At 41.5% G+C, this 57,671-nt stretch carries 56 protein-coding genes (2 of these 56 running past the window's edge); 28 read left to right on the forward strand and 28 right to left on the reverse strand.

Features of this window, described 5'->3' with window-relative positions:
* The 5 genes in view from hutH to ACK4EX_RS03005 are tightly spaced (at most 15 nt apart) and all read left to right on the forward strand, a layout consistent with a single transcriptional unit that may run on beyond the window.
* Positions 1-290, forward strand: partial view of a histidine ammonia-lyase gene (gene hutH / locus ACK4EX_RS02985; protein ID WP_409769567.1) — the 3' end only. Its footprint begins 1,231 nt before the window's first position; only the last 290 of its 1,521 coding nucleotides appear in the window; its start codon lies off the left edge, out of view; its stop codon occupies positions 288-290.
* A complete protein-coding gene (locus tag ACK4EX_RS02990) occupies positions 278-1,093 on the forward strand; it encodes a DUF2520 domain-containing protein (RefSeq protein ID WP_409769569.1) in 816 nt (271 codons plus the stop codon). The genes hutH and ACK4EX_RS02990 overlap by 13 nt, the downstream gene beginning before the upstream one ends.
* Positions 1,041-1,565, forward strand: coding sequence for a KdsC family phosphatase (locus ACK4EX_RS02995; protein WP_409769570.1), 525 nt, complete (start codon positions 1,041-1,043; stop codon positions 1,563-1,565). The genes ACK4EX_RS02990 and ACK4EX_RS02995 overlap by 53 nt, the downstream gene beginning before the upstream one ends.
* Complete coding sequence (locus tag ACK4EX_RS03000; protein WP_409769572.1) at positions 1,559-2,473, forward strand: geranylgeranylglycerol-phosphate geranylgeranyltransferase; 915 nt, start codon at positions 1,559-1,561, stop codon at positions 2,471-2,473. The genes ACK4EX_RS02995 and ACK4EX_RS03000 overlap by 7 nt, the downstream gene beginning before the upstream one ends.
* A 15-nt stretch (positions 2,474-2,488) precedes the next feature.
* A complete protein-coding gene (locus ACK4EX_RS03005; protein WP_409769574.1) occupies positions 2,489-2,758 on the forward strand; it encodes a hypothetical protein in 270 nt (89 codons plus the stop codon).
* A gap of 381 nt (positions 2,759-3,139) precedes the next feature.
* On the opposite strand, the gene ACK4EX_RS03010 is transcribed toward ACK4EX_RS03005, so the two are convergent.
* From ACK4EX_RS03010 to ACK4EX_RS03020, 3 genes are all read right to left on the reverse strand, one after another.
* Complete coding sequence (locus tag ACK4EX_RS03010) at positions 3,140-4,669, reverse strand: SLC13 family permease (RefSeq protein ID WP_409769576.1); 1,530 nt, start codon at positions 4,667-4,669, stop codon at positions 3,140-3,142.
* 173 nt (positions 4,670-4,842) lie between these two features.
* On the reverse strand, positions 4,843-7,167 hold the full coding sequence (locus tag ACK4EX_RS03015; RefSeq protein WP_409769578.1) for an OmpA family protein: 2,325 nt from the start codon (positions 7,165-7,167) through the stop codon (positions 4,843-4,845).
* Positions 7,164-8,291 carry a hypothetical protein gene (locus tag ACK4EX_RS03020; RefSeq protein ID WP_409769580.1) on the reverse strand — a complete coding sequence of 376 codons (1,128 nt, stop codon included), beginning with the start codon at positions 8,289-8,291 and terminating at the stop codon, positions 7,164-7,166. Before ACK4EX_RS03020 ends, ACK4EX_RS03015 begins: the two co-directional genes overlap by 4 nt.
* A 225-nt stretch (positions 8,292-8,516) precedes the next feature.
* Here ACK4EX_RS03020 and ACK4EX_RS03025 point away from each other — a divergent pair, with 225 nt between their 5' ends.
* Together ACK4EX_RS03025 and ACK4EX_RS03030 are read left to right on the forward strand one after the other, a co-directional pair.
* Positions 8,517-9,329: a 2OG-Fe(II) oxygenase gene (locus ACK4EX_RS03025; RefSeq protein WP_409769582.1), complete on the forward strand. Its 813-nt coding sequence runs from the start codon at positions 8,517-8,519 to the stop codon at positions 9,327-9,329.
* 55 nt (positions 9,330-9,384) lie between these two features.
* Positions 9,385-9,783: a response regulator gene (locus ACK4EX_RS03030; protein WP_409769584.1), complete on the forward strand. Its 399-nt coding sequence runs from the start codon at positions 9,385-9,387 to the stop codon at positions 9,781-9,783.
* Here the strand turns inward: ACK4EX_RS03030 and mnmD are convergent.
* From mnmD to ACK4EX_RS03045, 3 genes are read right to left on the reverse strand one after another with little or no spacing between them, the layout of a single operon-like run.
* Complete coding sequence (mnmD, locus tag ACK4EX_RS03035) at positions 9,772-10,458, reverse strand: tRNA (5-methylaminomethyl-2-thiouridine)(34)-methyltransferase MnmD (protein ID WP_409769586.1); 687 nt, start codon at positions 10,456-10,458, stop codon at positions 9,772-9,774. The two genes, ACK4EX_RS03030 and mnmD, sit on opposite strands and share 12 nt — an antisense overlap.
* Positions 10,418-10,906, reverse strand: coding sequence for a hypothetical protein (locus ACK4EX_RS03040; RefSeq protein WP_409769587.1), 489 nt, complete (start codon positions 10,904-10,906; stop codon positions 10,418-10,420). Before ACK4EX_RS03040 ends, mnmD begins: the two co-directional genes overlap by 41 nt.
* Entirely contained in the window at positions 10,887-11,387 is a 501-nt protein-coding gene (locus tag ACK4EX_RS03045; RefSeq protein WP_409769589.1) for a DUF4920 domain-containing protein, read from the reverse strand. Before ACK4EX_RS03045 ends, ACK4EX_RS03040 begins: the two co-directional genes overlap by 20 nt.
* 123 nt (positions 11,388-11,510) lie before the next feature.
* On the opposite strand from ACK4EX_RS03045, the gene ACK4EX_RS03050 reads away from it, so the two are divergent.
* Positions 11,511-12,563, forward strand: coding sequence for a branched-chain amino acid aminotransferase (locus tag ACK4EX_RS03050; protein ID WP_409769591.1), 1,053 nt, complete (start codon positions 11,511-11,513; stop codon positions 12,561-12,563).
* 31 nt (positions 12,564-12,594) lie between these two features.
* On the opposite strand, the gene ACK4EX_RS03055 is transcribed toward ACK4EX_RS03050, so the two are convergent.
* Positions 12,595-14,070: an acyl-CoA synthetase gene (locus ACK4EX_RS03055; RefSeq protein WP_409769592.1), complete on the reverse strand. Its 1,476-nt coding sequence runs from the start codon at positions 14,068-14,070 to the stop codon at positions 12,595-12,597.
* A 319-nt stretch (positions 14,071-14,389) separates the two neighbouring features.
* On the opposite strand from ACK4EX_RS03055, the gene accD reads away from it, so the two are divergent.
* From accD to ACK4EX_RS03095, 8 genes are all read left to right on the forward strand, one after another.
* Positions 14,390-15,232, forward strand: coding sequence for an acetyl-CoA carboxylase, carboxyltransferase subunit beta (gene accD, locus ACK4EX_RS03060; protein WP_409769594.1), 843 nt, complete (start codon positions 14,390-14,392; stop codon positions 15,230-15,232).
* Positions 15,233-15,307: 75 nt separating this feature from the next.
* On the forward strand, positions 15,308-15,577 hold the full coding sequence (gene rpsO, locus ACK4EX_RS03065) for a 30S ribosomal protein S15 (RefSeq protein ID WP_409769596.1): 270 nt from the start codon (positions 15,308-15,310) through the stop codon (positions 15,575-15,577).
* A gap of 82 nt (positions 15,578-15,659) precedes the next feature.
* Positions 15,660-17,786, forward strand: a complete 2,127-nt coding sequence (locus ACK4EX_RS03070; RefSeq protein WP_409769598.1) for a polyribonucleotide nucleotidyltransferase — start codon at positions 15,660-15,662, stop codon at positions 17,784-17,786.
* Between the two features lie 87 nt (positions 17,787-17,873).
* Positions 17,874-18,740 carry an RNA polymerase sigma factor RpoD/SigA gene (locus ACK4EX_RS03075; protein ID WP_409769600.1) on the forward strand — a complete coding sequence of 289 codons (867 nt, stop codon included), beginning with the start codon at positions 17,874-17,876 and terminating at the stop codon, positions 18,738-18,740.
* 182 nt (positions 18,741-18,922) lie between these two features.
* Complete coding sequence (paaB, locus tag ACK4EX_RS03080) at positions 18,923-19,210, forward strand: 1,2-phenylacetyl-CoA epoxidase subunit PaaB (protein ID WP_409769602.1); 288 nt, start codon at positions 18,923-18,925, stop codon at positions 19,208-19,210.
* A 12-nt stretch (positions 19,211-19,222) separates the two neighbouring features.
* Positions 19,223-19,999, forward strand: a complete 777-nt coding sequence (paaC, locus tag ACK4EX_RS03085) for a 1,2-phenylacetyl-CoA epoxidase subunit PaaC (RefSeq protein WP_409769604.1) — start codon at positions 19,223-19,225, stop codon at positions 19,997-19,999.
* A gap of 125 nt (positions 20,000-20,124) precedes the next feature.
* Entirely contained in the window at positions 20,125-21,267 is a 1,143-nt protein-coding gene (locus tag ACK4EX_RS03090) for a methionine aminotransferase (protein WP_409769606.1), read from the forward strand.
* A gap of 5 nt (positions 21,268-21,272) precedes the next feature.
* Positions 21,273-23,309: a M3 family metallopeptidase gene (locus ACK4EX_RS03095; protein WP_409769608.1), complete on the forward strand. Its 2,037-nt coding sequence runs from the start codon at positions 21,273-21,275 to the stop codon at positions 23,307-23,309.
* A 549-nt stretch (positions 23,310-23,858) separates the two neighbouring features.
* On the opposite strand, the gene ACK4EX_RS03100 is transcribed toward ACK4EX_RS03095, so the two are convergent.
* From ACK4EX_RS03100 to ACK4EX_RS03110, 3 genes are read right to left on the reverse strand one after another with little or no spacing between them, the layout of a single operon-like run.
* Complete coding sequence (locus ACK4EX_RS03100) at positions 23,859-24,662, reverse strand: inositol monophosphatase family protein (RefSeq protein WP_409769609.1); 804 nt, start codon at positions 24,660-24,662, stop codon at positions 23,859-23,861.
* On the reverse strand, positions 24,659-24,994 hold the full coding sequence (locus tag ACK4EX_RS03105; RefSeq protein ID WP_409769610.1) for a gliding motility protein GldC: 336 nt from the start codon (positions 24,992-24,994) through the stop codon (positions 24,659-24,661). Before ACK4EX_RS03105 ends, ACK4EX_RS03100 begins: the two co-directional genes overlap by 4 nt.
* Before the next feature lie 3 nt (positions 24,995-24,997).
* Entirely contained in the window at positions 24,998-25,975 is a 978-nt protein-coding gene (locus ACK4EX_RS03110) for a DUF2268 domain-containing putative Zn-dependent protease (RefSeq protein WP_409769612.1), read from the reverse strand.
* A 46-nt stretch (positions 25,976-26,021) separates the two neighbouring features.
* Here ACK4EX_RS03110 and ACK4EX_RS03115 point away from each other — a divergent pair, with 46 nt between their 5' ends.
* From ACK4EX_RS03115 to ACK4EX_RS03170, 12 genes are all read left to right on the forward strand, one after another.
* Positions 26,022-26,693, forward strand: a complete 672-nt coding sequence (locus ACK4EX_RS03115) for a hypothetical protein (RefSeq protein ID WP_409769614.1) — start codon at positions 26,022-26,024, stop codon at positions 26,691-26,693.
* Between the two features lie 4 nt (positions 26,694-26,697).
* Complete coding sequence (gene nadE / locus ACK4EX_RS03120; protein ID WP_409769615.1) at positions 26,698-27,501, forward strand: NAD(+) synthase; 804 nt, start codon at positions 26,698-26,700, stop codon at positions 27,499-27,501.
* Positions 27,498-28,205, forward strand: a complete 708-nt coding sequence (locus ACK4EX_RS03125) for a toxin-antitoxin system YwqK family antitoxin (protein ID WP_409769617.1) — start codon at positions 27,498-27,500, stop codon at positions 28,203-28,205. Before nadE ends, ACK4EX_RS03125 begins: the two co-directional genes overlap by 4 nt.
* Positions 28,205-29,395 carry a tRNA 2-thiouridine(34) synthase MnmA gene (gene mnmA, locus ACK4EX_RS03130; protein WP_409769619.1) on the forward strand — a complete coding sequence of 397 codons (1,191 nt, stop codon included), beginning with the start codon at positions 28,205-28,207 and terminating at the stop codon, positions 29,393-29,395. The genes ACK4EX_RS03125 and mnmA overlap by 1 nt, the downstream gene beginning before the upstream one ends.
* 4 nt (positions 29,396-29,399) lie before the next feature.
* The gene (locus ACK4EX_RS03135) at positions 29,400-30,974 is read left to right on the forward strand and encodes a S8 family serine peptidase (RefSeq protein ID WP_409769621.1); all 1,575 of its coding nucleotides are present in this window, start codon (positions 29,400-29,402) and stop codon (positions 30,972-30,974) included.
* On the forward strand, positions 30,971-31,936 hold the full coding sequence (locus ACK4EX_RS03140) for an NAD(P)H-dependent flavin oxidoreductase (protein ID WP_409769623.1): 966 nt from the start codon (positions 30,971-30,973) through the stop codon (positions 31,934-31,936). The genes ACK4EX_RS03135 and ACK4EX_RS03140 overlap by 4 nt, the downstream gene beginning before the upstream one ends.
* 104 nt (positions 31,937-32,040) lie before the next feature.
* Entirely contained in the window at positions 32,041-35,541 is a 3,501-nt protein-coding gene (locus tag ACK4EX_RS03145) for a gliding motility-associated C-terminal domain-containing protein (RefSeq protein ID WP_409769624.1), read from the forward strand.
* Positions 35,542-35,598: 57 nt separating this feature from the next.
* A complete protein-coding gene (locus ACK4EX_RS03150; protein ID WP_409769626.1) occupies positions 35,599-35,991 on the forward strand; it encodes an SPOR domain-containing protein in 393 nt (130 codons plus the stop codon).
* Positions 35,992-36,004: 13 nt separating this feature from the next.
* Positions 36,005-36,712 (forward strand): UMP kinase, encoded by a 708-nt coding sequence (gene pyrH / locus ACK4EX_RS03155; RefSeq protein WP_409769628.1) that lies wholly within the window; start codon positions 36,005-36,007, stop codon positions 36,710-36,712.
* 10 nt (positions 36,713-36,722) lie between these two features.
* On the forward strand, positions 36,723-37,283 hold the full coding sequence (gene frr / locus ACK4EX_RS03160; RefSeq protein ID WP_409769630.1) for a ribosome recycling factor: 561 nt from the start codon (positions 36,723-36,725) through the stop codon (positions 37,281-37,283).
* On the forward strand, positions 37,280-37,654 hold the full coding sequence (locus tag ACK4EX_RS03165) for a hypothetical protein (protein ID WP_409769632.1): 375 nt from the start codon (positions 37,280-37,282) through the stop codon (positions 37,652-37,654). Before frr ends, ACK4EX_RS03165 begins: the two co-directional genes overlap by 4 nt.
* A gap of 132 nt (positions 37,655-37,786) precedes the next feature.
* Positions 37,787-40,342 (forward strand): phosphoenolpyruvate carboxylase, encoded by a 2,556-nt coding sequence (locus tag ACK4EX_RS03170; RefSeq protein ID WP_409769634.1) that lies wholly within the window; start codon positions 37,787-37,789, stop codon positions 40,340-40,342.
* A gap of 329 nt (positions 40,343-40,671) precedes the next feature.
* Here the strand turns inward: ACK4EX_RS03170 and ACK4EX_RS03175 are convergent, their stop codons facing one another.
* The 18 genes from ACK4EX_RS03175 to ACK4EX_RS03260 form a co-directional block, all read right to left on the reverse strand.
* Entirely contained in the window at positions 40,672-42,231 is a 1,560-nt protein-coding gene (locus tag ACK4EX_RS03175; protein ID WP_409769636.1) for a S41 family peptidase, read from the reverse strand.
* Positions 42,232-42,279: 48 nt separating this feature from the next.
* On the reverse strand, positions 42,280-42,744 hold the full coding sequence (locus tag ACK4EX_RS03180) for a deoxycytidylate deaminase (RefSeq protein ID WP_409769638.1): 465 nt from the start codon (positions 42,742-42,744) through the stop codon (positions 42,280-42,282).
* Positions 42,711-44,114, reverse strand: coding sequence for an alpha/beta hydrolase-fold protein (locus ACK4EX_RS03185; protein ID WP_409769640.1), 1,404 nt, complete (start codon positions 44,112-44,114; stop codon positions 42,711-42,713). Before ACK4EX_RS03185 ends, ACK4EX_RS03180 begins: the two co-directional genes overlap by 34 nt.
* Before the next feature lie 102 nt (positions 44,115-44,216).
* Entirely contained in the window at positions 44,217-44,672 is a 456-nt protein-coding gene (locus tag ACK4EX_RS03190) for a DNA primase (protein WP_409769642.1), read from the reverse strand.
* Between the two features lie 11 nt (positions 44,673-44,683).
* A complete protein-coding gene (locus ACK4EX_RS03195) occupies positions 44,684-45,661 on the reverse strand; it encodes a deoxyhypusine synthase family protein (RefSeq protein ID WP_409769644.1) in 978 nt (325 codons plus the stop codon).
* Between the two features lie 86 nt (positions 45,662-45,747).
* Positions 45,748-46,524 (reverse strand): enoyl-CoA hydratase/isomerase family protein, encoded by a 777-nt coding sequence (locus ACK4EX_RS03200; RefSeq protein WP_409769646.1) that lies wholly within the window; start codon positions 46,522-46,524, stop codon positions 45,748-45,750.
* Positions 46,487-47,962 (reverse strand): sensor histidine kinase, encoded by a 1,476-nt coding sequence (locus ACK4EX_RS03205; protein ID WP_409769648.1) that lies wholly within the window; start codon positions 47,960-47,962, stop codon positions 46,487-46,489. Before ACK4EX_RS03205 ends, ACK4EX_RS03200 begins: the two co-directional genes overlap by 38 nt.
* Before the next feature lie 11 nt (positions 47,963-47,973).
* The gene (locus tag ACK4EX_RS03210) at positions 47,974-49,191 is read right to left on the reverse strand and encodes an ABC transporter permease (protein ID WP_409769650.1); all 1,218 of its coding nucleotides are present in this window, start codon (positions 49,189-49,191) and stop codon (positions 47,974-47,976) included.
* 5 nt (positions 49,192-49,196) lie between these two features.
* Positions 49,197-49,556, reverse strand: a complete 360-nt coding sequence (rbfA, locus tag ACK4EX_RS03215) for a 30S ribosome-binding factor RbfA (protein ID WP_409769652.1) — start codon at positions 49,554-49,556, stop codon at positions 49,197-49,199.
* The gene (gene thiL, locus ACK4EX_RS03220) at positions 49,553-50,614 is read right to left on the reverse strand and encodes a thiamine-phosphate kinase (protein ID WP_409769654.1); all 1,062 of its coding nucleotides are present in this window, start codon (positions 50,612-50,614) and stop codon (positions 49,553-49,555) included. The genes rbfA and thiL overlap by 4 nt, the downstream gene beginning before the upstream one ends.
* Before the next feature lies 1 nt (position 50,615).
* A complete protein-coding gene (locus ACK4EX_RS03225; RefSeq protein WP_409769656.1) occupies positions 50,616-51,368 on the reverse strand; it encodes an outer membrane beta-barrel protein in 753 nt (250 codons plus the stop codon).
* Positions 51,365-52,636: an O-antigen ligase family protein gene (locus ACK4EX_RS03230; RefSeq protein ID WP_409769658.1), complete on the reverse strand. Its 1,272-nt coding sequence runs from the start codon at positions 52,634-52,636 to the stop codon at positions 51,365-51,367. Before ACK4EX_RS03230 ends, ACK4EX_RS03225 begins: the two co-directional genes overlap by 4 nt.
* The gene (locus ACK4EX_RS03235; RefSeq protein WP_409769660.1) at positions 52,623-53,687 is read right to left on the reverse strand and encodes a glycosyltransferase family 4 protein; all 1,065 of its coding nucleotides are present in this window, start codon (positions 53,685-53,687) and stop codon (positions 52,623-52,625) included. The genes ACK4EX_RS03230 and ACK4EX_RS03235 overlap by 14 nt, the downstream gene beginning before the upstream one ends.
* Before the next feature lie 140 nt (positions 53,688-53,827).
* Complete coding sequence (locus tag ACK4EX_RS03240; RefSeq protein WP_409769662.1) at positions 53,828-54,460, reverse strand: peroxiredoxin; 633 nt, start codon at positions 54,458-54,460, stop codon at positions 53,828-53,830.
* 106 nt (positions 54,461-54,566) lie between these two features.
* Positions 54,567-55,181 carry a ZIP family metal transporter gene (locus ACK4EX_RS03245; protein WP_409769664.1) on the reverse strand — a complete coding sequence of 205 codons (615 nt, stop codon included), beginning with the start codon at positions 55,179-55,181 and terminating at the stop codon, positions 54,567-54,569.
* Between the two features lie 95 nt (positions 55,182-55,276).
* Positions 55,277-56,005, reverse strand: a complete 729-nt coding sequence (locus tag ACK4EX_RS03250) for a class I SAM-dependent methyltransferase (protein WP_409769666.1) — start codon at positions 56,003-56,005, stop codon at positions 55,277-55,279.
* Positions 56,006-56,015: 10 nt separating this feature from the next.
* Positions 56,016-57,464 (reverse strand): OmpP1/FadL family transporter, encoded by a 1,449-nt coding sequence (locus ACK4EX_RS03255; protein ID WP_409769668.1) that lies wholly within the window; start codon positions 57,462-57,464, stop codon positions 56,016-56,018.
* A gap of 89 nt (positions 57,465-57,553) precedes the next feature.
* Positions 57,554-57,671, reverse strand: partial view of a hypothetical protein gene (locus ACK4EX_RS03260; RefSeq protein WP_409769670.1) — the 3' end only. 1,061 nt of this gene lie beyond the right edge of the window; 118 of the gene's 1,179 nt are visible here — the last part of the coding sequence; the start codon falls outside the window, past its right edge; the stop codon is at positions 57,554-57,556.

Here is a 57,671-nt window from a genome sequence, read left to right on the forward strand (position 1 = left end):
ATGGGCAGGAAGACCACGTGAGCATGGGTGCCAATGCAGTAAACAAGCTTCACGATGTGCTTGATCTGGCCGAAAAAGTACTGGCCATAGAGCTCCTACACGCCTCTCAAGCTTTGTACTTCAGAAAAGGCAGGCTAAATTCATCGCTGGAGGAATTCCTGGCACTTTTTAGAGACACTGTGCCCGTGATTGAAAACGACCGCGAATTGCACAACGATATCGAAGCAGCCATTCAGTTCGTAAAAAATCTGCCGGTATCTTTTGACGCCATCAATCAATGGATCGAATGACCGGAGGAAGACATTTAATAGTAGGATCAGGAAATGCAGCTCGTTTCGTATTGAAACTGCTGGAAGTTCTTTTTAACTGCGATTTCAAAGCAACGCTTGTATCGCGCACACCCGACGCGTGTCGAGAAAAATTCAGGGATTGGAAAAATGTCACCATTTCAAATTCCCAATTCCATTCAGATGCATACGAAGCCATTTGGCTTTCTGTGCCTGATGCGTATATCTCGACTTATGCTCAATCAATTAAGGCAGTAGGCAAAAGGTGGATTCACCTATCGGGGGCTACCTCTCTTGAAGCCCTTAAACCTCATACCGATAATGGTATGGTGATTTGGCCTGTAATCTCATTAGCCTCGCCCTACGACATTCAACAGGTACCTCTTGTGATAGAGACAGCTACCAAAGATGATTTCGTAGTCTTGCTTAAACAAAAATTTACAAATGCCATCGAAATGCCATATCAGAAACGTCTTGCCACCCATATGGCAGCAGTGGTAAGCAATAATTTTGTTCATCACCTGCACGCTTTGCTCGAAGAAGAACTTGAACATCAAGGAATTTCAAGACAATTACTGCAACCTATCATTGAGCAAACCTCTCAGCGCATTCTCGTAGGTGAACTAAAGAGTAGTCAGACAGGTCCGGCGCGCAGAGGCGATCAAAAGACTATTGAAAAACACCTTAAAACCTTACACAACGAAAAACTTTTACACCTTTACAAGACGTTAACTCAAAGCATTCTAACATATTATGCCGCTGAACTACAAGCAAATACTTCCAGAAATAACGACCTTTATATTTGATATTGATGGAGTACTGACGGATGGACGCATCCACGTGTTGCCCGACGGACGAGCTGTGCGAAATATGACTACACACGATAGTTTTGCTATTCAATTAGCACTAAAAAAGGGCTTACGCGTGGCGATCATCAGCGGGGGCTCTGGATTAGGAATTTCTGAAATACTTCGCAATCTGGGTGTAGTGGATTTATATCTGAATGCTTCATACAAAATTGAAGCATTCGAAGACCTTAAAGCATGCTACGGGCTCAGCGACAGCGAAATTTGCTATATGGGCGATGACCTGCCCGATTATGAAGTGATGTGCAAGGTTCGCCTTGCCGCGTGTCCTCACGACGCTGCTCCTGAAATTCGCGCTATATCGCACTACGTTTCACCTAAAACAGGTGGAAATGGATGTGTGCGTGACATACTGGAGCAGACACTCAGAGTAAAAGGCTGGTGGAACGATGCACATTCGCGCTCATGGTAGCTACTTTTTTTGATTATCTCAAGCTCGTGCGCTGGAAGAATCTGCTCTTGGCAGCATTCATTCAGCTTTTTTTGAGGTATGGATTTTACATACCATTTGGTATAGATCCCGCGCTCGATCATTGGCAATTTGCCGCTGGTGTCTTAGCTACTATGCTGCTGATGGCTGCGGGTTATATTATTAACGATATTTACGATGTAGATACAGATAAGATCAATAAACCAGACCGACTAATTATACAGAATAAAGTTTCTGAAAAAAACGCATGGATACTCTATTATTTGTTTAATGCAATTGGCCTTATTATTTCCTTTTCATTGTCGTTGATTATTAATCGTTTTAAGTACTTTTCAATTCCTGTAATTACTGTTGTCCTGCTCTTTTTATATGCCACAGATTTTAAGCGCAAACCTCTCATCGGAAATCTTATCATTTCTCTACTCGCAGCGCTCAGTATAATTACTGTTTTATTCTTTGATATAATGCCTCTTATTTCAATGCCTACTACTTCTGTAGAATTGCGCTATTTTGTACTGATAGTGCATGTATTTATCGCCGTATTTGCCTTTCTGACTACCCTTGTTCGTGAACTGATAAAAACATTGGAAGATATGGCTGGAGATTGGCGTGCAGGATATGCAACTTTACCACTGAAAATAGGAGAAAAAAAGACCATAATTCTTTCAATATTCACATTAATCAGCCTCTTTGCTTTTTCCCTTTTTTCAGTGGTAAAAGTGAATGCGTTCTATCTGTATGTATATTCTGGAATATTTCTACTTATGCCCTGGACGATTGTCTTCTACTTATTGATATCTGATAAAGATAATAAGTACAAAATGGCTCAGCGTTGGATGAAAATCTCCATGTTTACGGGTATTTTATCGCTGTTAGTATTACAAATCTGAAGGTATCGTTAAAGAATGAATGTACTAAAGTGCTCGAACTGCCATCAGTGGACGGACAACGACCATAAGTATTGCCTCTTCTGTGGGTACGAGCATCATAAACAGCAGAAAATTGAACGCGAATTTTTGAAAAAACCTCTTGATACCGGCTTTCCTTTCATAAAAATTCAACAAACAGATACAATTTTCGTAAAGGCGGGAAAAGGTGTTGTACTCTTTTTTCAAATCATCGTTTACGGGATTGTTTCCTTGATTATGTATTTAGCATCCTCTGTGGTACATTAATGATTGTTTTTTGTGCTGAAATTACTTCAAAAATATTTATATATCTTAGGTGAAAAAGAAGCTTTATTGATTCTATTATTCATGCTTAATCAATTCCTAGAAAAACTTGGAATATTTATACCTTTAATTCACTCTTACTTCGATGATTTGATTGCAGTTCCTGTCACACTGGGTCTTACTAAGTTTCTAATGTATTTTATTCATAGATATACCTATGAACGCTTGTATTCACCCTTTCAGATTTTTATAGTAGTGTGTATGTTTTCAGTGTATTTTGAATGGTATCTTCCTGAAAAATACCCTTATCATCACCGCGATTTTTTCGATATTTTATGTTATACCTTCGGCGGCATTTTTTATTATTATTTTATCCAAAAAAAATCAAGATAAAATTGGAAACAGGAAGATGCTGAGCAGATACACAGTCAAAAGCCCTATGAAACCTATGATAATACCAAGCTTAATGAAATCCTGACTTTTCAGCATTCCTGAGGCATATGCGAGCGCATTAGGTGGAGTGCTTACAGGCAATGCCATTGCTAAAGATGCTGATAGAGCAATCGAAAAGGCGAGTTCCTTTGCGAAAACGACATCTGATTGCCCGAAGGCAAATGCAGCAGATATTCCAATGGGAATCAATAGGTTAGCAGCGGCTGTGTTAGAGATTACGGTTGAAAGGAGTAATGTGGCTGCCATCAGTGATGCCAATAGAATGTTTCTATTCTCAGGCAAGAATTGTAAAACCATTCTGTCGAGGCCCGTATCTGACATACCCCTACCCAAGGCAATACCTCCGGCAATGAGTATCAGCACATTCCACTCAAGACTATTGATATCGTTCTTTTTTATTAAACCAGTAACTGAAAAAACAACGGCAGGCAGCAATGCCACCACGCTTGTAGGCAGGCCGTGAATTTTCTCTGTCATCCAGAGCAATACGGTGATGGAAAAAATGGACATGACAAATACCTTTTTTGGGTCTAAATCAGCTGTTTCAATAGATAAAGAAAGTTTTTTACTCTTTGGTGGAAAAATTGTGATCAATAGGAATACTGTAAATGCCAGAAGGACAATACAAATGGGAATGGCTATGAGCATCCAATCTGTAAAACCGATGTTTAAACCCTTATTTTGTAAAAAGCCAAGAGCTATCGCATTTGGAGGCGAACCTATCGGAGTGCCCATGCCGCCTATGTTTGCTGCAAACGGTACGGAAAGGATCAAGGCTTTCTGAAATTTTTTCTCATCGCTCATTTGCGACAAAATGGGTCCTAAGAGAGTGAGCATCATAGCTGTGGTGGCAGTATTGCTCATCCACATTGAAAAAAGCGCTGTAAATACCATAATGCCGATGATCAATTGAATGGGAGTTGATCCGAAATAGCGAATCATCCAGGTAGCTAATGTTTGGTCAACGCCACGTTTTACGCAGGCTTGAGCGAGAATAAAACCACCTAAAAACAAATAGATTACAGGCTCAGCTAAGGGTTGAAAATAATGCTTAAAATCTTGTTGATTCTCAGGATTTTCAAATCCCAAGTTGGGCCAATTGCCTGGATTAGCAAGCAACAGAACTTGTAATCCAATGATTAAGAGTGATGTGGCAAATAAGGGTATTGCTTCGGTAATCCAGAGAAGGCATGCAAATACAAATATGAAAATCATCAGGGATGCTTCTTTGGGAATGTTTTGATGTTTTGCGTAGAAATAGACCCCGAGCGATAAAAAGAGCAAAGTGAGAAAAACACTGATGGCGTGAGAGTCCCATTTCGGATTGGTACCAGCTATTTTGGTGTGAGTTTTAATGTAATCGAGCACTTCTTCAATCTTGCGCGTCGGATATGTGCCGATGTAAATAGCGTCTTTTACAACGTTTGAAAATTTGAGCCGGCTTTTCTTTTCAGAAGTCATAAAAAGTGTACGTTTTACACTTTGTAAAAGTAGAATTGTAAATCATTCAGTTTTATGACCTAAAACAGGGATTATACAAGTTTCTATCTTTTGGTGAATAGTATTTTTTGGAACATTCATTTTTTAAAACTTCATACCGCGCGTGATTTATTGCCTTCGCTTCACAAGTCATATCACTGAAATGACTGAAGAAGTATTTCCACGCGACGGTCTCTCGGTTGTGCTCTTTGCACAGGCTTTACAATCACGCCACCATTATCTAATTTGATCCTTGAGGGTTGCACACCTTCCTCTACTAAAATAGTTTTCACATAGCCGAGTCTTTCTTTTATTAATTTGAAATTCAATGATTTGGTTCCAGTATTATCAGCATATCCTCTAAGAATAATGGTAGAAGACGTAGAATCAGCTAAATACCTGGCGATTTCTCGCAAATGCGATTCTTCAGCGTCTGAGAGTTTGGTTTTGCCTGATTCAAAATAGATGGCTGTCCGGGTCTTAAATCCTGCCGTTACTTTTAGATCAAATAAAGGGGAGTAATCCTGATCAATAATTTCGCTTGTTTCTGCTGAAATATTATTGGTCTTTTCTTGTGTATTTTGATCATTTTGAGCCAGTTTTTCCGTATTTTGACTTATTTCAATAGTTTGAATCTTTTGAGCTAATAGTTCCAAGATTTTTGTTTGTCTTTCTAAAATTTCGATAATGGATGTTGGACGTGTAGTATCCGTAATATTTTGATTTGTATTGTTAATGCTTTCTAAAGATAGATTCGGTACTTCTGTGGGTGAAAAGGTAACTCTATTTGGATTTTTACTCTCATTTTTTTGGCGTTGGGTAGAGGTTGAACTTCTGGTATTGAATGTATTTTCAGTTCTCTTTTGTGGAGGAGATGATTCACTTGTTTCTACTACTTTATCCTTATTTTCAGATGGCTTTTCATCCATTGAAAATTGTAGTTCTATTGAAGATGGATCAATGGTATCTGACGGTATTAAGGTGTGACGACTTAGTGATTTAATTTCTAAATTTTGTTGAGCAATTGTTTGATCATCTTCATGATATTTTATAGATTTTTGTATATAAATGTTTGGCTGATATATACTATCTGATGTTGGCCATTCTTCTAAATTTTTTTCTTGATTACTTATCCAAAGTTGGAGGCTGTCCTTCCGGCTATGAAGGGTTTTTAATAAAATTTCAAGTGAGTCTTTTTGAAGCTCAAGTTGTTTCAAATTATTCGAATAAACAATAAAAAGACTGTCGCGCACATTTTTTGGCAATATAGTATCTATTGCTATTTCCCTTTTGTACTTATTTAAAATGAGAATACTATCGTTTATTTCAGAAAGTTTGCTTTCTATAGTAGTAGTTTCACTATGTATTTCGCTTATTTTTTGTCGACTTTTTAATAGTCGAATTTCAAAAGTTGCTTTGTTTAGATTTGTTCGAATATCGATTATTTCTCTCTGTTGATTTTCTAGGAGATAAATTAACGTATCTGATGAATTTAGTGCATGTAACTGCCTTTGAGCTTTAATTGCGGGGTCGAATTTGCTTGGTGCTTTTTCTAATGTAGGTGGGGGAGCATAGCCACCGATGGTTGGAAATTTTTTTAACTTTTTATGACTGCCAAAACTCCACTGAATGCCAATAGAATGAAAAAGATAACTATCAGATACTAAATCGTCGCCTCTTTTAGATGTGGTTTGTCGGCGGTTAGTGGGGTCAGATGCTCGCTGTTGTAGTTGGCTGTTGAATTGAGTGGGATAATTCAGACTCACATCGTCTAAATAGTCTGTGGTCGTAACTGTTAATTGGGTTGATATATTTAGATTGAGTTGCCGGGACAATCGGAAGCGCACTCCCAATTCAAATCGACCTCCGAAGGCTATTGTCTGATAATCAACCCCTTCTGTCTTTAGGCCAGTGAGCAGCGTCTCGTAATCGCCGTTTTGCCGCAAGGTCGGGTTTGAAAGGTTATAAAAATTTCCCTCGCTATCGCGCAAATCAGCGTAGGTCTCAAAGTTGAGTACTACAGCATGCACGCCTAAGTATGGAGCAATGAAAGACCTGTGAGACAACCACTTCAAGTTATCGGTCTTTAGAATAATACCAAAGGAAGCATCGTAGATGGAAGTTTCGGCGTTGAGCCCGCGGTCGAAGTAAGGCGCTTCTGTCCAGAGAGTGCCATCGGGTTTTACAAAGCGGTCATTCGCGCTGAAACTCACATTTCCAATGGCCATTTTCAGGGCCCATGATGGGCTAATATTACGTTCAAGGCTTACCTGCCATGAAGGTAAAGGAATATATACAGAATTGTAGGTATATAAATGTCTTAATGCTTTTAAGGGATCACCGCCCTCAAAGCGGTATGGTGTAAGATCGCCATAGTAGGTCGAATAGCCTGTTTGGACACCAAAACGCCATTTGTAGGGAAACAGTTGGCTACTCACCAACACAGGAAATAGAAGTAGGAGCGTAGTGAATCGCATCATCTTTTTCGCTTTTTGTCGAAACCAGCCCACACATTAAATTCGATACTTACACCGCCAAATACAGCTGCATCAAGTTGTATTTGGCCATCCGAGTTAGGGTCAGACGAAAGTAGTGTACCGCCAATGTGAAAACGAGCTATTCGAAAGGTTTTATAACCTAAACCGGCATAGATTGGCAAGTTGATGAATGGGCCGGAGTATTTGATCTGAGAAAATTCGAGATTGCGCAGTAAAACACCTATAGAAAGGGAAGCATTGCCCAAATAGCGCGCAAACGTCTTGTTAGCCAGTGGAATGGAAATTCCTACATATGGGGCTGCATCGTACACCAGGTTGCTAAAATCGCCTTCCCAATACACAAACCCATAACCCAAGTTTATTGGAATGGAACCGGGTAGTTGCTCAGTCATAGCTTTGGTTGTTCGTTCTTCTCTCAGAATAAGCATGTTGTCACTTAAAAATTGAGTAGCTTCACTTTGAACCAGTTCAACGAGCTCTTGGATAAGTTTTTCGGCATAAGCTACACGTTGTGATTCTTCTTTGCTTCTTTTTACTATGTTAAAGCGCGCATTGCTCAGGCTTTCACTTTCAATTTGACGGATTTTGGCCAGTACAAGTTCACTGAATCCGTCGAAGGTTCGACCAGTAGCATGTCTGAAGTTTTGCAATCCTTCGGTCATCAAAGCATTGAGGGTTTTTCGGATTTGAGAGGGCGATTGCAGCCCTACAATGCTGTTTCGTCTGTACATGTAATTTGATCTAATTGCTGCCTCTAAATTGGCATTGAGTGAGAGTTGTAAAGCTCTTAATTGTACGGGAGTAGCTTTTGTATAGTATTTAAAGCTAAAAACGTACTGCTTACCGCTGCGTAAGGGATCGAGCTGAATTTCAAACCGATCTACATTCATATCGAAAGGTCGCTGATAGAATCCCGTAAAATATGGTTTATTACTTTCAGATTTTTCGTATAAAAACAACTCCACTCTATACACCTCTTGTGGTAAGAGACCAACAATTTTAATTGGCTCTTCGGCTGGTAGTTCGGCTCCTCCAAAAAGCTCATTTTTTCCAATATCAAATGAAATTGTGCGAATATTAGATTGTCCATACGAATTGAGTAACATAAAAAGGAAAAAAGTGAAGAGGGAGCAAATACGATTAGATGTTCTTTTCATTTAAATTTTTTGTCGCAATTTAAACAATTTTATTTGTGCATTTTTGAAGGTTCATTTTTACAAATGTTGTATTTTTTATTTAAGTCAAGTTTTACTGTCAAAATTTTAAAATGATTGCAACTCACACACGCTTGGTGGCTCAATAAGCTATATTTGCAAAAATGCTACTCAGTAATGCAACCTATTACATACATTATTAATCCTGAGGTTTTAAGCCATAAAGAAAAATTTTCTAGACTCTTCAAAGAGGCTCAACCCTGTAAACATGTAGCTATCGAAAATTTTTTAAATCCCGAAGTTGCGGACCAACTTTTTGAAAACTTTCCTCCCTTTGAAACTTTAAACGTTAAACGCAAGAGTATAAACGAAGACAAAGCCGAAGACTACCACTTTGAGCGTTGGCACCCTATATTTTCTCAGGTGAGAGATGCCGTCCAAAGCGAAGAATTCTGTACCTGGCTGAGTGAGATGACCGGAGTTGAAGGCCTAAGATCGACCGACGACAGCTTAGGAAGTGGATTACATCAGGGTAAAAATGGCAGTTTTGTAGATGTGCATGTAGATGTAAACATGAATCCGGAAAAAGGTCTTTGGAGACGAATTAATCTATTGATTTACCTCAATAAATATTGGAAACCTGAATACGGTGGAGACTTAGAACTCTGGGATGTGGATATGAAGAATTGTATTAAAAAAATACCCCCTTACCACAATGTAGCAGTTATTTTTTACACCGACGATAATTCACCACACGGATATAGTCGTATTCATGTGCCAGAGCACGAGAGCAGAAAGTCTTTTTATACCTATTATTATACGCCGATTGGTGAAGGTTTTACGTACCGCGATTCCAAATTCTTGCCTCGACCTGACGAAAGCCTTGGTAAAAAGTTGATTACCAATGTGAAAGAAACTATTAAAATTAATACAAAGCGTGCTTTGAAGTTTCTTGGCGTCAAAAAACTTGACTTTCAGGATAAAAATTAATAAGTTATTTTGTTAATTACAAATTGTATTCATATTTGCCTATGAATTTGAGCAAATGAATGTATTGATCGTTGACGATAATCAAATCGACTTACTAATCAACCAGCGAGTTGTAAAGAATTTAATGCCGGAGGCTGAGATAAAATCCTGTATTTCTGCCATTGACGCTCTCAAGCATATAGAGCAACTTCATACAAATGATGAAGTTGAAAAATTGCCGGATATCATTTTGCTCGATATCCGCATGCCCATTATGGATGGCTTTGAATTTTTAGAAAAGCTCCGAGAATCTCCGATTTTGAAATTGAAGGTGCCTATCGTTCTGATGGTAACTTCTTCTATTGATCCTTTAGATATGCAGCGGTCAAATGATCACCCTTTGGTGAAGGGCTTCATTGGTAAACCTTTGAAAATGAATACTTTTCAGGATATTGTTAATAAGTTAAATCTTTAATGCCCGCAGCATCTCTCTTTTTCCCGGTGGGCCGGGAATTTTTTGTACTTGAAAACCTACTTCTCTCAATGCGCGACGCACAGCTCCTTTGGCAGAATATGTAACCCAAACTCCGGGCGAGCGCAGCATTTTGTAGCATTTATCCATCGCTTCAATGGTCCATAATTCAGGCTGTGCAGATGGGCTAAAGGCATCAAAATATATCAGATCTATACTGTTTTCCGTAGGTTGATATATTTCGAAGGGAGTTTTTAAAAGCTCAATTTTAAAATTTGCTGAAACATATGAAAATGACTTGGTATCAAAGGTGTGAAAGGAAGTAAATTGTGATTCAGTTAAGCCCAGCAAGTCAATGTAATTTAGTTTTTTTGCTAATTCCGATTGAATTGGAAACAGTTCAGCTGCCTTGTATACAACATATACTTGGTGTTTCGAAGTCTCTACATACGTAAGCATCGCATTGAGCCCTGTGCCGTAGCCCATTTCGAAGATTTCTATGTTCTGATTTGGAAATTTTTCAAGATAATACAACAGACCTTCTTTGATAAAAACATGCATTGACTCCTGAATGGCGCCATGCATGCTGTGATAGGATTGCTGAAGTTGTGTATTAATTAAGGTGGAAGAACCGTCTTTAGTTTCCGCGAGTTGAAACATGCTGCGGTAGATCGACATATAGTTTTTTGATGCGTGGTATCGGTCCTTGGCAAAACTGCTGATGGCAATTCACACAGTTGCTCACAAGTGTATTGAATGCAGCAGGCTTTTCGGCCTCTGGCGCTTCTTTGAAATTTTTTACTGATTCAATCCAAGCTGTAGCCATTGGGTGAAACACTTCGGTGATTTCTTCCGGGTCGGTAGCCTCGGCAGTGTGTAGCTGATCGAGCCAGTCAGGCACTTCGATCGACGAATAATTACCGGCCTCTATGGCTTTTTTCCATTGTGCGGTGATCTTGTCCATGCGTCGCATCAAAAGGGCAAGCTCTGACATATGAGGTCTCTTGTGCAAGTCAGCATCCTCTTCGCTGACAGCTTTTTTAGACTCAGAGCTGCACGAATCAAAAAGCGCTCCTGCTATGAGCGCGGTAAAAAAGATGAATTTTTTATTTAATAATGACGCCATTGGCCATAAAAGTTATGCTTGTGTCAGGCTGGGTGATGGCTGCAATTTCTTCAGCCGACTTGCCGGCATCTTGAGCTTTGTGGCGTAGCCACTCTACATCTTGTACTTCAAGCTTAGCATATCCTTCCATTATGGCTGTGTAACCGGCAGAGTTTTTTGGCACAAAGAATTCGTAATCCTTAAAACGAACAACCATGCTTTTGCCATTTCCTAGATCTACGTCCATCCAGCAGCCCTTCTTTTGGCAGCATTCATTGATCTTTCCGCGTACTTTTACAAATACAGAATCGCCTTCTTGAAGTAGAGTTAGGAGTTCTGAGGCATCGATTGCACCATCTTCCGTAATTTTTTCTCCGAAATATCCTGTAGGTGAATCTTCTGTTGTATCAGCTTCTGCATTCCCAGCAGTATCAGTATTGTTTTTGCAAGCTGTAGTTAGTCCAAAAATCAATAATAAAGCGAGGTGCTTTAGCATTTTCATCTTTTTAAATTTCTGCAAACTTATGCCGATTGTCTAAATTAATAAACAGTTACCTCCACAAAAAGCTTCCCAACTTACCTTTGTCGAGGGGAAAACGAACTTTTTGTAATACTATTCTATAAGATGAAGATTTCAAAAGTATATCAATCAAGGATTAATGAAATTGATTTTTCCAATCTTCCGTTTGGAAAAGTCTTTACGGATCACATGCTCGTTTGCACATACGAAAATGGCCAATGGGGAGAACCCATAATACGTCCATATGGACCGATTCCAATGTCGCCTGCCACTCACGCTTTGCACTACGGTCAAGCTGTATTTGAAGGGATGAAAGCCTACCGAAAAGACAATGGAATTGTGAGTATTTTTCGACCGGAAGCAAATTTTCAAAGGCTTAATCGGAGTGCTGAGCGTATGACCATCCCGCAGGTACCTAGAGAAATTTTTATGGACGGTCTCATCCAACTGATTCAACTTGACTACGACTGGGTGCCGGCTGGTGAAGATATTTCTCTGTATATCAGGCCATTTCTGTATGCTTCTTCTGAGTTCATTGCCGCCAGACCCTCTGAATCCTACGTTTTCTGCATCTTGCTCAGCCCATCTGGACCTTACTACAGCGGAGCAGTAAAGGTAAAAATTGAAGAAAAGTACGTGCGTTCGGCCGATGGAGGAGTGGGTTTTGCTAAAGCTGCCGGGAATTACGGAGCTGCCTTTTACCCAACACGCCTTGCACAAGAAGCTGGCTTTACTCAAATCATTTGGACCGATCACAAGAATCATCAACTCATCGAGGAGTCAGGCACAATGAACGTGGCAATGGTGATCGATGGAGTATTTCGCACGCCGGCATTGAGCGATCGCATATTGGCGGGAATAACACGAGATAGTATTCTCACTATGCTACGCGACCAAGGCTACCCCGTGCAGGAGGGTCCCGTAACGGTGGATGAGCTACTCTCTGCCGCTCGCGAGGGCAGACTCACCGAAATGTTTGGCATGGGCACGGCGGCAGTAATCAGCCCGATTTCTCATATCGGCTATCGCGGTGAGATCATAGAAGTTCCCACGCCTGCAGACGGATTGTCTGCTACGATCAAAAAGGCACTTTCAGATATTCGCTTAGGACGTACTGCTGATAAATACGGCTGGATGCACGACGTGTATCGACCGTAGTATAAGCGAGAAGTGACCTTTATGGCGCTTCTTACATGGATTTGAGCTTTTTTCGGTCGATTTTTCCCGTGTCGCTTTTGGGTAATGAATCGAGTATTACCAGGTGCTTTGGTATTTTGTATTTAGCTAATCCTTTTTCACAAAAAGATTTAAGTTCTTGATAATCAAATGAATAGCCAGGTTTTAGTGATATAAATGCTTTACCGGTTTCGCCCCATTTTTCGTCGGGCACACCTATTACTGCCACTTCAGCCACAGCTTCGTGCGTTAGTATGTACTTCTCCACTTCAGCAGGATATACATTCTCACCACCAGAGATGTACAAGTTTTTAATCCGATCAACTACATATAGATAGCCTTCTCCATCCCGTCGAAGGATATCGCCCGTCTTAAACCAGCCCTCAGATATGCTGTTTTGGGTGGCTTCTTCATTTTTCCAATATCCTGGTGTTACGATGGGGCCTTTGAGCCACAGTTCGCCTATGCCTTCGCCATCTACCGCGTTGCCTTCGCTATCTACTAGTTTGTACTCCACATAAAAATTGACAAAGCCGATAGAGCCGCGCTTTCGAATGGCGTCAGTCTCAGGAAGAGATGTGATGTTTGGTCCGCATTCTGTCAATCCATAGCCTTGTCGAATGGGTACACCCTTTTCTGCCCATATTTGTATCAGAGGGATGGGCAGCGGTTCACCCCCCACAATAAAGTACTTTAAATGCCTGAAGGTAGCATCTTTGAACTTTGGGGTTTCTGCCAGCATGCGTACCATTGTGGGCACGAGCATGAAAAGGGTGATATTCTTTTCAACCAATACCTCGAGGCACTTATCAGGGTCAAACTTCTTCATCAGATAAACAGTGCCACCAAAGTGGAGCAGGGGAGTGAGCAGCACGTTCCAGCCACCCGTGTGAAAAGGCGGTGTTACTATCAATGTGCTGTCGTCGGAATGCACCTTGAGCCTAAGCGCAGTATTTATGCTGTTCCAAAAGAGCATTTTGTGCGTGTAAATTGCACCTTTAGGAGTGCCTGTTGTACCGCTAGTGTAAAGAATAAAAATGGGGTCGTCTTCTGACACAACTTCACCATCTTTAAAATCCGACATCTTAGCTACTTTCAGGTTGAAGAGATCTTCAAGTGGTTTGTGAACTACTGCAAGGTCTGTTTGATTCCATAGTTGGATGTATTCATTGGATACAAAAACCAGCGAACATTCAGCATTTGTCACAATATAATTTATTTCGCGTGGTGCGAGCCTGTAGTTTAGTGGTACAAGGACAAATCCGGCTTTTTGTGCTGCAAAAAACAGGGCAACATATTCTGCACAAAAAGCCGAAAGCACCCCGATGCGATCCCCTTTTTTTATTCCTTCAGTCGTAAGATAATTTCTAATTTCCTCTGCAAAATCGTTCAGTTTTTTAAATGTGAATGATCGATTAGTTTCAACTTCAATAACGGCTAGCTTATAAGGTGTGTAGATGTTCCACTTTTTCGACCAATTAAGCTCCATAAAATCATTTTTTTGCGAACTAAGCTAATAAAGTTTTATTGAATAAGTTATTGGAGTCCCTTTTTAAATGACTATACTGAAAAATAGAATTACAAATAATTTTAAAATTCAGTAAATCAGCTTAAAAAAATATTTATTGAACAGAAGACTAAAAGTTGTTTTCTAATTTCTTTCCGTTTGTAATGTTTTCTTTTTTTAAAAGGTAACTTTGATTTTTAATGCCTGCTGCAGTTATAGAGAATTTCTCCAAACACTACCAGAGAAAAAGCGCACTGAGATTTTTTTCCTTTCTTTGCACCGATTAAACGCGCAGAATTTCATGGCATGGTTTAAACGAAATAAAGAGGGTATTACTACTAGTACATCTGAAAAAAAGGAGACTCCTGAGGGTCTTTGGTATAAATGTCCGAAGTGTAAAGTAATTACCGCAGTTGAAGATCACCAAGTTAATCTTTGGGTATGTGCCAACTGCAACTATCACGAAAAAATCAACGCCAAAGAATATTTTAAAATACTCTTCGACAATGGCGAATTCACCGAATTAGATCCCAACATGAGATCTGTTGATCCACTGAACTTTGTGGATACGAAAAAGTACTCTGACCGTCTTGCAGAGGCCATTAAAAAAGTAAAAGTAAATGAAGCCGTCACTACTGGTGTCGGCAAGTTGAATGGCCGTGATATCGTGATCGCAGCCATGAACTTTAATTTCATAGGTGGCTCTATGGGAAGTGTGGTGGGCGAAAAAATAGCTCGCGCTATGAAATATGGAATAGAACACCGTGTGCCTGTAATGACAATTTCGAAATCAGGTGGCGCGCGAATGATGGAGGCCGCGTACAGCTTAATGCAAATGGCCAAAACCGCAGCTATGATTGCACGCATGCGCGAGGCAGGAATTCCCTATATTTCGCTTTTGACTGATCCCACTACGGGAGGTGTTACTGCATCGTTTGCTATGTTAGGCGATATCAACATTGCCGAGCCCGGCGCTTTGATCGGTTTTGCAGGTCCACGCGTGGTAAAAGAAACTATTGGAAAAGATTTACCTGAAGGTTTTCAAACCTCTGAATTTCTGCTCGAACACGGATTTATCGACTTCATCGTAGAGCGCAAAAACATCCGTGAAAAAGTTGATTTTTTCCTCCAATGTGTGATGTAAATTTAACTTTGAATTTTGCGCTTTTCTACTATCTTTGCCGGCCATTAAAGAAAATAAAATTTAGACAGACAAATTATGTATCTGACACCGGAAATTAAGCAGAGTATTTTCGCTAAATATGGTACATCAGCTACCGATACAGGCTCACCTGAAAGCCAAATAGCACTGTTTACCTACAGAATCAATCACCTTACTGAACACCTGCGCAAGCATAAAAAGGACAAAAGTACTGAAAGAGCACTCGTGATGCTTGTGGGTAAGAGAAAGAAATTGTTGAATTATTTAAAAGAAGTAGATATTGAGCGCTATAGAAAGATCATTAACGAACTCAATATTCGCAAGTAATCTTTCTTTTAAAGTTCTTTTGTTTAAAAAGGGCATCAACTATTGATGGCCTTTTTTCGTTTTTAAAAAGATACATGTAAATATGGCTCCAACACCCATCATACAAGAGATAAAACTGCCTGACGGTCAAATAATTACAATTGAGACCGGCAAACTTGCACGTCAGGCACATGGAGCAGTGGTAGTAAAGTCAGGGGCTACCATGCTGCTGGCCACCGTAGTTTCTAACGAAGAACCGATGGAGGGCATCGACTTCATGCCTCTCACCGTAGAATATCGTGAAAAATTTTCTTCGTCAGGTCGTGTTCCCGGAGGATTTATAAAACGGGAAGCAAAGCCGAGTGACGAAGAAATTTTGGTTGCCCGCCTGGTTGACCGTGCTCTGCGACCGCTATTTCCGGAAGACTATCACTCAGATACACAAGTAATTATAAATCTAATCTCCTATGACAAAAACGTAGCTGCCGACTCCTTAGCAGGTTTGGCAGCTTCAGCTGCTATTGCTGTGTCAAACATCCCGTTTAATGGCCCGATCGGAGAGGTACGAGTGGCCCGCATCAACGGGCAATTTAAAATTAACCCATCGCCATCTGAAATCCCCACTGCTGATATCGACCTGATGGTAGGGGGTACGATGGACAGCATCATCATGGTAGAGGGCGAAATGAAGGAGGTTTCGGAATCTGAAATGCTCGAAGCCCTCAAAGTGGCTCATGAAGCCATAAAAATTCTTTGCCAGGCACAGCTCGAATTAGCCGCTAAAGTACCGGGTGCATTTCCCAAGCGCGAATATTGCCACGAGTCCAATGACGAAGAGCTCAAAAAGAAAGTAGAGGAAGCTACTTACGTCAAGGTATATGAAGTAGCTAAAAGCGCCCTTCCAAAAAAAGTTCGCAACTCGCGCTTCAAAGAAATTTTTAAAGAATTCATTGAAACTCTTGGCGAAGGTGTTGATGAGCAAACCGTAAAACTCGCTGAAAAATATTATGGCCTGGTGCAATACCACGCCATGCGCAATATGATCCTCAACGAATCCATTCGTCTCGATGGTCGTGGCCCAGCCGATATCCGACCCATATGGTGTGAAGTTGACTATCTACCCGGTGCTCATGGTTCAGCCATTTTTACACGTGGTGAGACACAATCGCTCACAACTGTCACCTTGGGATCTAAGCTCGATGAAAACAAAATAGACTCAGCCACATTCGTTGGCTCTGAGCGCTTCTATTTGCATTATAACTTCCCTCCATTTTCTACCGGCGAGGCTAAGCCATTACGCGGTGTAGGCCGTAGAGAGATTGGGCACGGTAACTTGGCTCAACGAGCTCTCAAACCTGTAATTAGTGAAGATATCCCATACACCATTCGTGTAGTGAGCGACATTCTCGAGTCAAATGGGTCTTCATCGATGGCAACCGTTTGCGCCGGAACGCTTGCCCTAATGGATTCGGGTATTCCGATTTCAGCGCCAGTATCAGGCATCGCAATGGGATTAATTACTGACGAAAAGACAGGAAAATGGGCTGTATTAAGTGACATTTTGGGCGATGAAGACCATTTGGGTGACATGGATTTTAAAGTTACAGGTACGGCAAAAGGTCTCACTGCTTGTCAAATGGATATTAAAATTCAAGGGCTTTCGTTTGAAATTATGGAAAAGGCGCTTATGCAAGCAAGAGAAGGACGCCTGCATATCCTCAACGAAATGCTCAAAACTATTGACAAGCCTCGCCCAGAACTCAAGCCTCACGCACCTAAAATCATTAAACTAAGCATACCAAAAGACCTCATCGGCGCAGTTATAGGTCCGGGTGGTAAAATTATTCAGTCAATCCAAAGCGAAACCGGCACTGTAATTGTAATAGAAGAGGTTAACGACAAAGGTGTGGTTGAAATATCAGGAACCGACCCTGAGGGCATCAATGAAGCTAAAAAGCGAATTTTAGACATCGCTTTTGTGCCCACTGTAGGTGAGGTGTACACAGGAACTGTAAAATCCATTCAAACATACGGTGCATTTATTGAGATAGGGAAAGGAACCGACGGATTGCTGCATGTATCTGAAATTGATCACAAGAGAATTGCCAACGTGTCAGACGTGCTGAAAGAAGGCGACAAAATTGATGTAAAACTGATCGCCATTGACGAAAAAGGCAAACTCAAACTGTCGAGAAAGGTACTGCTGCCCAAACCGGAAGTTTCTGGTTAATTACCCCCTCCGCGCGATACATCGCGCTGCTGCTTATTGATTCAAGAATTCAACTTCTAAATCCCCTTTGAAAACACCAGTTGACAAATGAGGCAACTAAAAATTGTAAAACAGGTTACGAACCGCGAAACTGCTTCGCTGGACAAATACCTACAAGAAATCGGCAAAGTAGAACTCATCAGTGCCGAACAAGAGGTAGAACTAGCCCAGCGCATAAAGGCTGGTGACCAGAAAGCTCTGGAACAACTTACAAAGGCCAACCTGCGTTTTGTGGTATCAGTAGCTAAACAGTATCAAAATCAAGGTCTTACTTTACCAGACCTCATTAACGAGGGAAATCTTGGCCTTATAAAGGCTGCTCAGCGCTTTGACGAAACAAGAGGTTTTAAATTTATTTCCTACGCCGTTTGGTGGATTCGACAATCCATCCTTCAAGCTCTGGCCGAACAGAGCCGCATTGTTCGCTTACCGCTTAACAAAATTGGCGCAATTAACAAAATCAATAAAGCTTATGCCCAGCTCGAACAAGAGCACGAACGTGCACCATCAGCCGAAGAAATCGCCAGCCTGCTCGATATGTCAGAAGAGGACGTAAAAGAAAGCCTCAAAAACAGCGGCCGCCATGTGTCAATGGATGCTCCGCTGGTAGAAGGTGAAGATTCTAACCTCTATGACGTACTCAGCTATGGCGAAAGCCCAAACCCTGAGGAAGACCTCATGCACGAATCTCTTCGTATTGAGATCGAGCGCGCTCTGTCAACGCTCACTCCTCGTGAGGCAGATGTAATCAGACTATTTTTCGGCTTAAATGGTCAGCATCCGCTAACGCTCGAAGAAATCGGCGATAAGTTTGACTTGACACGTGAACGCGTGCGTCAGATAAAAGAAAAAGCCATTCGCCGACTCAAGCATACTTCACGCAGCCGAATTTTGAAATCCTATTTAGGAGGTTAATCAGTTTTTTTTTACAAACTTTTGCAGAAAGCCGCCCCGGATTGGCGGCTTTTTTTATTCAATTTACACAAATTCTCATGGTCTCAAGAGAACCTTTACTTCACTAAAAATCTATCTATTTCAACCATTCTTTTACCATTTCGATTGCTTCCGGTATCTTTGCGAGAAACTGTAGCCAACATATGTCCACTGATCAATGGCCTCTCTGGGAAGTATTTGTGCGGAGTAAAAATGGATTGAGCCATAAGCATGTGGGAAGCCTTCATGCCCCTGATGCACAAACAGCGATACTCAATGCGCGCGATGTTTATACTCGTCGGAGTGAAGGCACAAGCATTTGGGTAGTCGAAGCGCGTCATATACACGCCTCAGCCCCCGATGCGAAAGAACCACTTTTTACTCCTGCCGACGACAAGGTGTATCGCCATCCTACTTTTTACGACATTCCCGATGAAGTAGGTCATATGTAATTTGTTGTTTTAATGAAAAAAAATATCCATACCCAAGGAGCTGATCATCGTCTTATTTACACATTGCGATTAGCCGATTCTGCCTTAATTCTAGGACAAAGATTAAGTGAATGGTGCGGACACGGACCTGAACTGGAACTCGATATCGCTCTGAGCAATATTGCGCTCGACCAGCTGGGGCATGCACGCATGCTCTATCAATATGCGGCCCGTCAGCTCGGTTCTGGTGTTACGGAAGATGATCTTGTTTTCTTTCGCGATGCCAGTTCATTTCACAATCTGCTGATAACAGAACTGCCCAATGGTCACTGGGGCGATACCCTAGCACGCCAGTTTTTATTCGATACCTATAACTTCTATTTGTATTCGGCACTTTGCAAATCAACCGACGAAGACATTAAAGCAATTGCACTAAAAGCCATTAAAGAAATTACCTACCATGCCCAGTGGAGTGCCGAGTGGGTCATAAGACTCGGCGACGGTACCGAAGAGAGCCATCAAAAAATTCAAAAATCACTTGACGACCTTTGGATGTGGACAGGTGAGTTTTTTATGGCAGATGAGGTAGATATGAATATGGCTGATATAGGGGTCGGCGTAAATCCCGAAAGTTTAAAACCAGCCTGGGAGTCAAAAGTCAACGAAATACTCTCCATTGCTACACTTACTGTGCCTCAATGTACGTGGTTTCAAAAAGGCGGTAAACAAGGCCGTCACACAGAATATTTAGGTTACATTCTGGCAGAAATGCAGCATCTGCCCCGGATGTATCCCGATGCAAAGTGGTAAGCCTACATCGTCTTTGCCATATTCATTTTTTTAACCAAATACAGGTACCAATTATTAATTAGAAGTTTAATGTGTAAACTTTCTGCTTGTTGAAGCTTTATTTTGTTTGAAACTGGTGTTATTGCATGTTTTTTCCATCTAAGTTTCCGACACTTGCTACCACGATTTTCTCCAAAATGTCAGCTATGGCTGCAGAGTATGGAGCGGTAAATCTCTCCCAAGGGTTTCCTGACTTCCGCCCGCCAGAAGAACTGCTTAGCTGCATTCAGCGTCATATTAATACGCATTCACATCAGTATGCTCCCATGCCAGGCCTGCCGGCGCTTCGCCAGGCTATTGCAGAAATGCATCGTCGAACCCATGACACACTGATTGATCCAGATACTGAAATTACCATTACTGCCGGTGCTACCCAGGCTCTATTTGCTTTAATAGCTACAGTGGTATATCCAGGTGACGAAGTCGTTGTACTGGCACCTTCGTACGACAGCTATGCTCCTGCTGTAGAGCTCATGGGGGGAAGAATAGTTGAAATACCCCTAAATCCTGATTTCAGTCTTCCCACATTTGAAATAGCAAAAGTCATCTCGCCTAAAACTCGGCTTCTGATAGTAAATAATCCTCACAACCCGACTGGCAAAGTACTCACGCCGGTCGAAATGCACTTCCTCGAAAATATCGCGAATGAAAATCCTCATCTCATCTTCCTCTTCGACGAAGTATATCAGCATATTGTATTTGACGGATTTCAACATCTTACTGCCCTTTCCTATCCCGAATTGAGAAAAAGGGCTGCCTGCGTCTATTCCTTTGGAAAAAGCCTGAACGCTACCGGCTGGAAAATTGGCTACATTGTTGCCAACGAACACTTAACACGCGAGATCCGAAAGATCCATCAATACGAAGTCTTTGCTGTAAACAGCTTTATGCAAGCGGCCCTCGCAGAGTATTTACCTGATTTCGACCCGTTTGCCTTAGTTGCACAGCTGCAGGCAGCACGCGATTACCTTCTGGCACAGCTCGCCGATACCCGGTTTAAACCCATACCTTCACAAGGCAGTTACTTCCAGCTTTACGATTATTCAGAAATATCTGAACTCGACGACATTCATTTTACCGAATGGCTTGTCAAAGAAGTAGGAGTAGCTCTGATTCCTATTTCAGTTTTTTATAAAAATCCCCCAAAAAACCAGCGACTTGTGCGTTTCTGCTTTGCCAAACGCAATGAAACGTTGCAACTTGCCGCCCAACGCCTAAAAAATTTATAATGCGAATGAACGATTTTCAGAATCCTCTACTTCAACCATTTGAAGCTCCTTTTCAGATACCACCTTTTGAACGCATTCAACCTGAGCACTTTAAACCCGCCTTCGATCAGGCCCTTGAGGAAGCTCGCGTTGAAGTTCAGTCCATCGCCGAGGATAACTCAGAACCCACCTTCCAAAATACCATAGAGGCCCTCGAATATGCTGGGCTTCGATTGAATGAACTTTCAGAAATCTTCTTTAACCTAAACAGTGCTGAGACAAATGATCAAATTCAACAACTGGCCCAAGAAATAAGCCCCTTACTGGCTGAGTACAGCAACGATGTTCTGCTTAATGAACGCCTCTTCGCACGTATCCGGGCCGTGTATCAAAACACAGATCAGGATGCTCTCACACCAGAACAACGAATGCTTTTGCGCAAGACTTACCGCGCTTTCACTCGAAATGGTGCTCTACTCGACGATGAAAAGAAAAAACAACTGCGCCAAATCGACCAGCAGCTCGCTGTGCTCACTCAAAAATTTGCTCAAAATGTACTGGCCGATACCAATGCTTTCGAACTTTGGCTTTTGGAATCAGACCTCGAAGGCTTACCAGATTTCCTTCGCGAGGCTGCTAAAGAAGCAGCTATCCAAAAGGGAAAGCCTGACCTATGGCTCATTACACTTCAGGCTGACAACTATATACCCTTTATGACCTACAGCGCTCGGCGCGATTTGCGCGAGCGATTGTTCCGAGCTTACGGTGCCCGAGCCTATCATACCGAGCACGACAATAGCGATATCGTTTGCCAAATAGCTGACCTCCGTCTTAGGCGAGCCCAATTATTGGGCTTCGAAAGCCATGCACACTTCGTGCTCGTAGAGCGTATGGCTGGCACACCCGAGCGCGTCTGGAAGTTTCTAGACTTTCTGAAAACCCATTCGCGACCAGCCGCCCTCTCCGATACCGAAAAGCTTAGTAAACGCGCCCTTGCGGAAGGGCTCGACTCTCTACAGCGCTGGGATGTGGCCTACATTATGGAAAAAATCAAAAAAGAGGAAGTCGGAATCGATGACGAGCAGCTAAAACCCTATTTTCCCCTTCAGCAAGTTGTAGAACAAGGAATTTTTCAGCTTGCTCAACGACTTTATGGCCTACACTTCACCCTGCGCAGCGACCTTCCAAAGTACCATCCCGACGTACAAACCTACGAAGTTACTGACGCGAATGGCCGCCATCTGGCCATCTTTATGGCCGATTACTTCCCACGTCCGGGTAAGCGTGCTGGTGCATGGATGACGCAGTACCGAGGTCAGTACCGTTACCAAGGCCGCGAGGTACGCCCTATTATCAGCATCGTCTGTAATTTCAGCAAGCCCACATCCACCAAACCCTCACTGCTAACCTTCGACGAAGTACTCACACTTTTTCACGAGTTTGGTCACGCCCTCCACGGCATTCTGGCTGATACCACCTATCCATCGCTCAGCGGCACTAATGTTTACTGGGACTTTGTTGAGCTGCCCTCCCAAATCCTCGAAAACTGGTGCTACACCGAGCCTGTGCTATCGTCTATGGCGCGCCATTACCTCACTGGCGAGCCACTCCCAGTTGGAATCATCGATCGCCTCAAGCGCATGAAGACCTTTATGGAAGGCTATGCCACCTTCCGTCAGCTCTCCTTTGGCATACTCGACATGCATTGGCATCACACACTTTCTACTCCTCCTGAAGATTTAAAATCTTTTGAGACATATGCAATAGCCGATGTCGACCTCCTGCCACCTGTACCAGGCACAGCCATCTCCACTTCCTTCAGCCACATCTTCCACGGAGCATATGCAGCCGGATACTACAGTTACAAGTGGGCTGAGGTGCTTGATGCCGACGCCTTTGAGTCCTTTGAGCAAGAAGGGCTTTTCAATCCACATGTAGCCAAGCGCTTTCGCCAGTTACTTAGTGCCGGGGGCACAGTCGAGCCCATGGAGCTATACATCCGATTCAAAGGCCGCGAACCAGATCCAGCCGCCCTCCTTCGCCGAGCTGGATTGATAAAATAATTCTTTTTTCTGATTGTCATTTGGGCGTGCCCCTCACTTCCTTCGCTGCGCTCAGTCGTTCGGGTCGGGCTATCCGCTCATATTCGCCTCGCGGGTGGGGGCGGCACATTAGACTCTTCCAGAAAATTCAGCCCCCGAATTCGTCTGGGCTGCGTTGTCTGTCCTTACGGCTAGCCAGCCTCGCCCAGGTGCCGCAGTGCCCCATCCGCATCGGCTCATATCCGCTTCTATCCCTCACGCAGCAGCGGCCTTCAGCCGCCTTTTTTAAACTTTAACTTTAACTAATATTAAAACTTTTTCTGTGCCCTTCTTCGAGTTCTGCTGAAAACAACTCTTCCTCTTTTAATCCAATGGAACTAGAGAGGGGGCAGGGGGGGGAGTAATCATCGAGTTAAAGGTCAAAGGATAAAGGTTCAGGTGTTTGAACTTTAACTAAGACTAAAACTAAAAAACCTTTCCTTCGCCCTACTGCTATTCAGCAGGAAAATTTGGTTAAGGGTTAAGGGTTGTCAATTGTCAATGCCAAAATAACGTTGACCGTTTTTTAATCTACTTTACCAATCCGCTATCTCGCACTAGTTCCATAAAGTCATCATATACCCACGGCTGCCCGGCCACTATTTCACCACCAAACAAAAAGTTTTCACCTCCCGAAAAATCGGTTACTCTACCTCCAGCCTCTAATACGATCACGATTCCCGCTGCTACATCCCATGCACTCAGGCCATATTCAAAAAACACATCAAATCTACCTGCAGCCACATAGGCTAAGTCGATAGCGGCAGAACCAATCCTGCGTACCCCTCGCGTGCAATAAAATGTGCTGTTTATCAACTTCATAAATGCAGGCATTCGCCCATAGTCGCGATAGGGGAATCCCGTGGCGAGCAGTGCCTTATCGAGTCCGGGTTGAGTTCTAACCTGTATTGGCCGACCATTTTTATATGCACCTTCGCCTTTTATTGCCGAGTAAAGGTCATTTAATCCACAGTCGTAGATTACACCGACAATAGGTGTCTTACGATGTGCCAGCCCGATGCTAACGGAATAAAACGGAAGACCGTGAATAAAATTGGTGGTTCCATCTAAGGGATCAATAATCCACACATATTCATAATCACCTGATTGGCTTACAGTGGCCTCTTCTGTGATAAAACCAGCCTCCGGCAGAATGTGCTTTAATTCATTGACAATCAGCTCTTCTGATGTTTTATCTACATAGCTCACAAAGGAGTTTAACTCCTTTATTTCAACGCTTTTTTCCGAAAAATTTCTTTGCTCGTTTTGAATGAATTGCGCTGCTCTTTGGGCTACGGCCTCTACTTTTTTTACTAAATCTCTGAGATCAATCATTCTTTATCAGACAATTTGAGAATTTTAAGCAGTCTTTTTCCAAATTCTTCTATCACCTCGGCGGCTTCGTCATCGCTGGTAGCCCTGCGCAGTATAGTAGCAGAAGTCACAATGTTTTGATGGATAAATTTTTTCATAGCATCTACGCTCATGTCTTTAGTCCACAAGTCAAGGCGTAAGGTTTCTTGCTTCGAATCGTCCCAAAGGGTCAAAAATGCGGCTTTTGCATCGGCGTGAAACACTCCTCCGTCAGGTGCATTCCATTCGATGCGTTCAGGTATCTGATTTTCGTCGAGCCAGACATCGAGGGTGATTTTTGCTTGTTTTTTCATTCGCTAAGGTTTATAATTTGCTTGGTAAAAAATGGTATTATAGTCAGTTGTATTTATCAAGTCTTTCAGAGTAACTTTTTTATTTTTTCGCATATATTGGCTCACAATTCTATATCCAACCCATCTCCCAAGTCTTCCAGGTATTTGATTATCGAATTCCGTTCCCATCTTAGTAAATGGAGCAGGGTCAATAAAATTCTTTTTTGTCATGTAATTTACATCAAAAAGTATCTTATTATTAACAAAATACAACCAAATATTTCTCTCGTTTTCTTCACAAAAATCAAGTTGTTCTTTTGTGTATTTAAAAATGGTGTATTCCTTTTCTTTTGGCAGCAATTTTCGAGTAATGTACAGTTTGATTCCTTCGCGAATCATGTGTGAAAGCAGCGTTTCTGAAGTTTGCTTATTCTCACTTATCAGAGATTCAGTAATGGCATAGGCTACATCTATGGGAATAAACTTTCTGTCGTGCTCTCGAGCTAGATATCTCGGCTGATTGCTATAAGCTGGATGCTCTTCACCTAAATACAAATCGAGAGCAATAAACAGTAGAGAGTCACTAAAAATTACAGGGTAATCGTAGTCTAAATGCGATATGTATGTGAACAAATAAAATTTTTTGAATGGAGGATTAAAGTGGTATTTATATCGCTCTAAAATAGGTACTATTTGCTCTATTTCTTTTTTGATATCTTTAAACGAATCTCCCACATGGGAATAAAGTACAAGATGAACAGAATCCATGAGAACATTCCTCCAAAATTCGTCGTCTGTGTTAGTAAAAAAGGGGGCATATACCTCTTTTAATTTTGGCAGGCTATCAAATACATTTTCTGGCGAAAGTTTGAAAAAATCCTCCTCAAATCTCCCTACTATTAATTCAACTTTTTCCCTGAAATCTTCCTCTTTGGCACAGCGGTTGAAAAATAACAAAAAGGACACCGATAAAAGAGTACAATATTTGATTATACGAGTCATCTGAGAATTTGAAAATACTTTTGTGCAACAAAAATCCATTCGATCGATGAGTTTTTCAAAGTTCCGTTACGCTTTGTACATTTTTTTGTTTTTAAGCTCATTTACAGCGTTTTCTCAAGTAACTAATACCTACAGATTAGGTATTTATGGAGCCTCAACTATTACCTGGATACCCTTTGACAACGACCTTTATCGAGGTCCAGCGCGAATGGGATGGGGATTTGGATTTTTGTTTAATCGCTTTCTGAACAGCAAAAATGCCTTTGCAGCTGGACTTGACATTGGCTCCTTATATCACCACATCACTTATCCGGCGTACGACAGCATGATCGTCGGCAATCCCCTTATTAATGTTCGCATTAAAAACGACTTTCAATTTTTTTCATTTCCCGTTTCCTACCGAATGTTTTGGGGCCAGCTGGGCTATTACAATCCTTTTGTCAACTTTGGGTTTAACCTCGGATTTCGTCGCCGGCAAACGGTCGAATATGTACCCAACTACGAAAGTTTTAATCGAAACATCAACAATGGAATTTTATTTAATCTTCTCATAGGTGTAGGAACTACCTACGAAATAGCAGAATCTACCGACCTGTTTTTCGAAGTTTTATTTAACAGAAGCCTGTTAAACAACATAAAAGAAACATCTGTTCCACAACTTAGAGGTGAGCAACCTCGTTTTTCATTTATCACAGTCAAGGCAGGATTGTTGTTTTAGGAATATGAATGCAGAAAGAGTAGCAAAGTACATAGCCGATTGGCTTAAAGAGTATGCTCTAACGGCGGGCAGTAAGGGATTTGTGGTCGGTATTTCAGGCGGAATAGACTCTGCCACAGTATCTGCTCTGTGTGCTCGCACAGGTTTAGAAGTTTTGGTCATTACTATGCCCATCCACCAGGAGGCAAGCCAGCTTGAACGCGCTTCGAAGCACATCGATTGGTTAAAATCGCACTATCCCAATGTTAGATCCATAAAAGTGGATCTAACCAAAGTATTTGATGACCTTGTGGCAACCTACCAGGCTGATACAACTAACCACCTTGTAAATCATTCTTTGGCCAATACACGTTCGCGACTCCGCATGGTTACCCTCTATTTCTATGCTCAGGTCAATGGATTACTTGTGGCCGGTACGGGCAATAAGGTTGAGGATTTTGGAGTAGGTTTTTACACAAAATATGGCGATGGAGGTGTTGATCTGAGTCCTATCGCTGACCTCATGAAGTCTGAAGTGTATGCCTTAGGCCGGTATTTGGGCATCATTGATGACATCCTGAATGCACCTCCCACCGATGGACTTTGGCACGACAATCGCACCGACGAACAGCAGCTCGGTGCCACTTATGCACAGCTCGAGTGGGCTATGCAAATGGTAGAAGCCGGAAAATCGCCTGAAGACTTCAAAGGAGAAGAACGCAGGGTCATAGAAGTTTTCCTGTCACATCATCGTCGCAACAAGCATAAAATGGTTCCAATACCCGTTTGTAAAATTCCTGAATCCATAAAAAATTCGTTCGCCAATTGAGATACTTGCTTATTCTTGTGGCATTAATATTATCAAGGTTAGGAATTGCCCAAACGGATGAGGTATTTCATGATGCCAAAGGACGTAAAACCGGATATTGGAAAAAATATTACCCAAACAAGCAATTAAAATTCGAAGGCCGCTTTGAAAACGATATCGAAGTTGGGGTTTTTAAATATTATCACGAAAACGGAAAATTAAAGACAGAAAACACCTTTAGAGGTAAAACGGGAATTTGTTATTCAAAACAATATGACCAAAACGGCCGTCTTTTGGCCGAAGGAATCTACAACAAACGCCAAAAAGACAGTGTTTGGACATATTACAACGAACAAGGGGTAAAGATTTCTCAAGAATCTTATGCAAATGGAAAACTTCATGGTCCTGTAATTACTTATTTTCTCAACGGAAAAGTGGCAGAGCGTATTGAATATTTTAATGGTGTCCGCCAGGGCATTTGGGAGCAATTTTTTGAAGATGGCAATCGCAGTATTTCAGCCACCTACAAGGCAGGTAAATTGCACGGAGAGGCAACGTATTATTCTGTATTTGGCTCAGTGCGGGCAAAGGGTACTTACCTTGACGGAGTGCGTCACGGCGATTGGTTTTTTTACAACGACGAAGGTCGCCCGGAGCGCAAAGAGACCTATCAGAACGGATTTTTAGTGCGCATGGTTGAATATTCTAAAAAATCAGCCCAATAATGGCTCGTGTAGTAGTAGGCATGTCGGGCGGTGTAGACAGCAGTGTAGCTGCTTTGCTACTCCAGCAACAAGGGCACGAAGTCATCGGTATTTTCATGCGCAATTGGAACGATGAATCCGTGACTCTCAACAACGAATGCCCGTGGGTAGACGACAGCCAGGATGCACTGATGGTTGCCGAATCGCTCGGAATTCCTTTCAGAGTGATCGATTTTAGCGAAACGTATAAAAAGAGGATCGTCGACTATATGTTTGCCGAGTACGAGGCTGGCCGTACACCCAATCCCGATGTGCTCTGCAATCGAGAAATAAAGTTTGATGTGTTTCTCGAAGAGGCTTTAAAACTAGGTGCAGATTTCGTAGCAACGGGCCATTATTGTCGAAAGGAAGTAGAGACATCAGCAAGTGGAACTGAAATTCATCGCCTTTTAAAAGGTGCAGACCATACCAAGGATCAAAGCTATTTTCTCTGCCAAGTGAGGCAATCACAATTAGCTAAAGCTCTTTTTCCCATTGGCCACCTACAAAAATCGGAAGTTCGAAAAATTGCTCAGCAGCACGGTCTGATTACGGCAAATAAAAAAGATTCACAGGGATTGTGTTTTATAGGAAAGGTTAGCCTTCCAGAATTTTTACAACAACAGTTAAAACCCAAAAAAGGAAAAATCATTCTAATTCCTCCACAAGCTCTGCACGTTGCACATTATACGGGTACAGAGGAAATCACCCTTGAAAATCTGGAAGGGTGGGCTACTCCTCCTTTACTCACAGCCTCAATGGGTCAAACAATAGGCGAGCACAGTGGAGCACATTACTTTACCATAGGCCAACGCAAAGGGCTTGGCTTAGGAGGTATGAAATTGCCGCCTTTTGTGATAGGAACCGATGTGCATGAAAACATCTTGTTTGTAGGCGAAGGCGAAGATCATCCTGGACTATACCGCAGCGCCTTGAAAATGAAAAATGAAACGCTTAACTGGATAGTTCCGGAAGAACAATTACTACCCGGCGAGCGTAAAAAGTACATGTGTAGAATCCGTTATCGTCAAGAGCTTGAACCTGCCACACTTTATGTTTTCGAAGAATACAGTTATCTACTTTTCGATAAGCCTCAAAAGGCCATTACTCCCGGCCAATTTGCTGTGTGGTATGAAGGTGAGTATTTAGTGGGTAGCGGTGTAATTCATTAGAAACATGAAAAAAGTAATTATTATCATTCTTTTCGCACTGGAGTCGATAGCTTATGCCCAGCAGCATTACATTGTTTATTTAAAAGATAAAGGCAGTAATGATCATTTGCTTACAGATCCTCAAAAGTTTTTAAGTGCACGCGCAATATTGAGAAAACAGGCGCACAATATACCCATCGATGCTACTGATCTTCCTGTTTGTAACCATTATATAAGTGCGGTTTCGGATGTCGTCGGAACGGAAGGTAAAATTTTACAAAAAAGCAAGTGGCTCAATGCGCTTTTTTTGAGTACATCTGAGCACAAAATCAATCAAATAGCTCAATTGCCTTTTGTATCTCATGTAGTACCCTATGCACCCAAAATTTCTGTTACTGCACGTACGCAAATTGTTAATCATGGCCTCAGCAAGCCTCAGATAGAAATGCTGAAAGGGCAATATCTTCACAATCAAGGCTATTTAGGTCAGGGTATGCTCATAGCCGTTTTCGATGGCGGATTTTTTAATACAGATAATGCTTCTGTATTTGATTCACTCTACCAATCTGGTCGATTAAAATTCACGTATAATTTTAATAACAACAGCACAAACGTGTACTTTCCCGGTTCGCATGGCACTTCTGTATTAGGTGTCTTGGCCTCTTATGCACCGGGACAAATGGTAGGTACTGCGCCAAAGGCAGATTACATTTTGCTCCAAACAGAATTCGAACCGACCGAAACTCGACAGGAAGAATACAACTGGCTCGCTGGAGCTGAATTAAGTGATTCGTTAGGGGTAGATGTTATCAATTCTTCATTGGGCTACAGCACATTCGATAATCCTGCAGATAACTACACAGTTGCACAGCTCAATGGACAGACTGCTATAGTAACCCAAGCGGCTCTTTGGGCTGCGCGAAAGGGAATGCTTGTTGTGAATTCAGCTGGCAATGAAGGCAATAGTAGCTGGCAGAAAATCCTTTTCCCGGCAGATGCTGACTCAATACTGGCTGTAGGTGGAGTAAACAGCGCCGGACAGCGAGTCAATTTCAGCAGTATGGGACCAACGGCGGATCAGCGCATAAAACCTGATGTCGCAGCTCAGGCCTTTCAGGTATTTACAATCAACAGCAGCGGGAATGCAACAACTGCCAACGGAACTTCCTTTTCAGCACCCTTGATCAGTGGCCTTGCAGCTTGTCTTTGGCAGATGTATCCGAACAAGTCGTTTTTCGACATTCGAAATGCCATTATGCTCAGCGGTCACAAGGCGTCAAATCCAGATACATTGTTGGGTTTTGGAATTCCTGACTTTCAGCTTGCAGCTCAGTTGCTACTGTCTCAATCCGAAATGGAAGACCATAACCAAAAAATTAGCATATTTCCTAATCCAGTAAAAGATATGCTTCAAATAAAAATTCCAGAATCTACTGAAATCAGCGATATTAGGATTTACGATGGATATGGTCGGCTTTTGAAGTATTTTAATGACGATTATGGTGGTGGTATAAATGTATCATCCCTTACTTCAGGGATATACTTTATCACTTTTATTTTTAACGGCCAAAAAATCACGAAAAAATTTTTAAAGCTTTGATAGAAAAGAGATTTGATTTTTCACAAAACAGAGTTTGTTCCCTCTTTGGAATTCGATATCCGTTGATTCAGGCTGGTATGATCTGGGTAAGTGGCTGGAAGCTAGCTCGGGCAGTAAGCGATGCCGGAGGATTGGGGATTATAGGAGCAGGCAGCATGTATCCTGACGTTTTGAGAGAACATATCCAAAAATTTAAAGCCCACTCTGACAAGCCTTTTGCCGTAAATGTGCCAATGCTGTATCCTGATTTAGACAAAATTGTGGATATCATCATTGAAGAAAGAGTTCCCATTGTCTTTACTTCAGCCGGTAATCCAGCTACCTATACCCCAAAGTTTAAAGACAATGGTCTTAAGGTAGTTCATGTAGTGAGTAGTGTAAAATTTGCCCTTAAGGCACAAGCAGCAGGTGTAGATGCCGTGGTGGCTGAAGGCTTTGAGGCAGGTGGCCACAATGGCAGAGAGGAAACTACGACAATGGTTTTAATTCCGGCAGTCAGACGTGAGGTTGACATTCCGTTGATTGCTGCAGGAGGTATCGGGTCCGGAGCCTCCATGATGGCTGCTATGGTTTTAGGCGCTGAAGGGGTGCAGGTAGGTTCCCGATTTGCCGCATCTGAAGAAAGTTCCGCTCATCAAGCCTTTAAAAAAGCGATTGTAAATGCCAAAGAAGGAGACACCATACTGACGCTTAAAGAATTAGCTCCGGTACGTCTGATAAAAAACAAGTTTTACGAACAGGTGAAGGCTGCATATGAACGCGGTGCCACTGTGGCGGAGCTAAAACAAATTCTCGGCAGAGCTCGTGCAAAAAAAGGTATGTTTGAAGGCGATCTGGACGAAGGCGAGCTCGAAATAGGTCAAATTTCCGCCTTAATAGACGAGATAAAACCAGCAGCTCAGATACTTCAGGAAATTATTTCGGAATACAATGAATTAAAAGCTGCGATTAGAAACTCATAGGCAATCGCTAATTAATAAAAATTGGAAATTAATTCCAGTATTTGCATCAAGTTTTTGCGGTTTATTGTATCTACTTTTAATTTGTATCAAATAAGGTCTATCAAATGAGGATGCGCAAAATTTTACTCGTATTCATAATCCTATCTCTCTCTTCTTTTTTTACCCAACAAATTAATGCAAGTCATATTCGAGGTGGAGAAATCACATGGCGCTGTGCACCCAATGGTGGTTGGATTTTCACTTTTAAAATCTACGGAGAATGTGGTAGTACTGTAATAAATCAGTTTGAAACTAGCCTTACTCAGCAGCTTCAGATCCAGAATTATCCAACATTAGGTGGCGTCACGAATTTTACAGTAAACCGCATCAGCAGACAAGATATTTCACCAAAGTGCTGGAATCCAAACTGGGAATGGCGCTGTACACCAAATAATCAACCTCCCTACAATGGACAGAATCCACAATGTCCTCCTCAATTTACGCCTTGCAACTGGAATGGACAATCATACGGTGCCGTGGCAGAATTTGTTTACGAATCCGCTCCCATAATGCTGACAGGAACCCCTCCTTCACAAGGATGGATTGTAAGCTGGAATGTATGCTGCAGAAACAATTCGATAAACATTGTTGGTGCTTCATCCCAGAGTGCCTGGTTTCGCAGTGTTATGCTTCCCAAACCTAATCTTACGGGCACAGGATTTATGAACGCTTCTACTTGTTACGACAATTCACCACAGTTTCTTGAGCCTCCTGTTGTTGTAATCTGTGCCGGCAATCCTCAGATATACAGCCCATTGTCTTTCGATAAAGACCTTGATCCCGTACAGTATTCCTTCGCAAACGGACTTGGTAATAACGGTACTCCTATGGCATGGGCTACTGGGTACTCAGCTAATCAGCCATTTCCCACAAATGCTCCAAACGGACCCACTACAATAGATCCAAATACAGGAAGTATTACAATCAATCAGATAGGCAACATCACAGAAGGTAACTATTTGCTTGTAATCAGGGTTACATCATTTTGTGGAGGAGTGCCAATCGCAGAGGTATACAGGGATGTTCAGATCTCGATTGTGAATTGTCAGAAAATACCAGGCAATCCTCCTAACAATGCCCCCACGCTTACCATTTCACCCATCGGAAATTTAAATTACACACTTTCAGGTAATAATCTGACGGTATATGCAAAAGCTAAAGATACCATTCAGTTTAACCTGCTAGCTCAGGACGTTGATCTGAATCCCTTACCTCCGACCAACATTCCTGCCATACCACAGCAGGTACGTTTTTTCGCTGCCGGTGGTCAGGTAGGTGCTAATTTTACGGATACGAATAGTTGTGATTTTCCACCTTGCGCTGTGATGCATCCCGGACCAGGTCAAACCGGCTATACAAATCCGGTTAACAACGCGATTAAATTTTTCTGGAGAACTGATTGTAATCACCTCAGTAGTAATTCGATATGTGGTATTACAGGACTAAATGAATATGTCTTTACCCTTCGAATGTCCGACAATTATTGCCCGTCGCCGGCAATTGCCATCGCTACAGTAAGGGTAATCATCAATGCTTCATCCGCTGATTCAGCTCGTTTACACTGTGTAAACCGACTGAACAACAATGGGGTGTATCAACTGAACTGGACGCCTCCTCAAGATACAGGTTATAATTTTAATTACTACATCGTTTACGGTAGTCCTAATCCTGCTGGCCCTTATGTTCCGCTCGATACCTTATATGGATGGGCTACCAACACATACACAACACAGCCACTTACACCGGCAATTGGATGGAGCTTTTATGTGGCTTCGAACATGGGATGTAACTACAGCTCAAATTCCGATACTCTTCGAGCCATTGAACTCAATTTGAATGTATTCCCGCCAAACAACGGTCAGTTTGGCCAAATGACCTGGAACGACATCAAAGTAAATGGAAGTTCTGACAAGTTCTTTTCCATTTGGGCTGAAGTACCCAAAGGTTCGAACAATTGGGTAAAACTCGATTCTACCAAGCTCTTTACCTACACCGATACAGTTAACGCCTGCGGAGATACAGTCGCATTTCAAATACGCGCTCAGCCTGATAGCGGATCTACTTGTTTTGCCTTTTCCAATATCAGCGACGGTTACTTTACAGATATATCGAATACCGATACAATGAACATCGTCTATGTGACGGTAAATAATAACAAGGCACAAATCGACTTTCTACCCAGTAAATCGGGAGATGTGGTAAAATACTACATCCTAAGCGGAAATCCTTTTACAAATACCTGGTCAATAGTCGATACACTTGACTTAAATGACCCACTGCCGCATGTATGGCAGGCTTCAAATGCAGGCAATCAGATTGAGTATTTCCGTGTGATATCAGCAGATAGCTGCGGAAACTTCTCGGACGACCAGGTAGTTCAATGGCACAATACCCTGCTAATAAATTATATACTTAGGGTTTGTGATGGTACAAATACCCTTTTCTGGAATCGTTATAACGGCTGGGGCAATGACCTGGTCGGTTACGAAGTGTATGCCGACATAAATTCACCCATTCTTGGAAACTTGCCCAATCAGTTGCTCTTTACTGGTACACCAAACGATACTTTCTACGTTCAAACAAGTTTTGAAGAAGGAGCTGATTATTGCTATCGGGTCGAAGCCATACATTCGAATGGACTAAGGTCAGTTTCACAAATTACCTGTATGAATCCTGGTGTACTTATTCCGTCAAGTCTAATGTATATTCCTTATACTGAGGTAAAAAATAATGCAATTCACCTTGAATTCTTCTACGATGGTAACGCCGACATTCGAGAGTACGTGCTCCAAAGAGGTCATTCAGCCAATGGACCCTTCTACGAAATCGTCAGATTCCCGCATAATACTGTACCTCCCTTCAGACATACATTTACTGATAACAAGGTGGATATCAATCAATCGTATTTCTACCGAGTCGTAGGGGTAAATAATTGTGACACCATCGGCGCAGTATCAAATCACGCTCGCAACATTGTGGTAAAAGCCAAAGCCTTGAGGAGCGATGTAAACAGAGTTCATTGGAATCCATACACTGAATTCAATGGAGGAGTATTCCAATATCAAATATTGCGTAAAGTGGGTGAATTCGGTGCTTGGCAATTATTGCCCGTTGTAATAACAGGCACCGATACAATGTATCTTGACGACATAAAGTCGTTTGAAGGTTCAGAAAATCTTTATTGTTATAAAGTAATTGCCGTCGAAGGCACTAACACATTGCCCATACCTCCGGGATTTGGTCCTTTTGTAAGTACTTCAAACGAAACCTGCGTCAATCAAAAAGTTAAGCTCTTTGTTCCAAACGCTATAAGACCAGGTTCGCCAATATTGGATAACAGGATTTTCAGAGTTCAATTTAAATACCTCGATATCACAAGATTTAGCATGCAGATTTTCAACCGGTGGGGCCAACTGATGTTTGAAACCGACGACCCAGACAAAGGTTGGGATGCCACTTACGAGGGAAAAGAAGCACCTGCCGGAGTGTACACATACCTTATTAAATATGCGACCCCTGGCGATAACGAGCAGGAAGAACGAGGTACTTTTACAGTAATTAGATAAAATTTGATATAACTTTGGCCCGCTCATTGAGCGGGCTTTTTTATGCTACACCGCGTCATGAAAAAATTATTCTTCGCATTTTTTCTTACCCTTTTGTCCCTTTTTACAGCAAATGCTCAAGTAAAAGAAGAAATGAGCGAGACGACACGGCAAATTTTTATTAACTATAAAAGGAGATTTGAAAATAAAAGTCGAGTTACAGGGTATAGAATTCAGCTTTTTACCGGAAACAAGCAATCGGCTGACCGCATTAGAGCTCAGTATTTAGCACAAAATTTACCTTACCCAGTCTATTTGGTTTTTGAAATGCCAAATTACAAAATTCAGGTAGGCGATTTCAGAGACCGAATTGAAGCCGAGGGCGTACGTGAAAGCCTGATGGGAACATTCAACGGAGCATTTTTGGTGAGAACCTCGATCACTCCTTATTTAAAAGTGGCTAATTTTTAATCACACAAAACGAATGAGATATAAACGTGTACTACTAAAATTGAGCGGTGAGGCTCTGATGGGAAGTCAGAACTACGGTATAGACCCTAAACGACTTAAAGAATACGCAAATGAAATAAAAGACGTTGTTTCTCAAGGTCTTCAGTTGGCCATCGTCATCGGTGGAGGCAATATTTTTAGAGGTGTCTCAGGGGCGGCTACCGGTATGGACCGTGTGCAAGCCGACCACATGGGTATGTTAGCCACAGTAATTAATTCTTTAGCGCTTCAATCAGCCCTCGAAAATGAAGGCATCTATACCCGTTGCATGTCGGCCATTGAGATGAATAAAATCGCCGAACCCTTTATTCGTCGGCGTGCCATCCGCCACCTGGAAAAGGGTAGGGTAGTGATTTTCGCTGGCGGCACAGGTAATCCCTACTTTACAACAGATACAGCCGCTACTCTTCGGGCCATTGAAATTGATGCCGAAGCTATTTTAAAAGGTACTCGAGTAGATGGAATTTACTCTGCTGATCCTGAAAAGGACGCAAACGCAGTAAAATTCGACGCACTTTCTTTTAAAGAAGTTTACGAAAAAGGCCTGAATGTAATGGACATGACAGCCTTTACCCTTAGCCGTGAAAACAATCTGCCCATAATTGTCTTCGACATGAATAAGCCAGGTAACCTTAGAAAGGTAATTTTTGGCGAGAATATTGGTACAATTGTCAAAAATTAATACTTGTAAAATGGACGAAATACAACTCGTACTCGAAACAGCCGAAGAGAGCATGAAAAAAGCTCTCCATCATTTGGAAAAAGAACTTGTAAAAATTCGAGCTGGTAAGGCAAATCCCGCTTTACTCGAAAGTATAAAACTTGAATATTACGGTGTGATGAGCCCATTAAACAGTGTGGCCAACATAATGGTACCCGATGCTCGCACCATCACCATTCAACCTTGGGAAAAGAAAATGATTCCCGAAATCGAGCGCGCCATCATGAATGCCGGTCTCGGCCTAAATCCGCAAAACAATGGCGAAATGGTCATTATTAATATTCCACCCCTGACAGAGGAGCGTCGTAAAGAACTTGTAAAACAAAGCCGAGCTGAAGCAGAACATGCCCGAGTGGGCATACGTGCTGCTCGTAAAGAAGCTAATGACGAACTTAAAAAACTCCAAAATCAGGGAATTGCAGAAGATGCCATAAAAGACGCTGAAGAAAAAGTTCAAAAACTCACTAACCTCTACATCTCAAAAGTCGATCAGATGCTTGAGAAAAAAGAGGCTGATATCATGACTGTATGAAAAATTTCTTATATGCCGGGGCTTTTGCCCTGGCTTTATCACTTTTAAGTTGCGCACCAGCCATCAGTGTAGAGGATGGGGATACCCTTACAGTGTACGTAATTAATTATTCCATTCAGGATTTTGAGCCTTATCTCGACTGCTCAACAGTACTTTCAAAAAATTCAACTGAGCACAAAAAGTTGGTAAAACTGGTCGCTGACCTTAGCGACGATTCTTTTGAAAATGAAGATGGCAGCAATTATTACGCTATTACAATAGCAGATGCCACAGGAAGCCAGAAGGCAACAGTCACCATACCTCAAGGTGGTGGAGGGCATTCGAAAAGTAAGAAGCTCTTTGAATTGCTAGATCAAATTTGTATCTATTAAATATCTGCACATTAGGTATCCTTTAAAGGCACTCTTTCAGACGATCAAAAAAGAGAGTTTTGATCCTTGAGATTCATCAAAATTGGTCAAAAAAGCTTTTAAATAGTATTTTTGACCAAATCGAGCCTTTCTATGGATTTTTCAGAAGTGTATGATAAATACGTCTCTCTGACATACCACCTATACAATAGCCTTTTTCTAACATTACCTTATCCCGGTATACAGGCTGCCGGTCCTTATGTGCCCATTTTGTACAAAAAATCGTTAGAGGGTCTTGCAGCGGGTAAGTCACCTGAAGAAATATTACAGTACTTTTTTGATGATCACTATCCTACAGATAGTGAGGAAGAGAAAATTGATTTTCTTTTCAGAGTTGTTCAGTACATAGAGCGGCAAGTGGTATTATTTGATGCCGTTGAAGATGCAGCTTTTGAAAAACTTCACGATTTACAGGGCAAAGGCACTTTATCATTTCTTATCGAAGAGGCAAAGGCCGAAAATTCACTGAGCGCTTTGGGCAGAGTTTTATCCACTTTTGGTGTTCGGGTGGTTCTTACTGCACATCCTACGCAGTTTTATCCGGGGCATATACTCAGCATCATTACCGATATGGAGCAGGCCATTCGCAAAGGCAGTCCTTCAGATGTAACAACGTTAATGCGGCAGCTCGGTCTCAGTGCTATGTATCGTCGCAATAAACCCACTCCACTGGAAGAAGCCATTTCGCTCATTTGGTATCTGGAAAACATTTTCTACGACGTTAACGCTCAAATTCATCAATTGCTTCTTGAAAAAGTGCCAACCTATACATTCAATCCTAAACTCATTACGACAGGCTTTTGGCCCGGAGGCGACCGCGATGGAAACCCGACTGTAAAATCAGACACCACCATCGACACTTGTAAACGACTGAAAGAGAGTATACTGAGATGCTATTTGCGCGATGTGCGCACTCTTAAGCGCAAGCTCACATTTCCTGGTATTGACCTCAAAATTCGGGAAATCGAGCTTCGCCTTCAATCAACCATTTATCGTCATGACGACAATTACTACAATCGCCCAGATGAAGTAATCGCCGATCTGCAATACATTCGGGAAGAACTTCGGCAGAAATTCATGAATCTCTATTGTGACGATGTAGATGCCCTCATCCGTCAAATTCTAACTTTTGGCTTTCACTTCGCTCCCCTTGACATTCGTCAAGACTCACGGGTACATCGATCGTGGGCATTTGAGTTCTTATCGTATAGAGGTCTTGAACAAAATTATAAAGCGCTCTCTTCCATAGAGCAAAAGCTCGAGTTCTGGTGGAACCTGGAGTGCAACCTCCTTTCTGACGAACTGCTCTATTTATCACCAGATCTGGCCGACGTTGTAAGACTCATCAGGGCATTGCCTATGATCCACATCAAAAACGGTCCAATGGCCATCGAGCGCTACATCATCTCAAATACCCAAAACGCAGAAGACCTCGCCATCCTAAAATTTCTACTTACAGCAGCAGGCAGCGACTTCTACCTTCGCATACAGCCCATACCTCTCTTCGAAACGGTAAAAGATCTAGACAATTCTGAGCAAATTTTAACTACACTGTTTAATCACCGCGGTTACCGGCAATGGATTGCTGCACACGGCAATCGCCAAACCATTATGCTTGGCTTCAGCGATGGCACCAAAGATGGTGGTTACCTAAAAGCTAACCTCGCAATTTACCAGGCCAAAGTCGTCATCACTCGACTCTGCCGCACTTACGGCATTGAACCCATCTTTTTCGACGGTCGCGGGGGTCCGCCTGCCCGTGGCGGTGGCGACACGCATCTCTATTATGCCGCCCAAGGAGCTGATATCGCTTGCAGTGAAATTCAGCTTACCATCCAGGGTCAAACCATTTCTTCCAAATTTGGCAACCATCAAGCTGCACGATATAATCTTGAGCAACTCCTTACCGCCGGAGTTGGTCGCTATCTCTTCAGAAATTCTACACCCACCCTCTCAGACGAAGATGCCCAGTTTCTCTACCAACTTGCTGACAAAGCTTACAGCAAATACGAAAGCCTGAAAAATCACCCTGCTTTCTCTGACTATTTACTCAAAGCCACCCCTTTGCCATACTATGCTGAAACCAACATCAGTAGTCGCCCTGCCAAACGCGGTCGTACCGATAAACTTTCACTCGACGACCTTCGCGCCATTCCCTTCGTTGGAACATGGGCACAGATGAAGCAAAATGTTCCTGGCTATTACGGCTTCGGTACAGCCCTTCAAACAGCAGTTGAGGCCGGTCACGGTCCTCGCCTTAAAGATATTTTTCGCCATTCCAGATATTTTCGTGCACTTGTCTTAAACAGTATGCAGTCTTTGGCCAAAACTCGTTTTGAATTAACTGCCTACCTCAGGAATGATCAACAATTTGCCGAAATCTGGTTTGATTTAAAAAACGAAGCCGACCTCACGCGCTCTATGCTTTTGTATATCAGCGGCTACAATGAGCTGCTCGAAGAGGCCCCTACCAATCGCAAATCCATTACCATGCGCGAAGAGATGATTTTACCCCTGCTCATCATTCAGCAGTACGCCCTAATGCAGGTGCGAAAACTTTCTGAGTCAGACCCTCAGCGCTCTGTTTATCAAAAACTTATAGTGCGATGCTTCTTTGGCAATATCAACGCCAGTCGCAATAGTGCGTAAAAAATTTTTTTCTCTTACGCGCACTTTCAATGGGTGCACCGGCCGAACTATCAAAAGTTAAAAAGTTGATGTGAGGGGACTCTGATGGAGTCGAAATTGCTGGTAAAACTGAAATATTTTGACTAGGAATGCTTCGCTACTTTATTTCAGCTTAGCATCGCTTTCCGCCAATGACCTTTCGCGGGCTCACGCTTTAAGTATCCTTAATGCAGGCGAAAAAATCAAATTTTCAATCAAGATTGATGGCCATTAAAAAACTTCTAAATCGTAAACCATTTACAATAAAAGCACAGTATTGCACTTTATTAAGCGATTTAAAGCTTAAGTGATTAATCTGCACGTGTACGTTCTTTTGTTAGTTGTGAGTTGAACTGCTCTGCAATAGTCAGTACAATCGGGTCATTCATTTTAATCACTTTTTTTCCCGCTTGAGGCCCATAGAGCATGTAGGCCAAGGTAGCCTTTACGTGTAAAATGCTGAAGTCTTTCATTTCTTGAGAGGCAGCCTCGGTCGAGGCATTTTTTCGCATACCCATCAGCTGCAGTGCCTCTTCAAAAGTTGGTTTAAAATCTTTTAAAAAACGTTCAAAGCCCATATTCTTCCAAGATTCTCCATTTTTACTGACGTACTCAAACATTATTTCACTCGGATTTATCATGTACTGCATGCTGTGGGCAAAGTGATGTAGCTCTTTGTATTTCAAGTTTATATCAGGTTGTATTCCACCTCTTTCCAGCAGGGTTTTTCCGTTTTTCGACGTGTGAATTTTTCTATCACCGCTGTTTTGTTTGTGAATTTCGGGCAAATAAGGTGATTGAATGGAACGCCCAGACGGGGTAAAATATCTAGCCGTAGTAATCCGCACACGGCTACCGTCGGGCAGAAGGCTTTCTTCTTGTACCAGCCCTTTGCCAAAGGTAGGTGAGCCGGCAATGAGCCCTCTCGAATTGTCTTGAATAGCTCCTGCCAATACTTCGGCTGCAGAGGCCGTACCTTCATTTACAAGCACTACAAGCGGCAACTTTCTGAAGCGCCCATCGCTCACTGCTTTTACCGCCTCCCTGGCTTTGGAGCGATCTTCTACGATCACCACCGTATCGTTCGCCGACAGAAATTCTCTGGCCACGCGTACAGCTTCAATCATGAGCCCTCCCGGATTGTCTCTAAGGTCTAGGATCACTCCTTTTGCCGTATCAATACGCAGTTTCTTCGCTTCTCGTAAAAAGTTTTGATAGGTGTTTTCTGCAAATCGCTCGATACCAATCACAGCAATACCGCCGGGCAGGTAAAAACCTTCATTGACCGATGGCACTGCAATCCACTCTTTTTCAAGTGTTTTGGTAAATTTCGAGTTTTCTCGTAGCAACGTAATTCGAATTTTATTGCGCTTAGGATTTCGTATAAGCTCGATAATTTTTTGTAAGTTACCGACATAAGGGGCTATTGTAAGGTTTTCGCCATCGATGGTCAGCAGTTTGTCGCCGGCTTTAATTGCAGCACTTGCAGCTGGTGAGCCTGGAAATACGGTGAGTACCACTGCTGTATCTTTTACTATTGTAAATTCCATTCCGGCACCGTAATACCTACCTGTGATCTCTTCCTCAATGTCGCCAGACTGTGCTGAGTCGATGAAGGACGAGTGCGGATCGAGCCTATGCAAGATGTCATTAATAGCATAATCCATCAGAGAATCTACATTCACACGCTCGACATAGTTGTTTTCTATTAATGCAAAAATTCGCTGAAGCTTATTGAGGCGATTTTCAGATAAGGAAAATTTATTTTGGGTGGGAGCTTGATTTTCAGAAATAAAAATGCCCAACCAAACCCCCGCAATTGCAGATAAGGCTGCATATAAAGGCCAAAAGGTCGAGCGTTTTGATTTCATATCGGACTTCGAAACATTTTTTTAACGAAAAGAGTCAAAAGTTGTTTTTTAACCAGTCGTATTATCCAATTCAGGATATTGAACAATCTCAACGCCGGCTCTTTCAAGAAATTCTAATCCGGAGGTGTCGCTGTATTTGCGTATATACACAAGCCTGCAAATACCGGCCTGATGAATCAGCTTGGCACAATCGCGACATGGCGATAGCGTAAGGTATAGCGTAGCTCCACGGCACGACTGTGTGCTTCCTGCTACTTTAAGAATGGCATTGGCCTCTGCATGTAAAACATACCATTTTGTTTCACCAGCCTCATCTTCACATTCGTTTTCAAAACCCGAAGGGGTGCCATTGTATCCATCTGAAATGATCATTCGATCTTTTACGATTAGTGCCCCTACCTTTTTTCGGGTGCAGTGCGAGAGCTGTGCCCATTGTTGGGCCATTCGAAGGTATGCATGATCATATCGCTGAGTTTTGCTCAGTTCCGTATCAGCACTTTTGATATGTTCCATTCAATACTTTTTATATGTAGAACATAAGCCCCTGATTTTAGCCATGATAGGTCAAGGCCATTTATTAATTGTTGGTCAGAAAGGCGGGCTAAATAGTAAACTCTTCCCGTTAGATCGGTAACCATAATTTCATAGTTTTTTTGATCTTTTACCTGTATAAAAACCGTATCTTTAAAAGGATTAGGAAAAATAGAAATTTGCTTACCTGATGACACTTCATCACTCGACATAAAGTAGTGATCAGCAAACAGCCACAGTACAGCCTCTCCAAACTCTTGACGCCAAAATGCTTCGTTGTGTTGTCCGTTTGGCACAACTTTATTCTGAATTCCTTGCTCAGCAAAGCCTGCTGCTATCAGGGTTTGTTTCATTTGAGCTATTTGTTGAGCTACAGAGCCATTGCTTTCTAAACCACCTGCAAGCTGATAGATACGCATGGGATGTTTTTTTCCAACCGAAGCCGGATAGCTCCATACTTGATTCGAAAACCAATAACTCGGCGAAAAAATGCCAAGCTTTGAAAATACTTCTTGATTGCGCAGACCTCCATAAAAGGTTATTAGTCCTCCCATACTGCTGCCCATCATTCCGGTGCTGTTCCGGCTTTTTTGGGTGCGATACGCACTGTCGATGTACGGCTTGAGATACTGCACAATGAAGTCGATGTACTGGTCTCCCTGACCACCGCCGTATTGACTATTTACCCAAGGACTGTATTCATTGATTCGCTGAGTTCCTCCGTTGTCGATTCCCACCACGATGATGGATTTGCCCATCGAACTATACAAGCTGTTGAGCGTTTCATCTACCTGCCATTCTCCGGCAAATGAGGTAGATTGGTCAAACAAATTTTGCCCGTCGTGCATGTAGAGTACCGGAAAACTGTCAGTACTCGTGGCATAATTCGGAGGTAAATACAGCCAAATACGTCGGCTTCGGTTCAGTGGTGGCATAAAAAAGGCATTGCTTAAGATTGACACATTGTGTGCTGCTGTTGAATTTGTGCTACCCAGATCTTCCCAACTCAAAATGGTCAACTTCAATGTATCGCCAGGCGACCAAATGTGCACTCTATTGGGTAAATAGCCGCCGTTCTGATTGCCTTCTACTGTCTGCCAACTTCCTCTTGTGAATTTAAACTGTATCGGATTCGTCGTGATTGACAGTGTTTTAAAGTATTGTGAGCCGATCTTAGTCATGATGGTGGTGGTATCCGAAGGGTTCCAATTGTTAAAATTACCAGCTATGTAGATAGATGCTGAAAGCGGGGTGTTCGCAGGAACCTGCTGTACAAGTATATGTAGCTGAGCTACTGCAGAAATATGTACCAGAATTGAGACAAATAATCCAAATATTTTAAATACCTTCATAACATCGGAAAAAAATTGTTGTCCCAAAGATGCAATAAAAAAGGGCATGATGTGCGATTCATGCCCTTTTACTGCTCAAAAGTCTTTTAAAATATCTGATTATCAGTAATCTTCATCCTCTTCGTCTTCCTCATCGGTGTATTCCTCTTCATCATCGTCTTCATAATCATCTTCCGGGTCAAAGCCTGCTTCCATAAATCGATCTTCGGTGCTGCGCTTTTTCTTGCGAGGCTTTACATCCTCTTCTTCATCCGATTCTGATTCGTTATCATCTACTTCGCTTATAGGAGGCACATCGATGATCGGTGGGGTAAGTACATCTTCCTCGTCCTCTTCAGTGAGCAAATAGTTCTCCACTTTCTCGGCGAGTTCTACGCTCACTTTTACAAGGTATTTTGTATCTTCGGTTTCGAGGGGCACAGCTGATACCCATTCGTTCTTGGCATTTTTAAATTTTATGATTGCATCCTCATACCCATTGGGATAAGTTTCCAAAAGCAGGCTGAGGAGCTTGTTGGTGATATTTTTGTAATCGACTATTACTCTCTTTTTTTCCATAAACCTTTCAATTACTGACCGAGAATCCAGGCGAATATGAGGGGTGCTACGATGGCAGCATCTGATTCGATGACAAATTTTGGAGTATCAATTCCAAGTTTTCCCCAAGTGATTTTTTCATTGGGAACGGCTCCTGAATAGCTGCCGTAGCTGGTGGTTGAGTCACTGATCTGGCAGAAGTAGCTCCAGAAGGGGATGTTTTCCATTTCGAGGTCTTGGTAGAGCATTGGTACTACGCAGATCGGAAAATCACCGGCTATACCTCCTCCGATTTGGAAGAAACCTATTCCCTTGCCACTGCTGTTTTTAATGTAATAATCAGCCAGCCATACCATGTACTCAATGCCTGATTTTACTACACTGGGTTTAACATCTCCTTTTATACAGTAGGAGGCAAAGATGTTTCCCATAGTCGAATCTTCCCAGCCGGGTACTACAATGGGCAGATTTTTTTCTGCCGCAGCCACCATCCAAGAGTCTTTAGGGTCGATTTGGTAGTACTGTTCGAGAACTCCACTGCGAATGAGCTCATACATGTATTCATGCGGAAAATAGCGCTTACCTTCGGTGTCAGCTTCTTTCCAGAGTTTATAGATGTGCTTTTGCAGACGGCGGAAGGCTTCTTCTTCAGGTATGCAGGTGTCGGTTACACGATTAAAGCCGTTTTCAAGCAACTCCCATTCATCTTGCGGACTGAGGTCTCGGTAATTGGGTATGCGCTTGTAGTGATTGTGCGCTACTAAGTTCATTAGGTCTTCTTCGAGGTTAGCACCTGTACAAGAAATGATGTGCACTTTGTCTTGACGGATCATTTCTGCCAGGCTTACCCCCAGTTCTGCTGTACTCATAGCACCCGCCAGAGTAATCATCATTTTTCCACCTTCATCGAGGTGTTTTTCATAGGCTTTGGCTGCATCCATCAAGGCTGCAGCATTGAAATGTCTGAAATTGTATTCTATAAATTTAGAAACCGGACCTCTATTTTTCATTTTGAGTGAAGTGCAATGATTTGGCGGGGCGAAAATATTTTGTGGTATATGATTATCAAATTATTTACCATTTGATGTAGCGTAGTTTAAGAAAATTTTGGTTTGCGCTTTTCGAGAAAAGCAGATGTCCCTTCTTTGAAATCAGCTGTTCCAAAGCACTTACCAAATTCTTCAATTTCTGTGTCAAGGCCACTGCGCTGGTAAGCGTAGCCTGCATTCACGGCTCGTATGGCAGCCGCTAAAGCAGTTGATGAATTTTTTGACATGGCATCAGCCAATGCAGCAGCATTGTCCATCAGCTCTTCTTGGCTTGTCACTTTGTTCACCAGACCCCATTGTAAAGCTTCTTCGGCTTGAATCATGCCGGCTGTAAGGATCATTTCCAGTGCTTTTCCCTTACCTATCAATTGAGCAAGACGCTGCGTGCCACCATAGCCTGGGATAAGTCCGAGGGTAACTTCGGGTAGTCCAAGTCGGGCGTTGTTTGATGCAATGCGCACATGGCATGCCATAGCCAGCTCTAATCCACCACCTAATGCGTATCCATTGATGGCGGCTATAATAGGTTTAGGATAATTTTCGATATAATCAAACAGCAACTTCTGACCCTGAGCTGCAAGTTGTTTTCCTTCCTCTACACCATAAGAGGCAAATTCTGAGATGTCTGCTCCCGCGACAAAGGCCTTCTGTCCGGCGCCGGTAATGATGATTACCCGCACCTCTCTGTCATTTTTCAGAGTAGCGAGGGCATTGTGTAATTCTTCAATAGTAGGCTTATTCAGTGCATTGAGCTTTTCAGGGCGATTAATTGTGATAACTGCTCGGTTAATCGATTTTTGAATAAGTAGGTTGGCGTAATTCATTTTTTTGTAATTTTTTTAAAAAGTGTAATGTGAAGGTAGATCCTACATTTTTAGTTGTTTGCAAATCTATACGCCCACCGTGAGCATCTACAATATTTTTTACTATGGCCAATCCAAGCCCCATACCTGAAGTTTTGGTAGTGAAGCGAGGGATAAAGATTTTTTCTTTTAATTCATCGTCAATTCCACAGCCATTATCGTGCACAGAAATCAGCGCTTCATCTTCATTTTCAGTAACCTGAATTGTAATTTTTGGATTTTCCCGGCCTTCAGTAGCGTGAATTGCATTTTTTAAAAGGTTATTTAAAGCTTGTGTTATTTGACCTCTATCACCCGTTATAAATATGGGATTATCCGGCGTTTCTATCTGAATTTGATGATCTGTAATAAGACTGCCGGTTTGGCGGGCGATTTCGCAAAGGTCAATACGCTCAAGGGATATTTCAGGCAGCTTGCTGTATCTGGAGAAGGTGTCAGCAATGCGCGAAAGGGTATCGATCTGGGTGATCATACTGTCGCAGAATTCCTTTAGCTTTTCTGGCTCCGATGTTTTAAGAGAGCGCTCAATCCACTGCACATTTAGCCGCATGGGCGTGAGCGGATTTTTAATTTCATGTGCCACTTGCCGGGCCACATCGCGCCAAGCAGAGTCGCGCTCGCTGTCAGCTAATTTTTCAGCACTGTGTTTTAGCTCGAGGAGCACGCGGTTGTAATCATCTACAAGTTGTTGTATTTCAGAGGGATATTTTCCTGTGATGGGTTTTGAATCTTGAATTTTATCGTTAGCCAGCACCTGTGCTCTAAGTTTATCGAGAGGTCTTGTGATGGTGTGGGCCAGAAAAATGGCTGCTCCAATGGCAATTAAAAAGAGAATTGTGTAAATCTGTATTAAATTGATAAAGAAATTTTTCATTTCCCTATTGAAAAAGTGTTGATCGAGCAGATAAGGAATATTGATGATCAACAGCTCATTGCCGTTTTCGTCGTACAAAAAGAAAAAATCGTAGAGATACTTGTGATTGTCAATTATTGTTTGCAATGTATATCGGTCGCCGAAGCTCATTTTAATTGTAGTGATAAGGGCTGAGTCGAGCTGTAAGGGAAAGAGCTTTCTGTCTTGATCGGATATGCGCGTAGAGCTTGTGAGCAATCGTCCGTTTAAATCGTAAAAAGCAATATCCACATTGTGCACATCGCTTATTTCACAAATTTTTTGGCTAAAACCACGAGCTATGGCAATGGGGTTTTTGGGGATTTTACTGGAGTTTAGGTGGTGAGATATTGAGGCTGTAATAGAATACTCCTTTCGCCTCAACCGCTCTAAGTGATAAATTTCACTTTCTTTTTTATAGTGGTATAAAAAATAAACTCCCGTAAGTACAAAAGACAAAAGGGTTACAGCCAGTATCGCTAAAATAATGGTATAGCGCAGCTTCATGCCAGGTGAACTTAAAGTAACCGACCCGAAACTTTCACAATCTTCGGAAGTCCGAGTACGGCGGCAAAGTTGGTGCCATAGCCTATGGCAAGTACAGTGATGGCAATAAACAACAGCTGCATCGGTCTAAGCTCCACCGGGTAAGCTTCAACTAAATATCCTTCGCCGAGTTTTACCAATCCAAATATGTCCTGAAGCCATACAATTCCAATGCCGATCAGCAGTCCGGCTGCTACACCGGTCGAAACGATCAACATACCTGTAAATCTAAAAATTGATGAAATATCTGATAGTGTAAGTCCAAGCGCCCGGAAAAGAAAAATGTTTGAACGCTTTTCGTAGATTAACATGCGCATAGAGCCCATCAAGCCAAAGCTAGCCAAAAGAGCAATAAATGAAAATATTAGATAAACCACAAGTTTTTCAGCCTGCATAATTTTAAAAAAGGCTTCCTGCTGTTCTTCTCTGTTCAAAATCCGAAATCCTTTCAGTGTCTTTTGCAAATAGAACTGAGCATCTTTTACGCTGTGTCCATTTTTAACCTTGACTTCAATGGCTGAGAATCCATCGATTAAGTTCATCCACTCTTTTAACTGTTCGATATTTATAATACAGTATTTTTCATCTACCTCAGGCTGAATGGAGAAGATGCCACTGGTCATCAACATAGCTTGACTAAAGGCCTTGTCAGGTCGATTCAGATTGCGTGCATCAGCCCTTGGCACATATACTTGAAAAAGTTCATTATCTAAGCCGGCAGAAACTCCAAGATGATACGCAACGCCTATTCCTAAAATTGCTTGCCCGGGATTGTAATTGATCGTTCCATACAAAACACTTTTGCCAAGCTGTGCCACGCTTTGAAAACTTGAATCTACTCCTTTCAGCACAGCTACGAATTCGCGAACGCCTTTACGCAAGTACGCTTTTTCTTCCAGTACAAAAGATAGGTTCTGTACACTTGGTAATTGTTTCAGCAAATGGTAGAGCGAGTCACTACCAGAGGCATATTTTCCTTTTGCGGGCAGTATTTTTAAATCTGGATCAAAAGTATTGTATAATTCTCTCGAGAAGTTTTCTAGCCCATTAAACGCACTCAAAACTACTACAAGGGCTACAGTACATGCCACTATGCCAAGTATTGAAATAAAACCAAGAATACTTACAGCACTCTTGGCAGATCTGCTGCCGAAATATCTGAATGCAATGAACCAAGTAACTACCCTCATGCAGTTTATTTGATGGGATTCTCACCGCCCTCTTTCAAAAGTTTATCGATTTCAGCTTCTTTTTCAAAGGCATCGTCGATGAGAAAATGAAGCTCTGGCATTATTCTTAGGTGTTTTCCCACAAGTTTGGCTGCCTCTTGTTTTATAGCTACATAGTTTTCATCGAGATAAAGCTTCACTTCCTTGTGTTTTTCAAATGGAAAAACACTGAGGTAGATTCGGGCGATGGAAAGATCGGGAGTTATTTTTACGGCTGTCACGCTGATTAAGACACCCGGAAAAGTATTCTTTCCGATCTTTTGGATAAGATTGCCAAACTCTTCTTGTAAGAAGGATTCAACTCTGGCTATTCTATTTGCTTTCATGGCTGTGAATTTTGCTTTTTAAAAGAGTTCCACCCCTGGGCTGTTATGGGAATTTCTTCGTTTAGATTAGTAACAAGCGTAGCCGGTAAATTAGGCTCTGTCATATGGCCAATAACTGTGAAGTCTGGGTGGTTTTTTATTTTTTCATAGTCGCTAAGAGGAATGGTAAACAGCAATTCGTAGTCTTCACCCCCGTTAAGGGCAACGGTTGTCGCATTCAGCTGCATTTCTTCACAAACCTTAAAGGTCTGTTGGTCGATCGGTAACTTATTTTCATAAATGCGGGCACCTACACCACTTTTGGTAGTTATGTGTAATAATTCGCTTGAAAGGCCGTCACTTATGTCGATCATGCTCGTCGGCCTTATGCCGAGAGCTCTTAATTGCTCGAGAGCATCTGTACGCGCTTCGGGCCTTAATAGTCGGCGTACCACATAGTCGTAAGGCGAGAGGTCAGGTTGCACATACGGATTGGCTTTAAATACTTCTTTTTCGCGTTCTAGCACCAATAGCCCGCAATAAGCCCCTCCCAAATCGCCTGTTACTACGATTAAATCGTTTGGTTTGGCTGTACTGCGGAGTATGGCTTCGCCTTTTTTTACCCGCCCGATGGCTGTTACACTAATAGTCATTCCAGAGGTTGAAGTTGTAGTATCGCCACCCACTAGGTCGATTCCATAGCGGCTGCAAGCCATTTGCATACCTTCGTAAATTTCTTCTAAGGCTTCCACGGAGCTTCGGGCTGATACGGCAATACCTACAATGGCATGAGTAGGCTCTCCCCCCATCGCGGCTATGTCTGATATGTTTACGACTATGGCTTTGTAACCTAAATGTTTTAAAGGCGTATAAAAAAAGTCAAAATGTACACCCTCAGTCAGTAAATCTTTAGAAATCAGCGTCTCATAACCTCTGTTATCAATAATGGCCGCATCGTCGCCTATGCCTCTAATGGTATCTTCTCGCTTTATGGTCAGCAGTTTTGACAAATGGTCAATTAAGCCAAACTCGCCTAACTCGCTGAGGGGGGTGAATTTTTTGTTTTTATCTTCAAGCATTTTAGTAAAAATAATACCTCAATCCGACTGTTAAACCTGTTGAAAAATACCGTTCACGCGGGAAGAAAGCATTGTTTTCAAACATAGGATTGAGCATATAGTGAAAGAATGGTCGCACAAAGATAGAGTATTCTTCAGCCAGTCGAAAGTTGCCACTCAGAGATATACCCACTGTGTAGTTGATCTTTCGGGCTTCGTTAGTTACATCAAATTGATCGATCTGACTTCCGCTTTGTTTGTCAGAAATTTTTCCGGTATAGCTGCGCAAAAGGTTTATTTGAATTATAGGAATAAATTCTAAATCAAAAACTTCAGTAATGGTGCCGCGAAATGAAAATTGAATCGGCAAATTGATAAAAGACAATTTGCTCGTCAAATCATATGTCTGTTGATTAAATTCATAATTTCTGTCTCGATACCCCAAAGTTCCGTATTGCACTCCAGTCCAGAGCTCAAGCGATGATGCCAGGCGAAAGACAAAATCTCCGCCAAAGCTATAGGCTAAAACAGGTGATGTACGCGATTCGTTGCTGCTTCCTATCGGCAAACCACCCAGACCTATTGAATCACTCATTATACGCCTATTTGTAATATAAGGATTTACGTTAAAGGCAAGCGATATGTTTGATTTTTTTGTCTGAGAGTCGGTAAAATATACAATCTTTTCTTTGCCGTCTTTTTGGGCAAAACTGATCGCTGGAATTAAAATAAAAAGACTATTAAAAACAAAAAAATAATGTAGAATTTTGTTCATATTTTTTGACTTTTGTTTTTAATTATTGGTAAAGCTAATTCACTTTCAAGAAGTAAGGGAATTATAAAACTAAAAAAGACCACTCCCCACTGTCGCTCGAGATAACTCTCTGTTAAAAAACACAAAAAGATATACAATAAAACTAACAGTGCGTGCCACTTTTTGCAATGATAGGAATAGAAAATTGAATAAACAAATATTCCAAGAAGTGCTGTTAATCCCAATAAGCCTGTTGCTATGGTTGTTTCGATAAATTGATTGTGTGCATTAAATTTTTCGCGATATCCATACTTAAAATTATTTCGCAAATAACTGTTTTCTAAATCAAAACGCGCATCGCCAATTCCACTACCAAAAAACGGACGTTTTGCGATCTCTTGCAAGGCACATTTCCATTCAGCCAGGCGAATAGTAATGCCGTTAAATCCTTCTTGAAAAGTTTCAGCTTCAATGTTATATTTCAACGAAGATAAATCAGAAAATCTGCCCTTTATCGATTCTGGAGCAATTCTATACAGCGTACTACCAAGCATCGCTATTCCAAGTAAAATAAATAAGTTTAGTTTAAAAGAATACTTGCGGATCAAGTAAAACACAAAAGTTATAAAAAATAATGCAAGAAAAGCTAAAATATTCATTCGGCTCTGAAGCAAAATTAATAGAGTAAAAAGACTGAGTGAAGCTATTACATAGAAAATTTTCTTATAATTATTTAATAAGAGAAATAGAGATAGTATAAATACACTTCCCACCCAGATCGATAAATAAGCCGGATGGATTACCCACTCGCTCAAACCTACATAGGTGAAATAAGTGCTTATTATCTCTCCAGTTTCCGGATAGGTGTAATACAAACTTCCAGATTTGAGACTTCTATACAATCCAACAGAAAGAAAATATGGTGTAGATAGAGCAAAAAGTATTACAAGATTTCTCAGTATTTTGAATTTCACATTTTGATCTACGTTTTTTAAATAAAGATTCATTACAAAAGGCAAAAATACTAATGGGACTTTTATAGCTAATTTTTGCTTTGCTTCTTCTACATTTTCACTGTAAAATGATGATATAAAATACACTAAATAAAGAGCTATAAACGGAATATGATAACGGTCAAAAGAAAATAAAATCTTTTTATTGATGAACAACCAGAATGTAGTAAGTAAAAACAATACAAGTACGAGCGCGGTCGTATTCTCTGGAAGAATCATACTGGCTGGAATCAAAATGCCAAAGAAAAGAAAAATATTTTCTTTACTCAGAAGCAAGTGAATGTTTTTTTTGTTTTAAGTAAAAAATTGTTCCGCTGAAAAATAATGCGATGAAAAGGTAAATTACTACTTGAAATTTGGGTAGTACTTTACCATTAAAATACCATGCTAAAGCAATGAAAAATATGTTGAAAAAATATAAGATAAGTGCGGCCTGATAATGTTTTAATCCCAGATCAGTAAGCATATGATGAATGTGATTTCTATCAGCTTTAAATGGAGATTTTTTATGGATAAAAATTCGAATAAATACAATTCTCATCGTATCAAATACAGGTACTATTAAAACAGCCAATGAATACGATACAGCCGATATATTATAAAAAATATTCGGTTTAAAATCCTCACTTATTTTTATGAAATATACAGTGAGAACAGTTACTAAAAATCCGATTACCATTGATCCGGAATCGCCCATAAATATTTTCCCTTTAAAATTATAAATACTAAAAGCCGTCAATGCACCGGAAATACACAAAGATAGTATTAAAAATAATGGCTCTTTCATCACCCAAAACCACCAGGAATAGGTCAAACTTACTATTATACCTATTCCTGCTGATAGTCCATTGATTCCATCAATAAAGTTAAAAGCATTAATCAAAAATAAAAATACAAAAATGGTTAGCAAAACACTTGATATATATGGAACTTCGAATATTCCAAAAATTCCATAAATGCTTTTAATTCGAACCCCTCCATGGACAGAAATAATTAAAGCTGCTAATAATTGACCGAGTAGTTTTTTGTAGGGAACCATTGGATACAAATCGTCTTTTACACCCGTGACAAAAAGTACAATGAGTGCACATAAAATACTGTTAAGTTCTTGATAAGGAATACCCGCAGAAAAAAATAAAAAACTAAAGATCATTCCGCCGAAAATACCAATACCTCCAAGAGCAGAAATGCGTTCCTGATGATTCTTTCTCTCATCAGGTTTATCGTATAATTTTTTTACTAAACTCAGCCTGATGATGGGTGGAATACTGAAATAAGTAATTAAAAAGGAGCTTAATGCTGCTGCTATTGGAATGCTGATGCTCACTTAATGGCCTCGGATTTAATAAGTTTCTGGTGCAAAAAAACTACAATTACACTAAAAGTTACCAAAATGAGTTGATATGCGATTTCTTAAAAAAGAAAAAGCCCTGATATACAGGGCTTTGAGATTTAGATATTTGATTTTTAGTGCTTACTGAGGTATTCGGCCACACCGCTGTGAGAAGCGCTCATACCTTCTTTTCCTTTGCTCCAATTTGCTGGGCATACTTCGCCTTTTTCTTCGAAGTACTGAAGGGCATCTACCATTCTGAGTGCTTCATCAACGCTACGGCCGAGCGGCATATCATTTACTAACTGATGGCGTACGATGCCATTTTTATCGATCAGGAATAAGCCTCTGTAAGCAACTAATTCGCCTTCAGCGCAGAGTTCATCCTTGTCGTTGTAATAATATGTTCCAGCCAATACATCGTAGTTGCTAGCGATGGTCTTGTTCGTATCAGCCAAGATAGGATATGTTATGCCCTTAATACCACCTTGTTCTTTGGGTACTTGCAACCAGCCCCAGTGTGACTGCTCGGTATCGGTAGAGGCAGCTATTACTTGTACATTCCGAGCCTCAAATTCAGCAAGCTTCTCTTGAAAAGCGTGGAGCTCTGTGGGGCATACGAAAGTGAAATCCTTTGGATAGAAGAAGAGGATCACATATTTTTTGCCTTCGAACTGGCTAAGAGTGAAATTTTCCACAATTTCCTCGCCGTTGATTACGGCATTTACACTGAAGTCGGGTGCTTTTTTTCCTACTAATACTCCCATTGCTGTTTTGATTTTTAATTGACCGTCGCAAAGGTAGAACGAACCAACTACCTCATCATTATCAATTCAATATATTTTTCTGAATTTTTGATAGAGTATACCTATATCAATGGAGGAATTCGACCATTGCAAATGCGAGGCCCGATGCTAAGGCGATGGTGACTAATTTCATCATATTAAAACGGTGATTGTGGCTGCTTTCAAAAATGATCGTTGTTGAGATATGCATGAAAATACCCGCCACTAAGGCTAAGAGATATACAAAAATTTTCTGAAATGCTGGTATGTAATAACCGGCCAAGGCACCTGCCGGTGAGCTCATGGCAAAAAGCGCGAGATATAATAAAATTTTATTTCGCTTTAATCCTTTGGATTTTAAAATCATATATAGAATTATGCCGATAGGCAAATGATGAAAGACCACCCCCCAAAAGAGTAAATTGCCTTCATCGAGTATCCACTGTACGCCCAATGGTAAACTCTCTAGAATGCTGTGTAGATAGAGACCAACTACAGCTCCTTTTGATAAAGATAGCACGTGATCGTGATGATGGTGATGTCCATGCTCTATACCCTGTGTGAAAAATTCTAAAACGATTTGAAGCAAAATGCCTAATATAATGAAAAGCCCAACAATGTGGTTGTGACCACTTCGTTCATAAATGTCAGGCAATATGTGAAGTGCCGTAATGGCAAGGATGAATGAGCCAGAAAATGCCAACAAGATTTTTAGACCCGAATGGTTTCTTGAGGTAAACCATCGTGCCAACCACGCTCCTGAGAATGTACTGAAAAATAATATTAGTAAATTGACTATCAAGGTTTTTTGGCTATTATGATCACCCTTGGCGAAGTAGTTTCATCAAAGGAATGAAGCTTAATATTACCATATAGCGCTTTTATTTCAAGCCCAACTTGGGTGATTAAATTTTGCAACAAAGTTGCATCAAAAAGTTGAACACGTTCAAAAAAAGTGTAAATTCTACCAGAGTCGTTCACTACAATTTGTTTTACGACTTTTTCATTTTCGATAAATCGGCTGATTTCGAATCGGATACCTGATATTTCGATAGTTTGATTTGGAATCACACCTTCCTTTACAGCCCTTGCATTCAAAAAGTCAAAAACAAAATAACCACCCGACTTCAAAGACTTTTCAATGTTTTTTAAAGTCAAAATATGATCATCTAGTGTATCAAAATATCCAAAAGATGTAAACAAGTTGAAGACAGCATCGTACACCTGATGACCGTATGGCTGACGCATGTCGTGTACGAAATATTGAATTTTTGGTGTTCCTTGTTCTACTGCAAATTGTATTGACGAAGTTGAGATATCGAGACCAGTTACAAGCCATGCATGCTCAGCTAATATGCGAGCATGGCGCCCCCTGCCACAAGCTAAATCAAGCACGTGTGCATAAGGGGGCAATTTTATGCGCTTACACAGATTTGTGATGAATTCTTTTGCTTCTTGTTCGTCTCGATGGTTATATAAAATATGATAATATTCTGTATCAAACCAGATTTTAAACCAATCACTCATTCGGCAAATATCAGAATCCTCTGAATATTAGAGAGAGCATCAAAATATTTCTATTGTTTTTCAGAGTAGCTGCCGGTATGTAGTTAGCATCATATATAAAGAATTCTTGGCTGTTTAGAAATAAAGTATATGAAACATCCGCTTGAAATTCGTTGCTTCTGAAGCCAAAACCGGTGTGTATTCCATTATAACGACCTGATTTAGAGTCTCTGTTAAAAGGTGAAGTCACCAGGCTATAGCCACCCCGCAGCGAAAGTTTTTCGACCCTCCACTCAGTGCCGATTCTGAATTGATGCGACACTTGGTAGAGTTCTTTGATTTGCCTGTTGTCTTCTGATAGGCTGTACAAGGATGATCTTAGTCGGTTTGTACTAAAGTCAGTGAAATGATATTCAGCTGAAACAAGTCCGATATTGTCAAAAATGTAGGAACCGCCTAATTGAATCCGGAGTGGTGTAGTCAGTTGAAAGCGAATATTGTCATCAACCAGAGGATTTGGCCTGTGCTCTACATTGTCGAAGGTGCGGCTTGAGGGCGCTACTTCGAAATTTCCTCTTATAGAGTACAGGGTAGGTGTATGCAGTGCAGCCGATACACGAATATTTTGCTCGATTCGGTAAATAACTCCGGCTTTAAGATTAATGCCCGATCCTGTTAAGTTTAAAAATTCACGCAGTTGATAGGAGCGCAGGATAGATGAAATGTCGTAATTCGATTCTGTGTAAAAAACTTCTTCTTGATAATTGATAAAAGGAACGCCTAATTGCACACCCCACTGAATTTTGTTCAAATAATTACCGCCATAAGTGAACGCAAACTCTGAAATCGTACCTTGTGTCTGCCTCCGATGGCGATGTAAAATGTTGTCGCCATATGCCCACAGTTTATCGATTATTTTAGTGTTTTGATCTGTATAGTCAATCAAATAGGGGAAGAAAGCTACATAATACAGGTAAGGATCAGAGTTTAAGAGTTGAACATCAGTTTTGCCTTGAGCTCTATCAAACCAAACTTGACCAATGGAGCTAGAATGAACCCCGTCGATTTGATGCTCACTGTTGAGGTTTGCCAATCTGTTAAAGGTTAATCCAAAAACCTGCTTATTTTTTGTTTGTTTTTTGCTCTCGACCCTTCGTACAAGACCTAAATTACCTAGAAGTAATCTGTCGTAAGAGCTGGGCGTTGAGACACCTTGAAAAGTTGAATTCACATTGCTAAACAGAAATCCAAAAGACAAAGTAGTTTCATCCATTCGGTAAACACCAATACCTGCCGGATTGTCGTGAATGCCTGATATATCGTTTCCCAATGCGCCAAATGCTCCGGCTATTCCATTATAGCGTGCTGTGCCATAGGGTAGTAAAAAGCTAAATCTCAGAGCATCAGTGGCGTTTTGAGCAAATAATTGGATTGTAGAAGCACTTATTAATATTAAAAAGATAATTATTTTTTTGTACATTTTAATTGCATTTTTTCTCTTTTAAAAAAAAAGGCAGAAGAATCTGCCTTTTTGTGAAACCAAGCCATGAAAAAGAAAGGAGCAAAATTTTATCGCAATCTGCCTCCCGAAGAGCCTCCGCCTCTTACTGCTCCTCCTGAGTTTCCATTAAAAGATGGTGTTGAATTGAACTGGCGTGCACCGCTGCTAGGTGAAGAGTGGTTCTGT

Source organism: Thermaurantimonas sp., from assembly GCF_046299575.1.
Taxonomy (GTDB): Bacteria; Bacteroidota; Bacteroidia; order Flavobacteriales; family Schleiferiaceae; genus Thermaurantimonas.

Excerpts from the sequence above, each read along its gene's own strand:
- ACK4EX_RS03100 (WP_409769609.1), bottom strand. The coding sequence starts at position 24,662 with ATGATTGATCTCAGAGATTTAGTAAAAAAAGTAGAGGCCGTAGCCCAA.
- ACK4EX_RS03070 (WP_409769598.1), top strand. The coding sequence starts at position 15,660 with ATGGCTCCAACACCCATCATACAAGAGATAAAACTGCCTGACGGTCAA.
- ACK4EX_RS03195 (WP_409769644.1), bottom strand. The coding sequence starts at position 45,661 with ATGAAAAATAGAGGTCCGGTTTCTAAATTTATAGAATACAATTTCAGA.
- ACK4EX_RS03055 (WP_409769592.1), bottom strand. The coding sequence starts at position 14,070 with ATGGAGCTTAATTGGTCGAAAAAGTGGAACATCTACACACCTTATAAG.
- nadE (WP_409769615.1), top strand. The coding sequence starts at position 26,698 with ATGAATGCAGAAAGAGTAGCAAAGTACATAGCCGATTGGCTTAAAGAG.
- ACK4EX_RS03180 (WP_409769638.1), bottom strand. The coding sequence starts at position 42,744 with ATGGAACATATCAAAAGTGCTGATACGGAACTGAGCAAAACTCAGCGA.
- ACK4EX_RS02990 (WP_409769569.1), top strand. The coding sequence starts at position 278 with ATGGATCGAATGACCGGAGGAAGACATTTAATAGTAGGATCAGGAAAT.
- ACK4EX_RS03010 (WP_409769576.1), bottom strand. The coding sequence starts at position 4,669 with ATGACTTCTGAAAAGAAAAGCCGGCTCAAATTTTCAAACGTTGTAAAA.
- paaB (WP_409769602.1), top strand. The coding sequence starts at position 18,923 with ATGTCCACTGATCAATGGCCTCTCTGGGAAGTATTTGTGCGGAGTAAA.
- accD (WP_409769594.1), top strand. The coding sequence starts at position 14,390 with ATGGCATGGTTTAAACGAAATAAAGAGGGTATTACTACTAGTACATCT.
- ACK4EX_RS03205 (WP_409769648.1), bottom strand. The coding sequence starts at position 47,962 with ATGAAGCTGCGCTATACCATTATTTTAGCGATACTGGCTGTAACCCTT.
- ACK4EX_RS03040 (WP_409769587.1), bottom strand. The coding sequence starts at position 10,906 with ATGGCGTCATTATTAAATAAAAAATTCATCTTTTTTACCGCGCTCATA.
- rbfA (WP_409769652.1), bottom strand. The coding sequence starts at position 49,556 with ATGAAAGCAAATAGAATAGCCAGAGTTGAATCCTTCTTACAAGAAGAG.
- ACK4EX_RS02995 (WP_409769570.1), top strand. The coding sequence starts at position 1,041 with ATGCCGCTGAACTACAAGCAAATACTTCCAGAAATAACGACCTTTATA.
- ACK4EX_RS03225 (WP_409769656.1), bottom strand. The coding sequence starts at position 51,368 with ATGAACAAAATTCTACATTATTTTTTTGTTTTTAATAGTCTTTTTATT.
- ACK4EX_RS03210 (WP_409769650.1), bottom strand. The coding sequence starts at position 49,191 with ATGAGGGTAGTTACTTGGTTCATTGCATTCAGATATTTCGGCAGCAGA.
- ACK4EX_RS03110 (WP_409769612.1), bottom strand. The coding sequence starts at position 25,975 with ATGACTCGTATAATCAAATATTGTACTCTTTTATCGGTGTCCTTTTTG.
- ACK4EX_RS03095 (WP_409769608.1), top strand. The coding sequence starts at position 21,273 with ATGAACGATTTTCAGAATCCTCTACTTCAACCATTTGAAGCTCCTTTT.
- ACK4EX_RS03145 (WP_409769624.1), top strand. The coding sequence starts at position 32,041 with ATGAGGATGCGCAAAATTTTACTCGTATTCATAATCCTATCTCTCTCT.
- ACK4EX_RS03105 (WP_409769610.1), bottom strand. The coding sequence starts at position 24,994 with ATGAAAAAACAAGCAAAAATCACCCTCGATGTCTGGCTCGACGAAAAT.
- ACK4EX_RS03250 (WP_409769666.1), bottom strand. The coding sequence starts at position 56,005 with ATGAGTGATTGGTTTAAAATCTGGTTTGATACAGAATATTATCATATT.
- ACK4EX_RS03045 (WP_409769589.1), bottom strand. The coding sequence starts at position 11,387 with ATGAAAATGCTAAAGCACCTCGCTTTATTATTGATTTTTGGACTAACT.
- ACK4EX_RS03165 (WP_409769632.1), top strand. The coding sequence starts at position 37,280 with ATGAAAAATTTCTTATATGCCGGGGCTTTTGCCCTGGCTTTATCACTT.
- ACK4EX_RS03000 (WP_409769572.1), top strand. The coding sequence starts at position 1,559 with ATGGTAGCTACTTTTTTTGATTATCTCAAGCTCGTGCGCTGGAAGAAT.
- ACK4EX_RS03005 (WP_409769574.1), top strand. The coding sequence starts at position 2,489 with ATGAATGTACTAAAGTGCTCGAACTGCCATCAGTGGACGGACAACGAC.
- ACK4EX_RS03190 (WP_409769642.1), bottom strand. The coding sequence starts at position 44,672 with ATGGAAAAAAAGAGAGTAATAGTCGATTACAAAAATATCACCAACAAG.
- ACK4EX_RS03240 (WP_409769662.1), bottom strand. The coding sequence starts at position 54,460 with ATGGGAGTATTAGTAGGAAAAAAAGCACCCGACTTCAGTGTAAATGCC.
- mnmD (WP_409769586.1), bottom strand. The coding sequence starts at position 10,458 with ATGTCGATCTACCGCAGCATGTTTCAACTCGCGGAAACTAAAGACGGT.
- ACK4EX_RS03090 (WP_409769606.1), top strand. The coding sequence starts at position 20,125 with ATGTTTTTTCCATCTAAGTTTCCGACACTTGCTACCACGATTTTCTCC.
- ACK4EX_RS03015 (WP_409769578.1), bottom strand. The coding sequence starts at position 7,167 with ATGATGCGATTCACTACGCTCCTACTTCTATTTCCTGTGTTGGTGAGT.
- ACK4EX_RS03255 (WP_409769668.1), bottom strand. The coding sequence starts at position 57,464 with ATGTACAAAAAAATAATTATCTTTTTAATATTAATAAGTGCTTCTACA.
- paaC (WP_409769604.1), top strand. The coding sequence starts at position 19,223 with ATGAAAAAAAATATCCATACCCAAGGAGCTGATCATCGTCTTATTTAC.
- mnmA (WP_409769619.1), top strand. The coding sequence starts at position 28,205 with ATGGCTCGTGTAGTAGTAGGCATGTCGGGCGGTGTAGACAGCAGTGTA.
- frr (WP_409769630.1), top strand. The coding sequence starts at position 36,723 with ATGGACGAAATACAACTCGTACTCGAAACAGCCGAAGAGAGCATGAAA.
- thiL (WP_409769654.1), bottom strand. The coding sequence starts at position 50,614 with ATGCTTGAAGATAAAAACAAAAAATTCACCCCCCTCAGCGAGTTAGGC.
- pyrH (WP_409769628.1), top strand. The coding sequence starts at position 36,005 with ATGAGATATAAACGTGTACTACTAAAATTGAGCGGTGAGGCTCTGATG.
- ACK4EX_RS03025 (WP_409769582.1), top strand. The coding sequence starts at position 8,517 with ATGCAACCTATTACATACATTATTAATCCTGAGGTTTTAAGCCATAAA.
- ACK4EX_RS03030 (WP_409769584.1), top strand. The coding sequence starts at position 9,385 with ATGAATGTATTGATCGTTGACGATAATCAAATCGACTTACTAATCAAC.
- ACK4EX_RS03020 (WP_409769580.1), bottom strand. The coding sequence starts at position 8,291 with ATGTTACTCAATTCGTATGGACAATCTAATATTCGCACAATTTCATTT.
- ACK4EX_RS03185 (WP_409769640.1), bottom strand. The coding sequence starts at position 44,114 with ATGAAGGTATTTAAAATATTTGGATTATTTGTCTCAATTCTGGTACAT.
- ACK4EX_RS03200 (WP_409769646.1), bottom strand. The coding sequence starts at position 46,524 with ATGAATTACGCCAACCTACTTATTCAAAAATCGATTAACCGAGCAGTT.
- ACK4EX_RS03075 (WP_409769600.1), top strand. The coding sequence starts at position 17,874 with ATGAGGCAACTAAAAATTGTAAAACAGGTTACGAACCGCGAAACTGCT.
- ACK4EX_RS03050 (WP_409769591.1), top strand. The coding sequence starts at position 11,511 with ATGAAGATTTCAAAAGTATATCAATCAAGGATTAATGAAATTGATTTT.
- ACK4EX_RS03115 (WP_409769614.1), top strand. The coding sequence starts at position 26,022 with ATGAGTTTTTCAAAGTTCCGTTACGCTTTGTACATTTTTTTGTTTTTA.
- ACK4EX_RS03170 (WP_409769634.1), top strand. The coding sequence starts at position 37,787 with ATGGATTTTTCAGAAGTGTATGATAAATACGTCTCTCTGACATACCAC.
- ACK4EX_RS03150 (WP_409769626.1), top strand. The coding sequence starts at position 35,599 with ATGAAAAAATTATTCTTCGCATTTTTTCTTACCCTTTTGTCCCTTTTT.
- ACK4EX_RS03175 (WP_409769636.1), bottom strand. The coding sequence starts at position 42,231 with ATGAAATCAAAACGCTCGACCTTTTGGCCTTTATATGCAGCCTTATCT.
- ACK4EX_RS03135 (WP_409769621.1), top strand. The coding sequence starts at position 29,400 with ATGAAAAAAGTAATTATTATCATTCTTTTCGCACTGGAGTCGATAGCT.
- rpsO (WP_409769596.1), top strand. The coding sequence starts at position 15,308 with ATGTATCTGACACCGGAAATTAAGCAGAGTATTTTCGCTAAATATGGT.